The organism is Neptuniibacter marinus, assembly GCF_965223595.1.
GTDB classification, from domain to species: domain Bacteria; phylum Pseudomonadota; class Gammaproteobacteria; order Pseudomonadales; family Balneatricaceae; genus Neptuniibacter; species Neptuniibacter marinus.
Genome location: NZ_OZ245004.1, coordinates 2,645,455 through 2,703,125 on the forward strand (window position 1 = coordinate 2,645,455; position 57,671 = coordinate 2,703,125).

Consider the following 57,671-nt stretch of genomic DNA (forward strand, 5'->3'; position numbering starts at 1 on the left):
ACTAACGAATTATCCTTTTTTGATGCAATGGAGGGCGTCCAACAACATAAACACGACAAAGCAGACCTTTCAGTAACAAAACCTAAGGATAAACACAGTCTGCTTTATCGTCGCCAAGCGGCAACACTTGAAGAAGATAAAGTGATCGATGGCCTATCTGATCAAGCTGTTGAATTAGTTGAATCAACTGAGGAGCTGCTCTTTGCTAATCCTGGTGTACAATTCAGCGTTTTAAAACGCCTTAAACAAGGCCATCTGCCTTGGGAACAAGGCTTAGATCTTCATGGTTATACCGTTGACCAGGCAAGGGACCAACTCAGCCGTTTCATCTTCGATGCACGTAGAAACAAGTGCCGCTGCGTTATAGTAGTTCATGGTAAAGCGCATTCATCAGCCAGTGAACAACCCATGATAAAGTCTTATGTCAATGAATGGTTAAAACGATTGCCTGGCGTATTGGCCTTCTGTTCAGCTCAAGCAAAAGATGGTGGAACCGGTGCACTCTATGTATTACTTAAACGAGAGAAATAAAATTTCAAAGTAAATTCTGACAGCCATTATAGCGGCTGACCATTCTCAAACGCCTCTAACCTTTCGCGAGCAGCAAGCCTCCCATATTCGATGATAGGTACTGCGTGATGAAAATCATAAAAACTGCATAAAACTTTAGGGATACGAATAACAAGATCAGGGGGATAACCTGCTATTTTATATTCAGCTAAGCTGGCCTGCATAACCTCGACTGAATTAAGCAGTATATCCATTCGCCCACCAATCTTATCTGCTTTAGGAATATACCTATCCTCAGGTCTATCGTGGTCTGGCATATTCCATTCATCGCTTATTCCACTGCGATTCAAATATTGATTACGTGGTAAAGATAAATGACTATGACTAGAGTCACCTGTATTTAAGTCGATCGCAACAATAAGATCGGCTTGTGCAGCCACGACAGGAATAATTGGCAGAGGGTTGAGAATTCCCCCATCAACAAGTACCCGCCCCTCTTTAATCACAGGCGTAAATAATCCCGGTACAGCAACTGATGCCCTAATCGCTTCAAGCAATGAACCTTTTTGATACCAAACCTCTTTTTGATGAGCAATATCCGCTGCAACGGCGGTAAAATCAATGTCTAGCTCTTCGATTAAACGAGGACCTAAGATTTCAGCAAGTTGTACAAATATTCTATCTCCTCTAATCGCTCCTTTAGACAAAGTAAAATCAAGTAGCTTAACAACGCCCATCCAGTTTAGCGATGAAACCCATGTTTTATATTCCGCTAGCCGACCCGCGGCATACATACCCCCAACCAATGCGCCCATAGAGCTTCCGGAAACAGAAACAATCTCATAGCCTCTACGTTCAATCTCTTCAATCGCACCTATATGAGCATAACCACGCGCACCACCACTACCTAAAACCAGCGAAACAGTTGCCATATATTCACACCCTTGAAGTAAAGCATTACTCAATAAAAATTAACACTTCAGTATTTTGCTCTGAAGAAAAACCACCTAAGGAATATAAAGATATACGTTCCGCATCAATCTCTTGCTCTATTAAGCGATTTTTTAAAGCCATAATCTGATCATTCGACTTATCCAATTGCTGTCTATAGGTAGAGCCTGAAAAGTTTTGCCCGACAAGCCATAATGTTCGCTCGGGGTTCTCTGTTAAATATTTAACTAAGGCTTTAAATTCAGATTCTTTTCCAGTGAATGGTATTCCATCACCTTGCTCAGCTTGGGCTTCCATGCCTAGAACATTTTCCACCAACACCTCTACTCTTAAGTAAACACGTTTATTACCGCGCTTAACCGCATATAGAGAAAAGTACTTATTATTTATACGGTAAGATGCAAAGGTTTGACTCTCTTCCAAACCATACAAGCGAGAATAGCGAAATATAGCGTTAGCCCATTGATTGCTACTTCCGCAATCCCGCCCAGTACATTTAAATAAATTCGTAGCACCTAATTTGATCAGCTGATTTTCTAGTACTGAAAATGCTTCATCAGGCGTATTCAACTCAGGTATCCGGTATGTAATTTGTGTTAATTCCCCTGTAACCCGACGTTCTTTTTCTGGTGTAACAACGCCCTTTATTTTCTTTAAACCACCCAGTATCAGTCGGTAGTTTTCATCCTTTTTATCATATTGAACAATGTAGGAGCCTGGAAAACGTTCAAGCTGAAAGTAATCACTTGAATTAGTAAGGTCCGCCTCTGCTACTGCAAAAGTGGAATAAAATAATACATATAGAAAAACAGAAAACCGCATAACTTTTTTATCCCGATTCGTTTACTAAAACTAAATCTAATCTACTAACAAATGACCATCTACTTTTTACTCCCCCAGCTATCTATTTTGCTAGCCAATAACGTTGCTATGGGAAGATCTAAATGTAGATGATGCCCACCTACCAACTCGATAACCTCTGAAGAGGCCAAATCATCTAGCCACGGATCGACAATACTATCACGTGCCCCCTCTTCACCTATTATAACTATAGCGTTAGATTTCACTTTCCGAATAAAGGATTTCGCCTGCTCAGGGCTGAAACGTATCAATGAGGGTAGTAGCAATTTAGGATCATTGTTCCAAATATAACCTTTGTCCGTATATGTTAACCCCCGCGCCATTAATTTCTCTGCGGCTTCTTTTGATACAGGCCATCGACCATTCGCTCGTGCTTCAACAGCCGCATCAAAACTCCCATAAGGCTTAAGAGAACGTGAAAGCATTTTCTCTCTTTTGATTATCGCATCAGAAAAAACCTGTGGTAGCTCATCCACCTCATAAAACAGTGGTCCTAATCCATCAATGAACATCAGATTATCAACCTTCAAAGGAAAGCACGCTGCAAACATCATAGCGATACTTGCTCCCATTGAATGCCCAATCAAATCAACTTGATCAAGATTTAGGGCGTTTATTACTCCATGCAGGTCAGTCACATTATCCCAAATATGATAAGGCATCCCTTTAGGTCGATGATCTGAAAGGCCATGCCCAACTAAATCAATCGCAATGAAACGAATCTCCGATATATGCTGCCCTAATAGATAAAAACTGGCGGCATTATCTAACCATCCATGCAACGCCAATACCGGCCGCCCATTAGGGTTTCCATATTCCACAACAGCAACTTTATATCCAGCAGCATCGATATAATACTCACGACAATCCGACATTGAAATTCTCACTAATCAGCTGATACACAAAGCTATTTGCATACTATAAACAGAAATTCGGGTAATATCTTGTGCAGAAATAAGCACTGCAAGGAAAGTTTGATGATATTAGGACAGCAACTGGAACATGACCCAAGCTTAAAAAAGCCGCAACGCCTTTTTTTTATATTATTCGGCTGTTTGTTTTTAATTGCGCCTTTTTACTACCAACCAAATTTAGGTGGCGAAGGGCTGTTTCTACCTTACAACGGAGCTATTTGGATTGTTGCAAGCTGGATTATTGCTAGTGCTAGCTTTTTGATTTATAAAAACCAACAAATTATTTTACCAAAATATTGGCTGGGTCTAGCGCTTTTCCCGATAGGTGCTCTGGCTACCGGTTTTGTTGCCGATAAAAACAACCCCACTGAATGGATTGTCAGATTATCCGTTATTATTGGCGGCTATCTGTTTTTTCTTAGCCTTTTTCAATTCCAACTTAAATCTAAACATATAGAGCGCAGTCTTTATATAATTTTGGCTATGGGACTCATTGCCGCCACTTACGGCATTATTCAAGCCCTAACAGGAGCGTCTAATTTAAGTTTTTTAATGCCTGTAAGTCCTAACCATCTACCAGTAGGTATCTTCCAACAAGTAAATTTACAAGCCTCTTTTATGGCTACCTTTTTAGTGCTGACTTACTATTTAGCATCTAGGCCGACGCTTCGTAGCTTTAGCTTTATAATACAAGCAACCTTAGTTATTGCGGCGTTAACCGCAAGTTACAATATCGCTATTAGCGGGTCACGTGTTGGGCTACTCGGCGCCGGTTTAGGTTTAACATGTCTAGTGATCGGTCGTTGGAAACTATTTCGTCAAGCGAAAACTATCTTTTTTGCACTCACGATAGCAACTATTCTAGGTGGCGTTTTAGGTAAAAGTGGACTCGAAAAAGCCGCCGCTAAAGTAGATAGAGCCGTAGCACATACAAGCTCTGATAGCGAGATTGGCGGTATTCGAGCCGATGTACGGTGGCATATATACAATCTTTCCTTAAATATTTTCGCTCAAGCCCCACTTATTGGTCACGGATTGGGGAGTTTCCAAAAGGTTTTCCAAGAAGAGCGCATCGAATATCAACAGCAAACAGACAGTAGTCTTAGATCTGCTCCCCGTTTTAGCCACCCTCATAATGAATTGATCTTCTGGCTGGTTGAAGGTGGGATTGTATCAATTATTGGTATACTCGCAGCCGCAATTTTTACACTAGTTCAATTATTCAAAGCAGGCTGGCAGAGAGGATGGGGCTATTCAGCACTCCTCTTACCGCTAGTCTTCCATACTCAAGTGGAACTCCCCTTTTATATCTCCAATACCCATTGGTTTTTATTGCTTTTCCTACTATTTTTAACCCATCAACATGGTAAAAAATCGATAACAACCGAAAAGCTATCAATGGCGGCGCAAAGAACTATACCGATTAGCTTCGCTACCCTCTCTATTTTCGCAACAATTACTTTAATCCAGACACAGATAGCAAGCGCAGGCATTGTAAGTTATTTGCAACGTAATCAGAGCCAACCTCAATATCTACGTTCATCGCTCGAATCAGCTTATTTTAGAGAATACACAACCTATCTATTACTTAGACGTAACATGCTAATTAGCGCCTCTAAAAATAACAAAAAACCAGCACAGGACTATATTAATTGGGCTGAGCAATCAGTTAAAGTTACACCAGCGATTGTAACTTATAGAGATTTAGCCATTGCTTACGATATAATTGGAAAGGAAGAAGATAGGGATCAAGTATTAAACAAAGCGTTAAGCATGTTTCCTACTCATAGTGGGCTATTAGAGCTACAGCAAAAACTGCGCATAAAAGGCAAAAACGCACTTAAAGTTAAAAGTGCCGAATCAAGCTCCCAAGCCCAGCCGCAGGCCAGTCAGCCGTGATCTCTGCAATTTCAGCACAAGAAAATGATCGAGGGTAAGATATTACACCCTCACAGCATAAAGCTTCGACAATAGAGATTAGCGGCATATGGGTCACAATTATAGGTGTTGACTGGCTATGATGCGCCAACGACTCCAGTGCAACTAAAGGGTCAGAGTCTGGCGTCCAGAGAGCAGACTCTACGAGAGCCGACGATAAGTTCAGGCTATCAGCTATAATCTCCGATGTCTGAATCGTACGAAGGTAAGGACTATGAATAATAAGATCAATCTCAGATAAGTCCTCAGAGTATTGATTCACTCTTCCTCTTACTGATTTAATCCCATTTGTCGTTAGATGTCTTTTAGCATCCGATGAAGCTGAATGCTCCGCTTCACCATGACGCATCAAAAAGAACTTCATACTCCCTCACGTGGAAGAACAAACTCTACATCCGTGCTTTGCTCACTCATCATTAGCATTTTAACGACCTCAGCAATAGGCGCTTTATTGAAAACCACCTCATACAGCCCAACTACTAAAGGCATATAAATCTGCATTTCAGAAGCTTTCTCTTTAACTTGCTTTATAGTGTTTACACCTTCAGCTACCTGCCCTAAAGCCTCTACAGCTTCTTCAAGACTTTTGCCTTCACCTAAAGCATAACCTACGCGGTAATTACGGCTTAATGGAGACATACACGTCACTATAAGATCGCCTACACCAGCAAGACCAATAAAGGTCATGGGATTTGCCCCCATAGAAACAGCGAAGCGACTCATTTCGGCTAAACTTCGTGTCATCAACATACTTTTGGTGTTTTCACCCATGCCAAGAGCAGCACTAAGGCCTGCAGCAATTGCATAGATATTTTTTAAGGTTCCCCCTAGTTCAACACCATAAGTATCCGAACTGGCATAGACTCTAAAATAGGATGAATGAAGCCTAGCCTGCACTTCGCTTCGTAACTCTGCACAATCACTAGCAATAACTGTTGCCGTCAACTGCTTAGCCGCCACTTCTTTCGCTAAGTTAGGTCCGCTCAGTACGCCTATACGGGCAGAGGGCATCTCCTCTCGAAGAATCTCGCTCATTAAACGGAAGCTATTGGCTTCAATCCCTTTCGTTGTAGACACCAACATCTGATCCGCCTTCAAAAAAGGACGTGCTTGCTGAACAACCTGACGAAAGGATTGACTAGGAATGGAGATAAGCACTAGATCAACATCTGACAAAACGTCTTGTAACGAAGTTGAAGCTGACAAACGGTCAGAAAGGATATAACCAGGAAGGTAGCGAGCGTTCTCATGCTTGTGATTTATAGCTTCGGCAAGCACTTCATCTCTTAACCACAAACGAACATAAGAACCGTTTTCCGCTACCATATTTGCGATAACGGTACCAAAGCTACCCCCACCAAGAACGGCCACCTTACGTATCTGAGACATAACTTTTTCCAGTACAAACTTATTTAACAGAATCGTCCAAGCTATCCAGCATTTTATTAATGCCTTTAAATAACAGCAGAACGATGAAATACCCTAAACACGCCAAGCCTAAAAAAAGCATCAACTGTAAAGGATCATCTGTGCGCTGATACCCGGCAACACCTAATGCGGCAATCACCGCACTAAATACTACCGCAACAATATTAGCTAGACGCTTTGTCTTGTGTATGTCCTTTTGCATCGTCACTTCCATTAATTTCACTTCCGCTATCTTTGCTGACAGCTTCAGTTTTTAAATCTAATTCTTGCGGAACCGGCGACTCTTTTTTGGGTGTACGAGGAGCCGTTTGCGGCTCTTGTAAAAGCTCTGGTTCCGGGTGGATACAGTTTAACTTAACCCCTGTTTCCGCCTCAATCTCTGGAATAAGGAAGGAATCATCTTCACAGGCAAAACAGATAGAAGCGCCGGCAGCGCCCGCTCGCCCTGTGCGTCCAATACGATGAACATAATCATCAGGATCTTCAGGCAGTTGATAGTTAAAAACATGGGTCACACCATCAATATGGATACCACGCCCAGCCACATCTGTTGCAACCAGTACTTGGATTTTCCCATTACGGAAATCTTCTAAGGTACGCACACGTTTTTGCTGTGGAATTTCACCCGACATTAGCGCCGCTTTAATCCCATCTTTAGATAATTTTTCGGCTAAACGACGTGTTTCATCTCGACGATTACCAAAAACAATAACCTTCTCAGCTTGATCTTTATCCATATAATTCCGCAGTAAGCGGTATTTCTGATCCGCCGCCACAAGATATACGGTTTGACTCACATTATCAGTGGTTCTGATCTCTGGAGCGATCTCAATAACCACGGGATCAAGTGTCCACTGTTCCGCCAAGCTCAAAATATCATCGGTAAACGTTGCACTGTAAAGCAATGTCTGACGATCACTCCCTTTGCGCGGTGTATTACGAACAATAGTACGTACATCAGGGATAAAGCCCATACTTAGCATACGATCGGCTTCATCAAGAACCAGTATCTCCACATTCCACAGATCGACATCTTTACGGTTTACAAAATCGATTAAACGCCCAGGCGTTGCGACCAGAATATCGACAGGTTTTTTCTTTAGCTTTTGGCGTTGCTTATCGTAATCCATACCTCCAACAAGGCTAACCACATGAAGATCCGTATACTTAGCTAAGTTTTCAGCATCATCAGCGATTTGTAACGCTAACTCACGAGTCGGCGCGACAATTAAAGCCCTTGGCTCACCCTTACGACGTTTTTCTTCGATTGGGAAATCGATTAAGTCGGTGATAATTCCCAATAGAAAAGCAGCAGTTTTACCTGTACCTGTCTGGGCCTTACCAATTATATCTTTACCATCCAGCGCAGCCGGAATTGTTGCAGCCTGAATCCCTGTACAGTACTCAAAATTAAGATCGGCGATAGCATGAAGAACAGTATCTGGCAAATTGAAATCACAAAAACGCTGTTTTCCTTCAACCGCAGGAATATTTACTTGGTCTGGACTCCATTCAGCGCGGTCATCCGACCGTGATGCGTGAGAAGGTACAGATCTCACCTTCCTTTCAGTCTTATTTTTTTCATGCATATCCATTGTATTATCTATAGTCAACTCAATATATCCTAAGAAAAATTTCGCCTATACGGCGGTAATGCTGCCAACAACTGCTTACCATAACGACGCGTAATAAACCGCCGATCCAGTAGAGTAATTATACCTTGATCTTTTTCTGTTCTAAGTAATCGGCCAGTCGCCTGAGTAAGACGCATCGAGGCCATAGGTATAACCCACTCAGCAAACGGGTTGCCGCCTTGAGATTCTATCCATTCTGAATATGTGGCATCCACAGGGTCATCAGGCACGCCGAAAGGCAGTTTAGTAATAACCACATGCGTCAAATATTCGTGAGGAAGATCTACCCCTTCCGCAAACGAAGCAAGTCCAAAAATAATACTTGGCAGTTCATTATCTATACGTTCACGATGCAGTCGCAAAATCTCATGCTTTGCAAGGTCACCTTGAACCAAAATATTGTCGACCATCTTATCAGGCATCTGCTCAAGAACATACCGCATCTGTCGCCAAGAACTAAATAACACTAAGGTCGATTTTTCTTTAGGCAAAGAAGCCAACAAAATTTCAGCCAATTCGCCATTATGATCATTCGGATTACTGGGATCGGTACGCATTGCTGGAACCCGTAGCTCAGCAGCCTCACTAAAATTAAACGGGCTAGGAAATATAGCGCACGGACTATCTACAGGAATACCTAAATCGGCATACAAACGATCAAAACGTCCTAATGCTGTTAGTGTTGCTGAAGTTACAACAGCACCATAACATTGGGACCAAAGATGTTCCTGAAGTGTCGCGGCAGCTGATACAGGGCTACTACAACACTCCAGATCTAAACCTTCATTACCGTCAACACGTAAGACCCAGCGTGCTGTCGGAAGCCCCCCTTTCTCATCAGGAGATGCATAAGAGCGAGCTAAACCAAACATAGCCTGCATTCTTGAGAGAAAAACACCCATTTGCGGGTACCATTTTTCAGCAATGGATCTATCAATATCAGCCAACTCACCATCCATCGCCTCTTTTAATAGATCGACTATCTGCTCCAATTTGAGTACAACACGTTCGGCTGCCGTAGCGAAGTTATGACAAATAAGTTGCAAAGGCTCAGGAATAACCCCTTGAGCAAACCGATAACGGTCACTTGCCCCCTGAAGTTTATCTATTAATAACTGCTGCAACAGCAACTGCCACTCCTCAAGTGAACGCTCCATATCAGAGAAGGGGTTAGCCATTTTTTCTACATAGCCCTGCAATACCACATGCGCTGATGTGTCATTTAGCAGCTTATTTAATGAACGAGTAACTTTCGCCAACCAGCGCTGACTAGATTTAACACGTAATCTATAAGAAAAATGACCTGTAGTTTTCGTACCAAGATGGTGACCTTCATCAAAAATATAGATCGTATCTTCCGGAGCGGAAAGAATCGCACCACCGCCAAGGGAGAGATCAGCTAACACTAAGTCATGATTTGCAACAATCAGATCCCAACGGTCAAGCTCTTGTCGGGCTTTAAAAAAAGGACAAATTGAAAAATTACTGCAGCGCCGATTAGTACACTGCATATGATCACTGGTGGATAACCGCCAAATAGGATCAGCCACAGTATTTTTTAATCCATCACGATCGCCATCCCACTCACCAGAAGCATACAAACTCAGCAATTCCTGAACTTGAGAAATATCTGACTGATCAATTTTTTGCGCAACTTCATCTTCATACAACGCGATCTGGCCTAACTCATTTTGCTGCTCTAGTACTTTTTCTGCACTAGAAATACAAAAATACCTACCACGTCCTTTCGCCAAGCCATAGGTCAGATTAACGCCAGCCTCTGTTACTAACTGGGGCAGATCCTTCATGATTAGCTGCTCTTGCAAAGCAACTGTTGCCGTAGATACAACAACCTTTTTCTTTCGCTGCTGGGCAATGGGAACAGCCGCCAACAAATAGGCTAATGTTTTACCCGTACCTGTTCCCGCTTCTACCACACTAATATGCGAACCACCATTACGTTCGCCTTCACTGTTCTGCGAGATCGCAGCTAAAGTTCGCGCAATCTCAGCAATCATCATTTTTTGACCATAACGAGATTGAAGCCCACGACTACTTAAGAACGTACTATAGGCCTGCTGTATTGACTGTTTAAGCTGCTTATCTAACAAAGGAAGTACCGAACCTAGGATTGGATGTCTAGATGTAATTCTAACAGCTCACTAGGAAGAAAAACAAAAAACACTGTATAAAAAAACATAAGTTTCTTTACAAACGCAAAATACTGTATAAAAATACACGTACTGTATAAACAAACAGACAAATACTATGAAGCTAACGAAACGACAAACTGAAGTGCTTGAATGTATCAAGCGACACATCGACGAAACGGGTTACCCGCCTACCCGTGCCGATATTGCCCGGGACTTAGGCTTCCGATCAGCTAATGCAGCTGAAGAACACATGAAGGCTTTAGCACGTAAAGGAGCTATTGAAATTATTCCAGGTACATCACGAGGAATCAGAGTCCCTGAGCTCGAAGCCGATTTAGGTATACCTATTATTGGTCAAGTTGCTGCAGGCTCCCCGATATTAGCCGAAGAACATGTAGAAGATCACTGCACAATTTCGTCAAACTTTTTCCAACCCAAAGCAGATTATCTGCTTCGAGTAAAAGGTGAAAGTATGAGAAACATTGGCATTATGGATGGAGACCTACTTGCAGTACACCAATGTAATACAGCAAAAGATGGCGAAATTGTCGTTGCAAGAATTGAAGATGAAGTCACGGTTAAACGTTTTAAGAAAGAGGGAAATATCGTTTATCTTATCGCTGAAAATGAAGAATTTGAACCGATTGTCATTGACTTGAAAGAGCAAGAAATCGCGATTGAAGGCTTAAGCGTTGGTGTAATTCGCAGAGGTAACTAAAAATGATGGCACTTCCAGTAAGTACTAAGGCTCCACTTGTTCTTCTAAAAAACAAAGTATCAGCTAAAGTTACATCCCTTCCGGTAACCCCTTCTACAAAATCGGAGTTAGCTGGCAGTGTTACAGAGATTGTAGTGCAGAATAACAACTTCTCTAACATCCCTATGCTCATGCCTCTACTGGCACAACTGAGTCAAGATGATAGATGGTTTGTCTGGATTGCACCCCCTGTACTTTTACCTAAACAGCTTCTAGCTGACGCGGGCATAGATCTAAACAAAGTAATTCTGTTAAACCCAGATAACAAGCACAGCACCTTCGCTTTAGCTAAACAAGCCTTAAGCACAGGCACAAGCCACTCCGTCATTTCATGGCCTGGTTACCTTTCAGAAAAGGAGCTAAATGAGTTAGAAAATGCGGCAAAGCAAGGGCAAAGCCACGGAATAGTTATACGTCGAAGACAGCATAGCTAAGGCCCTGATAGATAAGAGGGCTTTTGCAATCCAGTTTAATGAATAATAGGTTCTGGCTCTGATTCAGACTCGGCATTATCATCCAAGTCAAAACCTGATTCGGCAACCATCTGAATACCCGCGGTTAACATGACCCGCGCTACGTCAAGATAGTGCCCATTTAACTTATCTTTCAACTCAGATGAGAAATTAACCTTAATCATTGGCTCCGCATCACTATCTGCATTCCGTATGGCCAATTCACCATTTTCAAGCTCTATTATTTCTAATACCATTTCCGACGCTATACCTGACACTTATTTTACCACTCCTGCATTCCTTCTCTCAGAGAATCAACTAACTGAGACAAAGCATTAAACCAACCTTCATACTCGACTATAATCGCCTTATCTTCCGCATGATCAGGATTAACCTGCAACACATGGATCTCTGACAGGCTTTTAGTATCGCTAGTAGCCCCTTTCTTATCCGCACCATGCCAACAGGCTTCATAAGCACCTATCATCTTATGTAGCCAAGCTGTCGAATCATTCTCTAGCACACTTAATTGTTTTAGCTCGGGGCTTTCAACACCGGTAACTTCAAGTTCAGCAGCTAACGATCGGTAACCCTCTAAAGTTTCAGTATCCACTTTATAAACTTCTGCTATTTCACGTAAAAACGCGTCATAAGCAGACATTAAGTGAAAAAGAACAGATTCATTAAATGATTCGATGAGTGCATGTTTATTCCAGCTGGTATCATCTTGAGCTTGCTTTAGTAGCTCAAGATGAATACGTGTAAAACTTAATTTCTGATTAGTCCGTGCTAAATAAATACCGCTCATGGAGTACCCTAACTATTTTTTCGCCTTTTTGCGGGCTTCTTCAACGACCCACTTCCCATCCTGATAGAATGCCCGCCAACCGGTCGCTTTACCATTGACCTCGGTCATGACGTATTGCTCCTTAGTCTTGCGACTATATCGAACAACCGTTAAATTTCCATCAGCATCTTTTTTAGGCGCACTAAACAAAAATTCATATTTAGGATCTATTTCACTTTGGTGCGGCAACAACTCAACAATTTTTGGTGCTCTTGTTTCCCTATTTCGTGGAAACTGACTGGCAGCAAGAAATAAGCCTGATGCCCCATCACGAAGAATATATGTATCCTCAACCTTTTCACAAGCCAATTCAGGCATAGGAACAGGATCCATTTTTGGCGGTGCAGCTTCACCACTTCTTAGCAACTTGCGGGTGTTTTTACACTCTGTACAACCAAAATATTTACCGAACCGACCTGTTTTTAACTGCATTTCAGCCGAGCATTTATCACACTCTAATACAGGCCCGTCATAACCTTTAATTCTATATTCTCCAGCCTCAACCTCAAAACCAGAACAATCGGGATTATTACCACACACATGAAGTTTACGTTTCTCATCTATTAGATAAGAGTCCATCGCCGAACCGCATATGCCGCAACGATGTTTATTACGTAAAATACGTGACTCTTCTTCGTCATCACCATCAACGCTAACCACCTCATCACCAGGGGTTAAGTTAATAGTACATTTACAACGTTCTTTCGGAGGTAAGCTATATCCAGAACAACCGAGAAAAACACCGGTACTCGCCGTGCGGATCATCATATGACGGCCGCAGTCAGGACAGCTAATGTCCGTCTCTGTCGGCGTATTAGGCCTCATCCCATGCTCATCACTTTGTGCTTCTTCTAATTTTGCAGAGAAATCCGCATAAAACTGATCAAGCAATGCTTTCCAATCTGCACTCCCTTCAGCAACGTCATCTAAGCTTTCTTCCATTCGAGCGGTAAAGCTATAATCCATCAGGTCGGCGAAGTTTTCACCTAAACGCTCAACAACAATATCGCCCATTTTTTGCGCATAAAAACGTCGATTCTGCACTTGAACATAACCACGATCTTGGATCGTAGAGATGATCGTCGCATAGGTTGATGGGCGACCAATTCCTTGTTTTTCTAGCTCTTTTACCAAGCTCGCTTCAGTAAATCGAGGCGCTGGTTTAGTAAAGTGTTGCTTGGGTGTTAACTCAACGAGAGAAAGTGTTTCGCCTGCATTAACGTCAGGTAAGAGTATATCCTCTTCCCCTTTACCTTTTGCTGGCATCACTCGTGTGTAACCATCAAATTGTAAGATACGACCTTTAGTTACTAATTCAAATTCTGCAGCGGCAACCGTTACCCGCGTACTCAAAAACTTAGCAGGTGTCATCTGGCATGCGAGGAATTGTCGACGAATAAGCTCATACAAGCGCTCAGCATCGCGATCCATGCCTTTAAGGGCTGTGGCCTCAACAGTAACATCTGAGGGGCGAATCGCCTCATGAGCCTCTTGTGCTCCCTCTTTGCTGCTGTAACTCAATGGATTCTCCGGCAGATACTTACTACCGAAATTATCACCTATATATTCCCTACAAGCCGCGATAGCCTCTGCACTTAAATTGGTAGAATCAGTACGCATGTAGGTGATGTAGCCCGCCTCATATAGACGCTGAGCCATCATCATAGTTTTCTTCACCCCAAAGCTAAGGCGAGTACTGGCAGCCTGCTGAAGCGTAGAGGTAATAAAAGGTGCAGAAGGTTTACTTGTTGTAGGTCGATCTTTGCGACTAATGACCTCTAAGGAAGCTGACTGTAAACGCTCTAAATGTGCTTTTGTCTCAGCTTCAGAGCCAGGCCTAAAGGTATCACCGTTAACACGGTTCACCTGTAATTTAAGCGGTGCTTTGCCTTCAGTTAGGGCATCAGCCTGCACTTCCCAAAACTCTTCAGGAATAAACGCTCTAATCTCTTTCTCACGTTCGACAACAAGTTTGACCGCAACCGACTGAACACGACCTGCAGACAAACCACGTGCAACTTTCTCCCATAATAAAGGGGACACCATGTAACCAACAACACGGTCAAGAAAGCGGCGCGCTTGCTGGGCATTGACGCGATCCATATCTAATAGAGATGGCTCTTCAAATGCTTCAGTAATTGCTTTTTTGGTAATCTCGTTAAACACCACGCGACGATAACGACTTTCATCACCACCAATCGCTTCGCGTAGATGCCATGCAATCGCCTCTCCCTCACGGTCCAAATCGGTCGCGAGATAGATTTCATCGGCATTTTTTGCCAGCCGTTTTAATTCGTCTACGACCTTTTCTTTGCCCGGCAAAATTTCGTAGTGAGGCTCCCACCCTTTTTCAGGGTCAATCCCCATGCGCCCGATCAGTTGTTCACGCGCCTTCTTCTTTTTATGCTCAGCTTTTGCTTCAGGCGACATTTTACGTGTTAGCGCCGCCAAACGAGCCCTTTCTTTTGGATCGGTCTTTTTAGTGCTACCGCTCGTTGGCAGATCGCGTATATGGCCTACACTGGATTTCACAACAAACTGGTTGCCCAAGTATTTGTTGATAGTCTTCGCTTTAGCTGGTGACTCGACGATAACAAGAGACTTTCCCATAGAGTCCTTCTTTCCTCAGGGCTATAATTAAGAAGCTATAGTTTAAAAACAGAAAAGGGTTAGAAAGCAAAATTCAACCATGATTTTGTCTTTTAACCTACGACACTGTAAGCAAATCTACAACGCTTCTTTTAAATAACGACATAATAAATAATAATTTGGGTGCATATATAAGTGCTGAGAATGCTGGGGTCAAGCAACAATTGTGATAAAAGTCGACTAATAGACCAACTAGAACTTTACCAATGGAGCCTTAAAGGCCACAATATTCAGCATAATCAACAACATCTCAACTGGCTGAAACAACCTCATGTTAAATGACAATATTCTATTAGTAGTACTGATTGCTGTAGTTGGGTTAGTTGCTATTACCGTTAATTTTGTCATTACTACACGCGAGCAGCAGGAAGAAGCTAAAGAAAAACGTTTAACCTGGCTTCAAGGCCAAGCTGAGCATATTCTGCAAGCACTCGCGGTATTAAGGGAGGCCGATTGTAAGCCTGAAATAGTTCAAAAAATTAATGAGCATGCAACAGCACTTTTAGAAGAAGTCGCTATGCTCGCACCTGATTCAGAGCTTTTCGAAGCATTAACACAACAAAAAGATACCGCTGATAAAGCATTCTCATCTCCAGACGCTTTTGACAGTGACCGAGCGCTAAAACGGGCCCAAATCTACATTAATTTTGCAGAGAAACTCATACTTCAACTAGCACGTGGCGGAAAAATAACACGCCCTTTAGCCCGAAGCTATCAACAGGAACTTTATTGGTTACGTATCACTGTCGTAGCAGATGCCCACCTTATGCAAGGTGAACGCTTCAAAAAATCAGATGATTTGATGACAGCACTCTCTCATTATCGCCATGCCAAAGCGCTGCTTGTTCGAGCTAACATCCCAACTCAAAACAAAAAATCCAGAATGGAAGCCGTTGAGAAACTGATTGAAGAGATACAACCTAAAAAGCCTAGACCCCAAGGCTCTTTAGCTGAATCATTAGATCGTTTACTCTAGATTTTGGCAAACCGAGCAATCTGCTGACCATTTTCTAATCTTACCTGCTCAATAAACATATCAAGAGGCCGTATCCATAGGCCCTCATCACCGTAACACTGGCGATAGATGACATGCCATTGCTCTGTCTCAGAGTGTCTAGCTAGGTTAATCACTTCATACTCAGCGCCCTTATAATGCTTATAACGCCCTAATTCAATCTGCACTATCTAAAACCTCTCTGCCACTAAGCTATCTAATAGCGTTTTAATTTCGTCCAGAGCCTCATCACCGCCCTCTTCATTCCAATATACACCAGCATGAATAGGTGTAGATTCAAGAGAAAAAACACCGTCAGGTAATTTAGAAATCACCTCTGCTAACCTATCTAACTGCTTTTCAGACAAGGCTCGCTCACCCTCAGACCAACTCCACCCAGAGGGGAGACCTATATCAGAAATTGATTCAAGTCTAAAAATTTGCCATGTTGTAAAATGATTTTTCTCTTCCCTATTCAGACCTTCACGAATAACTCGATAAGCCGTTATATCACGAGATTCTGGCTCCATTTCACCTTTAGCCCTAGGTGCAGTCAGCCTTTCTAACTGAACAAGAAAACCCATTTTCTTAGCTTTCATCCTCAGTGCTGCCTGATACTTCTGTCGTGGTGTAGGCATTACCCACATCATTGAACCAATGAGCGACATCATAATAACAATTATGATCATCCATTTCATAAACGGTACTCCGTTTAACTGTAAGCAAAGAGGCTTAAAATCAGTTATAAATAAGTGAGTTAGGATTCTTGTAAGCTTTAGTTAATTGATAAATATCAATGCCATGAAGTTTAACAGAGTACTAAGCCACACGCTCTATGCTAATCTGATTAACAATGAGTGTTGAGCCCTATAAATAGGTTCAGCATGTGACCGATAAGCACTTCAAGGAAATAATCATGAGTATTTATAAAAGAGTTTTGCTTGCTCTAGATCTGTCCACTGAATCGGAACAACTACAAGACAAAGCTCGTGAGATTGCTTCACAAAACCAGGCAGAACTACATATTGTGCATGTAATAGAGCCGTTAAGCTTCGCTTACGGCGGTGATGTGCCGATGGATTTAACCTCTATTCAAGAACAACTTGATGAACATGCGAAAAATAAGCTTGAAGCATTCTGCCAATCACTTGGCTACCCCGTTACAACAAAACAAGTAGCAACCGGCCAAACTGAATCTGAGGTCCACCGTATTGCTGATGATTTAGCTATTGACCTAATCATTGTCGGTAGTCATGGCCGCCATGGTATTGCGCTGTTATTAGGCTCTACAGCCAATGGCATTCTGCACGGCGCAACCTGTGATGTACTCGCAATACGTATAAAAGAAGAGGCTGAATAATCTCTCCTTTGTGTGGTGTGGTGCGGTGTGCTGAGTAGAGAGGAGGCTAGCCCTCCTCTTGCATAGCTTCAAGCTCAACCCAGCGTTCCATCAGTGTTTCCACTACCTGCTCTTGAGCTTGCATTTCCTCAAGTATAGAACTCACTACATCTTGGCTTTGCTGATAAAAATCAGCCTTACCGGTTTGCTCTTGTAACCCTGCTAATTTTTCCTCAGCCGCTTCCAACAAAGCGGGTAATTCATCAAGCTCTCGTTGTATTTTATAGCTTAGTTTTTTCTTTTTAGCTGGCTTTTCAACAACCGGACCACTATCGACTTTGGAAGACTTTTTAGGTGTATTTTTTACTAGGCTCGGCCGCTGACGAAGCCAATCTTCGTATCCACCGACATATTCATTTAGCTTTCCATCACCCTCAAAAACCAATGTGCTTGTCACCACATTATCAAGGAAAGATCGATCATGGCTTACCAACAAAATAGTGCCATCAAAATCAAGGATTATCTCCTCTAACAGCTCTAAGGTTTCTATATCTAGATCGTTTGTCGGCTCATCGAGTACCAATAAGTTAGCTGGTTGGCTAAAAAGTTTGGCGAGTAATACTCGGTTAGTCTCACCACCCGATAATGCTTTGACGGGTGTTCTAGCTCGCTCTGGGGCAAACATGAAATCATTTAGATAGCTAATAAGGTGGCGCTGTTTACCATTGATAGTGATACTTTCACGGCCTTCAGCAATATTATCTATTACTGTTTTTTCAGGGTCGACTTGGGCACGCAATTGATCAAAGTACGCAACTTCGATGTTAGTCCCTAATTTAACCTGACCGCTATCTGGCGTTTGCTTACCTAACAACACACCTAACAAACTACTCTTACCCGCTCCATTAGGACCGATCAAGCCAACACGATCACCACGTAAAAGTGTGAAATCAAAATGACTGAAGAGGGTTTTATCATTAAAGCCTAAACTAACGTTTTGTAACTCAGCAACAATCTTACCGCTACGTGCGGCTTCTTCGAGCGAGAATTTAGCTTTACCACCTCGTTCACGTCGATCTGAGCGTTCATTACGCATTTGTTTCAGGGCACGAACACGTCCTTCATTACGGGTTCTGCGCGCTTTAATTCCTTGTCTTATCCAAGTTTCTTCTTGTGCTAAACGCTTATCAAAGAGCGCATTCTGCTTCTCTTCGTCCTCTAGCATCTTCTGTTTAAGTTCCATGTAGGCTGAATAACTACCCGGAAACGAAGATAAGTTACCTCGATCCAATTCAATAATACGGGTCGCTAATCTATCCACCAATGCTCGGTCATGAGAAATAATTAATAATCCACCCCTAAACTCAAGCAACTGTTGCTCTAACCACTCAATAGTTTCAATATCCAAGTGGTTTGTCGGCTCATCGAGAAGTAACAAATCAGGCTGCTGAACTAGAGCCGCACCTAAGGCCGTTCTACGACGCCAACCACCAGAAAGTTCAGACATTAGCTTATCGCCAGGAAGCTCAAGCTGCTCAATAACTCGCTGGACCCGTTGCTCTAGATGCCAACCATCAACCGCTTCAATCTCATGCTGAAGGTGATCAAGCTTGTTCATATCCACTTCTGCAGATGAAGCTAATTCATCATAAGCCTCTCTCAGCTTAAGAATATCGTGCAGCCCCGACGTAACCACATCTCGCACTAAGCGTTCATCTGCAGCTGGCATAGCTTGGGGAAGTTCAGCGATTCGACAGGTAGGTGCTACCCAGAATTTTCCCCCATCCGGTTTATGATGGCCCGCAACGATTTTGAGCAGTGTGGACTTGCCCGCACCATTTAATCCAACTAAAGCAACCCTTTCTCCCGGATCTATTTGAAAATCAACATTATCTAAAAGAGGGTTCGCGCCAAAGGCGATTGATATTTTATCGAGTCTAATAAGTGGCATGTTTGTTCAGCTTTTGTTCTATGAAGGCGCTATTCTACTAGTTTTTACTAGATATGCATGAAAATGCTGCATTCAGACAAATTATTATTTAATAATAAGCTCAAACTGCCGTATAAATAGGTAACGGAACATCACATAGGACTTGGTAAATGTATCGTGTCATGCACAAATTCATCATTTTTTTCTGTTTTACACTGTTAACTCTTGCAACGACTATCAATGCGTCTACAGAATCGTTACGTAAACAGTTTCTTAAGGCCGAATCACTTTTAAAGCAAAACAAAACAGAAGCCTATGCAAAACTACGTGCACAACTCGATGAATACCCTCTAGCTCCTTACTTAGACTATCAAGAGATCTTAAAAAATCTCACAAGCTCAAAACCTGAAAAAATTAATGCGTTTATTGAAAAAAATCATGAACTACCTATAGCACAGCGACTCAATAAAACTTGGCTTAAACACCTGAACAGACAAAAACAGTGGAACTCCTATTCCCAACATTTCAGCCTACACCCTATAGATCACACCCATTATCAGTGCATGCAACTTCAAGCATTTTTGAACGGGACAGCAAAACAGAAGAAAGAGGCTCTATATAAAGCTAAAGACCTTTGGGTCGTCGGAGAATCTCAGCCCAAGACTTGTGACCCCTTATTTAAAGAGTGGATGGCAACAGGCAGACCTACATCAGATGAAGCTTATGAGCGTTTTTGGCTTAGTATCGAAGAAAATAATATTAAACTCGCTCAATATATCGATAAAAAGATCAAAAACAAAAAGCAAAAACAACAAACCCAACAGTTTTGGGCGCTTTACAAAAAACCAGAAAGCATCAGTAAAAAATCATTATCCTTCTTGCCAAAAGAGAGTCGAGGCAAAGTTGCAACGATAATTTACAAACGCTGGTATCGCACACAGCCGATTAGCGCGATCCAAGCTTGGATAAAAGTGCGGGATAAGTTGATGAGCCAAGAAGAGCAGCTATCTGTTACTGAATATATGGGGATTCGCCTAAATGCTAACTACCATAGCCAAGCAATTCAGTTATCTCATCTACTAGATCCTGACTATAAAATCGAGTCTTTAACTGAAACCCGTATTCGAAATGCACTCGCAAAGCAGGATTGGAAGACCGTAAAAATAGGTATCGCACACCTCAGCGAAACAGCTAAAGCCGACCCAAAATGGCAATACTGGCACTTAATTGCTGAACGAAACTTATCACCCAACAAAAGTCAGGCAAAGCAATTAGCTGATCTATCTAAAGATAGAAGCTTTTACGGTTTCCTCGCTGCTGAACTCAACAAAAGCCCCTTCCAACTAAATGCCATTAATAACCCCTTCTCATCAGAGCAACTCTCTCAACTATCAAGCAAACCTGCAGTAGCTCGAGCCAGAGAGTTGTTTAAATTAGGCAGACTAATAGAAGCTAACCGTGAATGGAATTTAGCCCTATCACAAATGACGCCCGAAGAAAAAAATGTCGCTGGTTACTTAGCGAAATCTTGGGGTTGGTACTTACAGGCTATTATTAATGCTGCTAAAACGAAACGCTGGGATCATATCGACTTACGCTTCCCTCAACCTCACAGCAAATTATTCAAAACTCACGCTTTAAAAAATGAGTTAGATCTAAGCTTTCCCATGGCTATAGCCCGTCAAGAAAGTGCATTTCTCTATAATGCACAATCACCTGTAGGGGCCAGAGGACTTATGCAGTTAATGCCTAAAACGGCCAAACAAACAGCCCAAAAGCACGAAGTACCCTATAAAAAGACATCACAACTTTATGATCCAGAAACGAATATAACCTTGGGCTCGGCTTATCTAGGCGATATGCTAAAACGCTTTGATAATAACCCTGCATTTGCGGCTGCCGCTTACAATGCAGGTCCCCATCGCGTAAAACGATGGCTCCGACAGCGCGGTGACCTTCCTTTAGATATATGGATCGAAACTATTCCATTCAAAGAAACACGTAGATATGTACAGAATGTCTTGGCGTTTCGAGTTATTTACGATCGTTTAGCAGGACGTGAAGCCCGCCTACTGACAGAAAAGCAGATTAAACTATTAGCTTTAAACCAAAACAAAGCAACAGCGCTGTAAAACCGATAAACCATACTCACTAAAATATCTAGCGGTGATAACGTCACCCCTAGATATTTTCCTATTGATCAGGCTATTTGAATGAACAACTGTTTTTGGACCGATATTGGCGTAAATTTAACGGATAGCAGTTTTGATAAAGACAGGCATGAGGTAATTGAACAAGCACTTACCGATGGTATAAATAAACTTATTATTACCGGTACAACCCTTCAAGAGTCATTAGACGCTATTCAGTTATGCCAGCGCTACCCTAAACAGCTATTCTGCACAGTAGGTATTCATCCTCACTATGCAAAAGTCCATTCATCCTCGGACTTCGCAGAATTAAATACATTAACAAAAGAAGCCGGCGTCGTGGCTTTAGGTGAAACGGGTTTAGATTTCAATCGCAACCTCTCAACGCCAGCACAACAAATATTAAGCTTTGTTACACAGTTAGAAATAGCCTCGACCCACAAACTCCCCCTCTTTCTACATGAAAGAGATGCTCACAAAAAACAGTTGGAAATACTCAAGTCCCACCGTGATGATTTTACTCATGCGGTAGCACACTGCTTTACCGGTTCAAGACAGGAGTTATATAACTATTTAGATTTAGACCTCCATATAGGTATAACCGGCTGGATTTGTGACGAGCGTAGAGGCTTAGAATTGCAAAAACTAGTCAAGGAGATCCCTTCTAATCGCTTAATGCTCGAAACGGATGCACCCTACCTACTGCCAAGAGATTTAAAGCCTAAACCAAAATCTAGACGCAACATTCCAAGTCATTTACCTCATATTGCCGCAGTAATCGCAACACTTGTGGATAAAACATTGGAAGAACTGAACCATGATGTTCAGAAAACTACCCTCGACTTTTTTAATATCAACGATTAAATACCAGTAAAAAATATAGGAACCTAATAACCTAAACGGATAGCTCGTTTAAAAAAGCAGTCAGCTGGCAACCATCAAATGGCCACATAAGCTCTTTGCCTGTCTGTAGATCAACTAATACAGGTATCGTTAAAGCGTATTTCTCCATTAAGTCATCATCTTCAGCAATATCAACCTGGTAGATGGCATACACGTCCATATTGACCACTGAAGTAACAACCGCCTCAGCAACCTCACATAGGTGGCAACCTAAGGTTCCCATTAACTCTAATTCCCGCATACCCTTTCCACATCAAATTAATACTTAATTAAGCTTTTTAAGATTGCCTTGCTAAAACACTACTCTCTGTAAAATACACCAACAAAATTATTAAATAAAAATAAGATCGCCGCTTATACTAATCAAGTCAGCAAAAAACAATGGGGCTAAATAGCAGACATAAGAACTACTCGTTTCACCTAACATAGGAGATCAATAGACAGCAGTCTAAGTAATTACTTTAAAACCCTCTTCAATCAACACAAATAATGCTTATACAGTTCAGCGGATGAGTAGTACAAAATACTGCAATATATTGCTGCTAAGATCGATAATGAACATATTATTTAGTCGTAACACCTAAGTTCCATCGACCAATGAATAGCTTGATTTATTGCACTGCACAATAATATGCTATTCTATTAAATGAACGCTCTTGTATTCTTGCAAAGAAAAACCTGTGCGAATATGCTGAAACTGGTAATTATTGCCCTTAATCCCGCCTCCTACTCATAAAGACTATGTGAAGCTAGGCTAGATGGAAAACGGATATGACAAAGAAAGGCGAACCAATGGATAACAACAACCTGCTCTCAAACCCTCAGGAATTTATTGACTATCTAAACACTGAGACCCAAAAAGTGTTTGATATGTTTTCCACTTCTGGTGGCGATGATGTTTTTACTCAATTTGCACAATCTTGGACTGAGCTTGCAAACCGCTCGTGGGAAGACCCAACGGTTTGGATTCGTGCTATTACCGATTATCAACAAAGTCAGATGAATTTATGGACAAACCTCTTAACCGGTAAAGCATCTGACGCGGTTGCCGAACCTGCCCGTGGTGATCGTCGTTTCCAAGCTGAAGAGTGGTCTCAAAACCCTGTTTTTGACTATATCAAGCAGTCCTACCTTCTAAGCTCTAAGCTGATGCAAGAGATGGCAGCAAATGCAAACCTGTCCGATAACGAGCAGAAGAAGTTAGAATTCTATACCCAGCAGTACATTGACGCGCTTTCACCAACAAACTTTGCCATGACAAATCCAGAAGTGTTACAGCAAGCACTGGAAACAAATGGACAGAGTTTAGTTGATGGCCTTAAAAATCTGCTAGGCGATGTTGATAAAGGTCGAATCTCGATGACCGATGAGTCAGCCTTTGTACTTGGGGAAAACATTGCTACTACGCCAGGCACGGTTGTTTTTGAAAACGAACTATTTCAACTAATTCAATACAAACCAACCACTGAAGAAACATTCACGCGCCCAACGCTGATCGTTCCTCCATGCATCAATAAGTTTTATATTCTTGATTTGCAAGAAAGTAACTCTTATGTGAAATACTGTGTTGATCAAGGACAAACAACTTTCCTCATTTCTTGGCTAAACCCTACAATTGAGCAAGGTAACATTAGCTGGGACGATTACGTAGACGAGGGCATAATAAAAGCAAGCCATGTAGTTAAAGAGATTACTGAGGCGGACAAGGTTAATGCCGTTGCATGGTGTGTCGGTGGTACGTTCTTAGCCTCAGCATTAGCAGTTATGGCAGCACGTAAAGATACAACAATTGCATCCGCCACATTCTTTACAACACTATTAGACTTCTCGGATCCAGGCGATCTATGTGTGTTTATTGATGAGCAGCAAGTTAAAAAATTAGAAGACAAAGTTACTAATCAGGGATACCTGAGTGGTCGTGAGCTTGCAACCTCATTCAACATGCTCCGCTCTAATGATTTAATTTGGTCATACGTTGTTAATAACTACCTAAAAGGTCAGACACCGCCTCCTTTCGATATTCTCTACTGGAACAGTGACTCGACTAACCTACCTGCGACTATGTACACTTTCTACATCAACAATATGTACCTTGATAACGCATTGGTTAAGAAAGACGCATTAACCCTCTGTGGTGAAAAGATCGACTTAGGAAAAATCAAGATCCCTTGCTACTTCCTATCCACCATTGAAGACCATATTGCCCCTTGGAAAGGCACCTTTCCTGGTACCGAACTCCTTAAAGGTAAAAATGAATTTGTGCTAGGCGCAAGCGGCCACGTTGCAGGTGTTATTAACCCTGCCTCTAAAAACCGTCGTAACTACTGGATTAACGGTGAGCTAGGTCAAGGCCCAGACCATTGGCTAGAATCAGCAGAACGCCAAGAAGGTTCATGGTGGCCACACTGGTCTGAATGGCTAAAACGCCGTGCAGGCAAAAAAGTAGCCGCACCAGAAACTGAAGGCAACGATACTTATAAAGGTATTGAAGCAGCACCAGGTCGTTACGTAACTGTTCGTATCGACTAGCATAAATGCTAAACCATAAAAAAGGAGTCTATTGGCTCCTTTTTTATTTAGGCTAAAATTTTAGCCGTTAAATCACGGTTTGATGCAATTCAGCAATTTCTTTTTTTAACACATCATCTTCAGTAAAGCTGGCAAACTTCTCCGCTTTAACCAATACCGCTTTAGCCTCACCTATTTGATCTAATTCAATCAATCGCTGCGCAAGAGAGAACTGTATGGAAGCCTTATACTCATTTTCCTTAAGCGAATCAGCAATTAAAAATGCGCGCTGATAATAATCCACAGCGGTCACACTATCGTCAGTAAAATCAGCCAAGGTTTCGAGGAAAAGCGGATGATCGCTTTTCTTACCAACGTGCTGCTCACATAACGACTTCAACTGATCATAAAGTTGATAAAAGACAGCTTCATCATCTCGATCTGCTGCGGAGATTAATGCTTCAGCCAGCTGCTCTACCTGTTTAAATAATTGGGCATTCATAGCTTAACTCTCCAACCACACATCTTTAGCCCAATCCCATATTGATCCCCACTCATCATCGATACCCTCGTCATACAACCATAGAAAGATCTGTCCAGTATCAGCGATACAATAAAATCCATTTTCATGTTCACAAATGGGGATATATTCACGTGGCATGCCTAGATCCCAAGCTCTTGCTGCCATATCGGGAAGAAAGGTATGAGATTGGGGATCTGCGCATGTCGCTGGCTCAATGGAACCACAGACAATATCACTTACCTCAAGCATGAACTGTTTATACTCATCTGGTAAAGAGATCAGAATCGCTTCTTCTATCTCAACCAGATCATCGTAATTCGGTAGATCTAATGGCACCGGAACTTTTTGGTTACGTTCCTGTAACAACTCAATAATATCTTCCACTAACAACTCCAAGCAGATGTATGTTGTATAAGGCTTGCAGCCTAGTCCAGACCATCCGCTATGTAAATATATATAAACTAATATCAAAAAAGCCCGTACTTATAGCTAAACGGAATAGTAAATATTGATATAAGTCAGCGATTTGAAAAAAAAACAACTCAACTTGCCCTAAAAAATAATACTTTAGGACTATTATTATCCAAATGGCTAACGTCTTTAGACTCTCAAACCAAGACATTCAGAACAAAACCCGTATAATTCGCGCCAACTGCACTGCAACAATATAATTTGTAATATATTTATCCAATTGTTTGCAGGCTCTGAAGTCTCAGGTAATCACGTAGTAAGCTATTTCGGCATGATTAGAATTACGTTGCGGCCACAAGCCCCCTTACCTGTGCCACTTCACAAACCATTATTATTATTAAAATGGCGAAGTTCCTATGACCACAAAATCAGTAGACGTATTGCTAGTCGGCGCGGGAGCGATGAGTACGGCACTTGGTGTTATGCTCAAGCAGCTGGACCCATCCCTAAAAATAGCCATGATCGAACGACTCGATCAAATTGCTGTCGAAAGCACAGATTGCATGAATAACGCGGGAACAGGACATGCCGCTTATTGTGAATTGAACTATACGCCAGAAATGGATGATGGCAGCATTAATTGTGACAAAGCCTTTGCTATTAATGCCTCCTTTGAAGTGAGCCTGCAGTTCTGGTCCTATTTGGTCCAGCAAAATGCACTACCCGAACCTTCACAGTTTATAAACCCAGTCCCCCATCAAAGTTTCGTCTGGGGCGATAAAAACGTAGAATTTTTACGTAAGCGCTACGAAGCCCTAAGCTCACACCATCAGTTTAACGTGATGGAGTACAGTGAAGATCCTGAAGTTATTAAAAAATGGATGCCACTGGTCATGGAAGGCAGAAAGAGCAATGAAAAAATAGCGGCGACTCGGGTACGTTATGGCTCTGATGTAAACTTTGGCGCACTGGCCCGTCACATGGTTAAAAACCTTCAAGATCAAAGTGATTTTGAGCTTCTTCTTAACCATGATGTTAAAGATTTCTATCAAAATAAAGATACTAGCTGGTCTGTCACGATTAAAAATAACGCAACCAACGAGTTTGATGTTATTGATAGCCGCTTTGTATTTTTAGGCGCTGGCGGCGGAGCACTCCCCCTATTACAGAAAACAGCAATTCCTGAAGCTGATGGATATGGTGGTTTCCCTGTAAGTGGCCAATGGCTGGTCTGTAAAAATGAAGAGATCATCGAACAGCATGCCGCTAAAGTATATGGGGCCGCCCCTATTGGCGCCCCACCTATGTCTGTGCCTCACCTTGATACTCGAATCATTGATGGCAAGAAATCACTGCTGTTTGGGCCTTTTGCAGGGTTCACAACTAAATTCCTTAAAAACGGGTCTATCTTCGATTTAGTTGGCAGCATGAAGCTTAATAACCTCAAACCAATGCTCTATGTTGGTGCTACTAATATGGATCTAACACGATACCTAATTAGTGAAGTGATGCAGACACATGGTTCACGTGTTATGTCATTGAGCAACTTTATCCCTGAAGCTAAAGAAAATGATTGGGAGATCTCTCACGCAGGCCAACGTGTACAGATCATCAAGAAAGATGAAAACGGTAAAGGGAAATTAGAATTCGGGACTGAAGTAATTACCGCTGCTGATGGCACTTTAGCTGCTTTACTTGGCGCGTCACCTGGAGCATCAACATCGGTTAGTGCGATGCTTAGTATTGTAGAAATCTGCTTTAAAGATCAACTGGCGTCACCTGAGTGGCAGGCAAAAATTAAGGAGATGATACCTTCCTATGGCCATGACCTTACGCAAGACCCTGAACGCCTAAAATCAATTCGCGAATATACACTTTCCACCTTAAAACTAGACCCAGAAAAAGTCTAGCCAGCAGGTAGTATCAGCTCATCAACAAACTCGCGACTGAAGCTAAAAGCTAGCTCAAACTTTAAAAGGCCGATAACACTATCGGCCTTTTTCTTTACTGATTGCCAACGTACAATACCCACCTCTTAATCTATATGAAGCACATTACACTATGCAGTGCAGAGAAAAATGCGGGGCATGCTGTATAGCTCCAAGTATCAGTAGCCTCCAAAAACCTGCCGGTGTCAAATGCCAACATCTTACAGAAACTCTACGCTGTGCTATCTTCCACCATCCCGACCGGCCGAAAGCATGCGCAGACTTTAAAGCGGAACCAGATTTTTGTGGTCAATCAGCAGCTGAAGCGATACAAATACTCGAACTTTTAGAAGAAAATACTCGTTAAAGTAAACCTACAGCTTCTTTACTATATAAAACTAGTCCTTATTTTACTGGAGCAGAACGCTGAAATACCTTTCTGAAATCAAGTTATTGCTTAATCTCGGTTTCCCTATTGCGATCGCACAAATAGCGCAAACTTCCATGGGGTTTGTCGATACCCTTATGGCGGGTCGTTTTAGTTCAACCGACCTTGCTGCTGTATCTTTAGGCTCGAGCATTTGGCTACCTATATTTATTGCTTGCCAAGGGATTTTAATGGCAACAACGCCGATGGTTGCGCATTTTGTAGGCGAAGAGAAACCTCACCAAGCAAATGAAACACTTCACCAAGGATCACTTATTGTGATTCTACTAAGCCTTTGCTCTATGTTTTTTCTACATAACTGCGCCCCCATCTTAGCTTTCATGGATGTAGAACCCCATTTAGCAATACTAACCATGGAGTACCTTGCTGCAACCTCATGGGGCATACCTGCTTTACTTCTATACCAACTGATCCGCAGCTATATCGAAGGCTTTGGCAAAACCCAACCCGCTATGAAAATTGCTGTCTTTGGTCTTCTATGTAATATCCCACTTAATTACCTGCTAATTTATGGAGAATTAGGTTTCCCTCAACTCGGTGGGGTTGGTTGCGGCTGGGCTAGCGCAATTGTGATGTGGCTAATGTTATTTGTCTCTATTATCTACCTAACCAATGCCAACACATTTAGGAAACTATCCCCACTGAATGGCTGGAAACTCCCCGAAATCGATGCTTTTAAACGCTATGTAGCATTAGGTCTACCTATAGGGTTTGCCTTATTGATCGAAGTGAGCATGTTTTCTGTGATCGCCCTCTTAATAGCTGACCTTGGCGAAATAATTATTGCCTCTCACCAGATCACTATAACCTTTACTGGGCTCGTCTTTATGATTCCATTGAGCATCTCTTTTGCACTCACCATTCGAGTTGGGCATCAATTAGGAGCCCAAAATGCAGCAGGGGCGATTCATAGTGCAAAAGCAGGTTTAATCATCACCTTATCTATTGCTTTAATTAGCTCTGGGCTTATCGCATTTTTTGCCCAACAAATAGCCTCCTTATACACTGCAGATGTAGAGATCATTAAGATTGCGACCACCCTTCTAACAATAGCTGCCGTATTCCAACTATCAGATGCTATACAAATCACCTGTTCTGGCGCCCTAAGGGGCTACAAAGACACACAATTCCCTCTTATGCTTGTCTTTATTTCATGCTGGCTTGTAGGCTTACCAACAGGCTATATTTTAGGCAAAACAGATCTAATTGTTGCACAAATGGGACCTAGTGGTTTTTGGATTGGTCTTTTAATCGGCCTAACAATTAGCGCTATACTGTTACTCTCTCGTTTAACGTGGAAAAGCAAGCAGACCTTACATGCCTCTCTTTCGATATAGCTATCACCTTTTATGGGGAACCTTACTGACCCTAATCCTTACAGGCTGTGAGCGAGACACACCTGAAGAGATGCTAAATAACTACCAATACAGAATTAGCAATGTACTCAAGGTTGACCAATTACATGTAGAAGATACCCCCTCTCGTCACCAGTTCCCCCTTCGTCGCCATCTGATCCGCCCCACTAAAGAGATCAGAGAGGGCCTACTCGACGTTATGAACTTAAAAGAATGTAAGTTATTACCTTTAATTGCGGAACGAAATAGCTCCTTAGGCAAAGTTTATGCTCCCTCGCAAAAAATGTATTATGAGTTAATATTTTTTCATGCATTAGAAAAGTGTAGGAAAAAATTAAACACTGATACTCAAGTGGATCAAAAGCTACTGGCCCAAGTTGATACTATTTATCAGATAAAAAAGGAAAACCTACCTTCAGAACTATGGAACGGTATATTCACCGCAAAAGAGATAGAACTAAACTTCTCACGCGCTAAAGATCTACTACCTTTACTGGATGATGGTAGTACGCAGAACAGCATCAATGCGATTAAAACCTTAACCGATATTATTAAATCCCCCCGCCTAGATACCCAATGGGAAATCCCTCAAGCGCTCAATAACTTAGAATCTAATTATAAAATTCTATATAACAACCGCTCGGGTCCTAAAATTCTAAGTTCTCTTCAATTGCTGACTGCCCATTTAATGAATGCATCGCAAACGATTGAGCATGGATTACAAAAAAAACAGCTGTGTTTTAACAATACGCCCTCTAGAAGAGCTAGAATTATACAAAACGTTTTTTATAAATATTATATTGGTGAGGTTCAGCCCTATTTAGCTATGGTCCACAAGTATGCGGTAGAATGGAGGTCAGCCAACAATCAATTAATTGATTCCTTTAATAGCTACAATTTGAAACCCTCTAAGCAACTAGAAATTTATCAACGTTTAATACTATCCAACTCGCAACCGGATAGTTTATGGGCACAATATATTTTTGCACGGGATAAACATACGCAGAGCTGGCAGAAACTGCTCAAACAATGCGGCATGATGCCTACACATAGTGATTGACCATTAGGTTATGGACTCAACATTGAATTCAGTTCGCTCTATAGACAAGCGCAGTTTTAGCAACCAATGCCATCTATCTCTACTGGCATTTATGCTCGCACTATCCTGCCTAATTTTCATTCAAGTGGGGGCAGATGAAAGCATTCGCCTTAGCCAAGCAGATATAGAAAAGCTAGGTAAGCAGTACGGAGCAAAAGCACAGCGTCGATTAGAAATTTGGCAGGAGTTGCTTATAACGCTGGCCAATGAGAGCGAGCAGGATAAGCTAGAACAGGTAAACGATTTTTTTAACCAAGTGCGTTTTCTAGATGATATCAAACACTGGAAGAAAAAAGATTACTGGGCAACCCCCGTCGAGTTTCTCATAACAAATGGCGGTGATTGCGAAGATTTCAGCATTGCTAAATATTACACCTTAAAAGAACTGGGTGTACCTGTAGAAAAAATGAATTTAGCCTATGTAAAAGCATTAGAGTACAACCAAGCACATATGGTCTTAACCTATTACCCCAAACAGAGCGCCATCCCATTAGTACTCGATAATATCAATGGCACAATCTTACCCGCTTCAAAACGCCCTGATTTACTACACGTTTACAGTTTCAATGGTGATAAACTTTGGATATCTAAAATGGGCCGTAGAACGACATTAGTCGGCACATCTGATCGTTTAAAACCCTGGGTTAAGTTGCAATCAAGAATTGAAAACAAAGACATTAACCTGCGCTAGGTTTAATGACGAGGAGCAATACTATGTCACTAGTAAACCAACTGATAGCTGCGATATTTGCCATTCTTATCGGCTTGGTTTCTGGCACTTTGTATATTATGTCAGAAAGTTCGCGTTCAATACTACAAGACCAATTAGAATCGCACGCACAGGACTCCGCAACACACTTAGGCCTCTACCTCGGTCCTTATATGGCAGAGAACGATAGCGCAACTGTGGAAACCGCAGTTAACGCTATTTTTGACAGCGGTTTCTACCAACAAATCATCGTAACTAATGCTGAACAAGGCATCTTATTTGAAAAAAGTATGCCATCAACAATTAGCGATGATATTCCCCAGTGGTTCCAGAATTTAGTCGTTATCACCCCCCCCTCTATGTATCGAGAAGTCACTTATCAATGGCAACAGGTGGGTAAAATTTATGTACAAAGTAGTGCAGACTATGCATACGATAAGTTATGGAAGGGAGCTCAAGATAGTATAATTTTGTTTGTATCTCTTTCCATCATCTGCCTATTAGCTATTAGCGGCCTGATCCGATATTTATTAAGACCACTAAACAGTGTCGAACAGCAAGCTATAGCGCTTTCTGAAAAACGTTACATAGAACAAGAAAAACTACCAAGCACTCGAGAATTGCGCCAAGTTGTCGAAGCGATGAATCGCATGATTAGACGCGTAAAAGGTATGTTTGAAGAGCAGGCTCGAAATATTGAAGAGCTTCGCCGTAACGCCTATCAAGATAATCTAACGGGCTTATCTAACCAAAGAGCCACAATCACTCAATTAGCAGAACGAATTGATTACCGTAAAGATTTTGGTAAGGGCACCCTGTTTAATATCCATTTGATCAACCTGCAAGAGATCAACCAACAGGTAGGTATGGACAAAACCAACAACCTTCTCAAGCACTTAGCCACACTGCTGGAAGAGGTATCTCGACAAGCAGACCAATCTATCCTTGGAAGGATTACAGGGGCTGACTTCGTTTTATTAACCAGTCATACAAACTTTGATCAATTAAAACTAAAACTGGACAAAGTCGACTTAGAAAGCCGTAAGCTATTAAGCCAGCTTATGAATACAGATATCTCTCACCCTATTATTAGTGTGGGTAGCTGTGAATGCAGCGATATAAGTCATAGTAGTCAACTCCTATCCGATGCTAAAATCGCCAGCGAGGAAGCGAGCAAAGAAAGTGTACTTTGGAAGCAATATAATAGCGAAGCAAACACCAGCATCACCCAACCTTCTGATTGGAAACAGCATGTCGCTAATGCTATAAACCAGCGTAAAATATTTTTACAAGCACAAAGCGTCTATAGTAAAAGCCCGAACTCAATGCCGATCCAAGATGAAATTTTCACACGTATTTTAGACCGCGATAACAAAGCCACATCGGCAGGCGAATTTATCAACTTAGTAAAAGAGCTTGGTCTTATGGCTGAAATGGATCGTGCTGTTATCGAGCTAGCCTTACAAAAAATTGAGAGCGCAGCTTGCCCGTTAACCATAAATTTAAGCCATGAAGCTATACAAAGTGATTCATTGATTGATTGGCTATCCAAACAACTAAAGGGCAAATCCCTAGCAGGCAAACTGCTATTTGAAGTAGATGAAACGGCTGTTTTAAATAATACTGATGCCATAACAACCTTTAGAAAAGCATTAAAAGAGCTTGATATTGGCTTCGGTGTTGACCATTTTGGTGTTCACCCCAATGGTTTCTCCTATTTGTACTCTGTACAACCTGATTACGTGAAAATTGACGGTTCCCTCATTCGAGAAATAGACCAAAATGCAGAAGATCGCTTTTTTGTTAGCAGTTTAATCAGCGTGGCCCATAGTTTAGATATTCAAGCCTACGCAGAGCATGTAGAACGCGAAAGCCAGCTACAATTGTTAACTCTGCTTGAGATTGATGGTAGCCAAGGCTATCTACATGGTTCACCGAAAGAACTAAGCTAGATTCAGTTAGGCTTAGGCATAAAAAAACGACGGCATGCCGTCGTTTTTTTATGCCTGAAAAAAGATTTAGCTACGATTAACTAACATCTCTAATTTCATACTTAAACGCTCTTCCCGCTCTTGTTCCTGACGCTTTTCTTGACGGGCTTTATTAATCTCTTTCAACTTCTGTTTTGCGTATTCAGACTCTTCTTTAGTAACAACACCCGCCGCTTCACCATTAATATCAATACGTTCAGCGCCTTCACGCAAAGAACGATAATAATTTAGGGCACGAACATAGCTCGCTAAAGCTCTTTTAATCTTGTTTTTTGCAACCTTCTCATCAGCAACCAAATCTTCCTGAATACCGATTTTAAGAGGTCTGACATTCTTACGATCAAAGGTTTTAGGATACGCTTCCATCAACTGCTGCAGGGCAGCCATATTAGCAGCACGGTTTTTGGATTTCGCCTTTGGCGCTTTGTTTACTACGTCATTCACCTTGTTAAGCCTCGGACTGGAACATATTACTTTGTATGGTTGTTCTGCTGCATTTCAGCAGATTCAAGCAACTGTTCCAGTTGATAAATAATTGCTTGGTTTCAAAAAAATCTGATGGATATCAGCGCTCGCCTTTACGGATATAATACCCAAAAAGCTCCTGCTCTACATACTCTCCCACCAACTCATGACCCAAAAAATTACAAAATTTGGGGATATCACGCTGAGTTGAAGGATCCGTTGCAATAATATGCAATATCTCCCCTACTCCCATATCCCTGACATGGTTATGTAACATCATAACCGGCTCAGGACAATATAATCCCTGCGCGTCTAGAATATGGTCTGCCTTGATATCTGTCATCTTTTGTCTCTTGCACAAAGTTGCATATTGTCTCAAATTACCTATGACAGAAAAAGCAATTTAACTCAAATTACTTAACTAAAATCGCTTTTAAGCCATAAATAAACCATTCTATAAGACAGATATGTTATTTCAGATGGGGAGAGCGCTATGATCAGAGTTATGATCGAACGTCACATAGCAGATGAATTAGTCATACATTATGACAAAGTTGCACGGGAAACCTTACAACGCGCCATGCAAGCGCACGGCTTTATCTCTGGAGAAGCATTACAAAATGTTACCAATCATAAGCATCGGCTTGTTATTGCAACCTATAGAACACTGCAAGACTGGCAACGCTGGGCGAGTTCAGAAGAGCGTTTAGAAATGATGGCGATGATTAACCCAATGCTAGAAAGCGAAGAAAAAATCACCGTATTTGAACATTAATATAAACAGACTTGTCTCCTGCGCTTTCGATTTAACGAATACGCAAGAGACAAGTAATCTCTTCCCTATCATGGTAAAGATGCTTAGCGCTCAATTCATAACCAAGCCCTGCATTCATAAACCGCTCGGCGATCAAAGTAAAACATGCCGTAACCTCTTGGTAACGCTGTTTCATTGGCAATTTAAGATTAAATATAGCTTCGGAACACCATCCATTGATCACCCAGTCAGCAGCCATATCCGCTGTCTTAATCGGTTTATCAACCACATCACAAACCATTAAATTAACAGGTTGATCTGGAATAAATTTATATGCGTCTTCTTGGACATGGTTAACCTGCCCAGTCTCCATTAAATCAGGCTGCATCGGTCCATTATCAACAGCGGCCACAAACATACTCCGCTGTACAAGTTGCCAAGTCCAACCGCCCGGCGCAGCGCCTAGATCAACAGCGCGAGAACCATGTGCTAAACGTTCATCCCACTCATTTTTAGGGATAAACCAATGCCATGCCTCTTCTAATTTTAACGTTGAACGACTAGGTGCATTTTTAGGGAACTTCAACCGAGGAATCCCTAACGGCCAAGGTGCAGAATTAGCCACAGCAGAATAACCTATATAGACATCACTACCCGTCAATACAAACAATATTAACCGAAGGGCTTTGTTCGGTTTTTCTTTTTTCAAAAAAGTAGATTTACGTAACTTTTGTGCCAATGCGGAGCCGAATTTACGCGAAAATGTCGCTAACTCTCGCCCATCGGTCGTATCTGGATATTCAACCCAAAGATCAGAACAGGAGGGAAAACCTTCAATTAAAGTTTCAATTTGAGTAACACGATCTTCTCGTTCTAAACGTTGACAGTCACCACAAGCCATCCATTGACGAATAAAGATAAATTCGTGGAAACCGAGCTCTCGTATCGCTTTTTCTGCATAGCCCTCTTGCTGAATATGAAAAAAGAGATAGCCGTCGTTCTCATTAAGCGTGCAGTAACCATATATACCTACAGACCCACACCTATCAGTAATTTCCGCCGCAGCCTCTTTCTCAAAACCGGAACGACACTGTAAAAGTAAACGATTAATAAGGTTCAACGCACCCAATCCTTAATGAAACTAACTATATGATTTAAATGATCCTCACGCGAAAAACCTGATACTTTTCTAGGCTTTAGATCATGATCACCATCGTTTAACCAATGCAATGACACCGATTGTGGCAGATTGTACTGCGTTACATCAGAAAGTGAACCCATTCGATCTCTTGTACCTTGAAATATATGCATAGGCTTCTCAATCTCTAATAAATGTTCAATACGAAGCCTGTCAGGTTTAGCTGCGGGGTGAAACGGATAACCAAAAACAAAACACCCAATTGCTGGAGAGTGCTCAAACAACATCGAAGCGACACGTCCCCCCATCGACTTCCCTGCTAAATATAACGGCACACCATCATCAAATTGAGCTATCACCTCGTCAAAAGCAGCGAGGAGTTTAGGCATTCGATCAGGAGGACGACGTTTGCCTGTTTCAGATATAAGCTGCATATAAGGAAATTCAAAACGGACTACTTCGAAGTTTTGCCTAGCTAATTTCTCAGCTATTGTTTGCATAAACTCACTATTCATACCGGCTCCCGCGCCATGCGCAAGAATAATCCGCCCATTCTCAGGCTTTCCATTGATTAACACTAACTGTGCCCTACCTACATAAAAGCAACTGATTATTGCACAAATCGAAATTGATTTATGTCAAACAAAGCCCCGAAAAGAACTCCGTTCTTTTTCAAAAAACATAGATATAGGTCAAAAAAAGCCGCTAAATAGATCATAACTTCGAAAAAGCAGCAGGCACACAAAGAAATTTAATCTTTTTAATTCAATAAGTTAAAAACAAAACCAAGACCTAAGAAGTAAAGATACTAGACCTAGGTCGACATTCAACTCCTGCGACAATATGCCCCAGTTAATCTCCTAAATACATTGATAATACGGGCTTATTCCCAGATAATTAGCAGCGAAACTCAAATTTCCATAATCTAGCTTGTTGATGAGAGTCTGACATGAGCACAGCAACTGAACACCCCACCTACAATTATAAAGTGGTGCGCCAGTTCGCCATAATGACAGTAATTTGGGGTATCGTCGGCATGACCGTCGGTGTCCTAATCGCTGCACAATTGGTTTGGCCTGCACTAAACTTTGATACCGCATGGTTGACCTATGGTCGTCTGCGTCCACTGCATACTAACGCAGTTATTTTTGCATTCGGCGGCTGCGCCCTGTTTGCAACTTCTTACTACGTTGTACAGCGTACCAGCCAGCGTCGCCTGATCTCTGATGGTCTTGCAGCGTTTACCTTCTGGGGCTGGCAGGTTGTAATTCTTGCAGCTGCTATCACATTGCCACTAGGTTTGACCTCTTCTAAAGAGTATGCCGAACTAGAATGGCCAATCGATCTACTGATTACAGTAGTTTGGGTTGCTTATGCAGTAGTTTTCCTTGGCACGGTGAAGATGCGTAAAACATCTCACATCTATGTAGGCAACTGGTTCTACATGGCCTTTATCATTACAGTTGCTGTACTGCATATTGTAAATAGCATGGCTATTCCCGTAACAATGTGGAAGTCATACTCTATTTACCCTGGTACTGTTGATGCGATGGTTCAGTGGTGGTACGGCCACAATGCTGTAGGCTTCTTTTTGACAGCTGGCTTCCTAGGTATGATGTATTACTTCGTACCAAAACAAGCTGAACGTCCGATTTACTCTTACCGCCTATCTATCGTTCACTTCTGGGCGTTAATTGCGACATACATGTGGGCAGGTGGTCATCACCTTCACTACACAGCGCTTCCTGACTGGACTCAGTCTGTAGCAATGGTTATGTCTTTGATTCTACTTGCTCCATCATGGGGTGGTATGATCAACGGTATGATGACACTGTCAGGCGCGTGGCATAAGCTTCGTACCGACCCTGTTCTTCGCTTCCTAGTTGTATCCCTATCCTTCTACGGCATGTCTACGTTTGAAGGCCCAATGATGTCCATCAAAACAGTAAACGCACTGTCTCACTACACTGACTGGACTATTGGCCATGTACACGCAGGTGCACTTGGCTGGGTAGCAATGATCTCTATCGGTGCTGTATACCATATGCTTCCTCGCCTATTCGGCAAAGCTCAAATGTATAGTGTTGGCCTTATTAACACACATTTCTGGCTTGCTACCGTTGGTACAGTGCTATACATCTGTGCGATGTGGGTTAACGGTATCCTTCAGGGCCTAATGTGGCGCGCAGTGAATGAAGACGGTACGTTGACATACAGCTTCGTTGAAGCACTTGAAGCGTCTCATCCTGGTTACTTCGTTCGTTGGTTGGGCGGTATGTTCTTCCTAACGGGTATGGTTCTGATGGCTTTCAACACTTGGCAGACTGTTCGTAAAGGCAGTACTGCACCAGAAGCCAAAGCTTCTGCACAAGCAGCTTAAGGTCAAGGGAGCATATAGAAATGATCAAACACGAAACGATTGAAAAGAACATCGGCATCATGATCCTGCTGATTATCATCGTCATCAGTGGCGGTGGTTTGGCTGAGATTGTACCTCTGTTCTTCCAGTCTTCTACGACTAAACCTATCGAAGGTCTTCGCACATACTCAGCACTTGAGTTTGAAGGCCGTGACATCTACATCCGTGAGGGTTGTAATGTTTGTCATAGCCAAATGATTCGTCCTTTCCGTGCAGAAACGGAACGTTACGGTCACTTCTCAACCGCTAATGAGCACGTATGGGAACATCCATTTTTATGGGGTTCTAAGCGTACAGGTCCTGATTTAGCTCGCGTAGGCGGCCGTTACTCTGATGATTGGCATCGCGCTCACTTGTATAACCCTCGTGACGTTGTTCCTGAATCTAAAATGCCGTCATACCCTTGGTTGTTTGAAAACAAGCTAACGGGCAAAGATACAGCCAAGAAGCTTGAAGCACAGCGCAGTGTTGGCGTTCCATTCACTGATGAACAGATCGCTGGTGCGCAGGATGCAGTGCAAGGCAAATATGAGATTGATGCTCTTGTTGCCTACTTGCAGTCCTTGGGCAAATTGCATTCTGAATACAACAACAAGCGGTAATAACGCGTGAATTACGAAGTTTATGGTCCATACATTCCGGTTGTCATGCTAATCACATTCTTAGCATTGTTTGCTTGGGTACTTAACCCTAAAAACAAAGAAAAATATGACGATGCAGCGAATATGCCTCTTCAGGAACCTGACGAGCCAATACTGGGTGATGAGTCCAATAACGGGGGAGATCAAAAATGAGTGCTTTCTGGAGCGCATGGGTAACGGTAATTACCCTAGCAGTAATTCTTGGCTGTACTTGGCTGCTTCTTGCTACTCGCAAAAGCCAGCCGCACGACGAGACTACTGAAGAAACGCTAGGCCACGAATTTGATGGCATAGCTGAGTATGATAATCCACTCCCTAAATGGTGGTTCCAGATGTTTATTGGAACTGTTGTTTTTGGTCTGTGTTATCTTGTTCTATACCCAGGTCTAGGTAATTACCAAGGCTTGCTTGGATGGACATCTCACAACCAATGGGAAGAAGAAATTCAACATGCGGAAGAAGTATATAAGCCTGTATTTGCAAAATACGCTTCTCTGCCTACTGAAGAACTTCTAAAGCCTGAAAATGCAAGTGGCCTTAAAATGGGTCAACGTATGTTCGCTAACAACTGCTCACTGTGTCACGGTTCAGCAGCGACAGGCGCACACGGCTTCCCTAACCTGACTGATAATGATTGGTTATATGGCGGCGATGCTAAAACGATTAAAACCACGATCACTAATGGTCGCGTAGGTGGTATGCCACCTTGGGGCGCAGTTCTTGGTGAAGAAGGTGTACGTGATGTTGCGCACTATGTTCTATCACTAAGCGGAGCAGAATCTGATAGTGAAGCAGCTGAACGCGGCAAAGGCCAATTCCAGGCACTTTGTACTGCTTGTCACGGCGCCGACGCTAAAGGCCTGCCTATCTTAGGAGCACCAAACCTAACTGATAACACATGGTTATATGGTGGCTCTTTTGAGGAGATTGCTCATACAATTCGTAACGGTCGCGCTGGTGTAATGCCTGCTCATAAAGACCTATTAAGCGAAGACAAAATCAATTTGATCACCGCTTACGTATATAGCCTGTCAAATAAGTAAGTGCAGAAATTGAAAATAAAAGGCGATATGATATAGATCATATCGCCTTTTTTTGTAGATCGTTTAAAATATTCAACTTTGCTAATGCATTGAGCAGGTATTAGCAAAGTTGATTTTCAATTATCACTGGTGAGTATGTGAGCAACGATATGAATCAGATCCCAGTTCAAGACGTCACTCCAAAGAAAAAGAAAAATTCTGAGGAGAATTTTGATCTGTACGCAAAACGTGAGCACATTTACGTTAAAAATTACACAGGTATCTTTAAGTTATTCCGTCAAGCATCAAGCTTTATAATGCTTTTGATGTTCTTCGGTTTTTCTTGGATTACATGGGATGGCCGTCAAGCTGTCTTATTTGACCTACCCAATCGCCAATTTCATGTATTTGGCATGACGTTCTGGCCACAAGATTTCATGTTGTTATCTTGGTTACTTATTATTCTTGCTTTCGCCCTCTTCTTCTTCACTGTATTCGCTGGACGTTTATGGTGCGGCTATGCTTGTCCACAATTTGTGTGGACTTGGATCTATATCTGGATCGAAAGCATGACTGAAGGTGACCGCAACAAACGCATGCGTATGGATAAAACCGAAGGCATGAGTACAGAAAAGCTCATGCGCAAAAGCGCTAAGCATATACTTTGGATTCTTTTCTCTATTGCCTCTGCGATTGCCTTTGTTGGCTATTTCACCCCGATACGAGAACTCCTCGATGGCGTTATCTCATTCCAGCTAGGTCCTTGGGAAATGTGGTGGATTGGTTTTATCGCGGTTGCCACATACGGAAACGCAGGCTGGCTAAGAGAGCAGGTTTGTATCTATATGTGCCCCTACGCACGTTTCCAATCCGTCATGTTTGACCAAGACACTCTTATCATTTCATATGATGAAGAGCGTGGTGAAAGCCGAGGTAAACGTAAAAAAGGAAGCGATTATAAAGCCGAAGGCTTAGGCGATTGTATTGATTGCAACCACTGCGTTCACGTCTGCCCTGTTGGCATAGACATTCGCGATGGTCTTCAATATGAGTGTGTCGCCTGTGGTGCATGTGTTGATGCTTGTGACGATATTATGGAACGAGTAGGCTATGAAAAGGGCCTCGTTAAATACACAACAGAACACCAGTTAGCTGGAAATAAAACTCATATTTTACGTCCTCGCTTAATAGGCTACTTTGCAGTTCTCTGCGCGATGTTTATCGCATTCGGATATACACTATATAGCCGCATCCCACTTGAAGTAGATATTTTGCGTGACCGAGGCAAGCTATTCGCTGAAACCTCTAATGGCATGATTGAAAATACTTACACACTCAAGCTCGCCAACAAAGAGCAGATTGACCATCAATTCAGCATTAAAGTTTCAGGACTTGAAGGCATGAAATATATGGGCGATGAGATTGTAATGATTAAGTCCGGTGAACTATTGGATCTGCCTATACGTATCGCTATTCCAGCTAAATACTTAAGCAAAGCTAATAACAATATACTTTTTGAGGTTGAAGCATTAGATAATCCTTCAATTTCTTTAAAAGAGGAAAACCGCTTTATTGGCCCAGCGCCGAAACGCTAAATTGCTGATGAATATCAACACAAGGTGGTGCATTTATGCACCACCTTGTTGGTAAATAGGTTAGAATAGCTGCCCGTTAAATGTGTAACCGTACACGCATTTAATTTGCAGCTTTTTTTTGGGGTATATATAACAATGAATTCAGAAGACAACACACCGATTGCTCCTTGGTACAGACAGCCTTGGCTCTGGTTTATTTTAGCGCCAATCATTGCCGTCGTTATTTATGGCACCTCTTTCCTTTACCTATCTATCATTACCCATGACGGTATAGTTAAAGATGATATGTACAAAGTTGCACGAGGCCACTTTGTTGATAAGTCCCATTCCGAAGCAGCCAAAGCTTTAGGTGTCTCAGGCACTCTTGAACTTGATAATGCAACAGGCGATTTGATGATACATTTCAGATCAAACCAGACCGAAAAGCCTAAGCATTTAACACTAAGTATCGTGCATCCAACGCATCAACAGTACGATCAAAACATCATGCTAAAACAGGTTCCAAGCACCAATTCATATACCGGTAGCCTGCAAACCTCCCTTAAAGGTAAACGTTACCTTATCTTAGAAGATGATTCTGCTAGCTGGAACTTACGTGCGGAGATCCATCCGCCTTATGATCAAAATAGTATTGAGTTAGAACCAGCGCACAACTAATGACGGACAACCACTCATCAAAAAATTGCTACCACTGTGGACTCCCTATTCCACCTGGTAGCAATTTCACAACCATTATCAATGATGAACCGCGTGACATGTGCTGTCCCGGTTGTTTAGCTGTAGCAGAAACCATCGTTAATAGTGGGCTAGATACCTATTATAAGCATCGTACCGAATCAGCAGGTTCACCTGAAATCAGAAGCAAAGAGTTACCTGAACAACTTCTTCAAGAACTTACGCTCTATAACGAACCTAATATCCAGAAAGACTTTGTCATTACTAAAGACAACTTATCCGAAGCGTCACTCGTTATTGAAGGCATCACTTGTGCGGCCTGTGTTTGGCTATTGGAACATCACATCCAAGGGATTCCCGGTGTTGAGAAAGCACACGTTAACTTAACTAACCACCGTGCACGTATCACTTGGGATAAAACAGTTACCCCATTGAGCACCCTACTTTCTGAAATATACCGTATAGGCTATCAAGCACACCCCTATCACCCTGATAAAGAAGAACAACTTTTAGAACAAGAGCAAAAGCGAGCGACCCGCCGACTAGGTATTGCCGGTATAGGGATGATGCAGACGATGATGATCGCGGTTGCCCTTTATGGGGGAGACATTCAAGGCATCGAAAATAGATACGTTACATTCATGCGCTGGGCAAGCCTTGTTATTGCTTCCCCTGTTGTTTTTTATGCCGCACGCCCCTTCTTTTTGGCCGCTTGGCGTGACCTAAAAACCAAACATCTCACTATGGATGTTCCTGTATCATTAGCTATAGGTGGCGCCTATCTCGCCAGCATTTGGGCAACAGTCACGAATAGCGGCGAAGTCTATTTTGATTCAGTGACCATGTTTACTTTCTTCCTTTTAATTGGTCGCTTCCTTGAGATGAAGGCCCGTCACCGCACAGGCCGTGCGGGAAACTCTTTACTTAATTTACTACCTGCGAGTGCATTAAAGATCGTTGGCAATGATGAGCAACTAATTCCCGTCAAAGACTTAACGGTAGGCGATTATGTGATTATACGGCCAGGCCATACGATCCCGGCTGACGGTGTCATCACCGAGGGTAACAGCTCAGTTGATGAATCCGCATTAACAGGTGAGTATCTCCCTATTCGCAAGCAAATCGGTGACAAGGTTGTTGGCGGCACAATTAATGTGGAAAATCCAATTACTATCAAGATTATTCAAACAGGTAGCGAGACCCAGCTATCTGCCATTGTTCGTTTGCTCGAACGGGCGCAAGCAGAAAAACCTCATGTAGCCAAAGTCGCCGATAAAGTCGCCAGCTATTTTGTCGCTGCGGTTCTCCTAACAGCTATTGTTGTTGGCTTCAGTTGGTGGCTAGTTGAACCCTCTCAAGCCTTTTGGATTACACTCTCAGTTCTCGTTGTCACCTGTCCATGCGCACTCTCCCTGGCAACTCCGACAGCACTGACTGCAGCAACCGGTACCTTAAGACAAAATGGGTTATTGATTACGCGCGGCCATGTATTAGAAAGCCTAGCCACTGCCACCCATATTGTTTTTGATAAAACAGGCACATTGACTCAAGGCAATCTAAGCCTACAGCAAATCGTACCCTTAACAGATCTCAGTGAAAGTGAATGCACTAAAATTGCAGCGGCGATTGAAAAACATAGCGAACACCCTATAGCCAAAGCGTTTCATGAGAAATCTGCCGAACTGAACGCTTCTAACATCCATAATGAAGTAGGCCAAGGGCTCGAAGGTACTATAGGTAATCAACGCTATCGTATAGGAAAACCATACTTTTCAGCCCAGATTTGTTCACAGCCTCAACCCCCTTTGCCAGAAACCAGTGGTCAATGGCTACTCCTTTGCAATGAAAATTCAGCCTTAGCTTGGTTTAGGCTAAACGACCAAATTCGCAGAGAAGCCCAACAGACTATCAGGCATCTACAGCAACTGGGATTAACCTGTGAAATGTTAACCGGTGATAACTCATCTGCGGTTGAGGAAGTAGCTACTTTCTTAGGTATTAATAACACGATATCAGGCGTTTCTCCTGAACAAAAACTAAGTCATGTAAAACACCTTCAGGAAAATGGTGCGCAGGTCGTCATGGTCGGCGATGGTATAAATGACATTCCTGTATTAGCTGGCGCACAAACATCAATTGCCATGGGCGGTGCAACTGACTTAGCAAAAACTAATGCTGACGGAGTGTTAATCAGTCACGACCTACTTCGCTTAGTAGACGGTATTTTACTCGCTCGAAAAACTAAACGGATCATCAAACAAAATTTATTTTGGTCTCTTTTCTATAACCTTATGGCGCTTCCTCTTGCAGCCTTTGGCTTTATTGCTCCTTATATGGCGGCACTAGGAATGTCTGCAAGCTCGCTGGTTGTTGTCAGTAATGCAATGCGTTTGAACCGCTTAAAGAAAAGAAAATCAGGCCCAATCAAACATCAATCTGAAACGTTGAAGACTAACCCCTAACAACAAAATCAGGTAGAATTACTCCTTTAAAAATTAAGGGTTATTGATTCCCATGGACATTATTTTTCTCCTTATTCCAATCGCTATCATCTTAGCGAGCTGTGCCGTTTGGGCTTTCTTTTGGAGCGTTAATAATGGTCAGTATGATGATTTGGACAGCCCCGCTCATAGCATTTTATATGACGATGACGAAGCACTGATTCCCGATGACGCCAAAGTAAAAAAACCTTCCCCTAAGGATAAGGATGACTGAAGCACTCTCACTACCAACCGCATTTTTGCTAGGTTTACTCGGCGGTACACATTGCCTTGGTATGTGCGGTGGTATTGCGACAACAGTTTCCCTTAGCAGCCCAAATGGTATGAAAGGCTTTGGCTTATTACTGGGTTACAACAGCGGGCGAATTACCAGCTACGCTATAGCGGGGGCATTACTCGGCAGTGTAAGTTGGTTAATTGAAAATCCAAGCATACAACTCGCATTACGAATATTTGCAGGTTTAATGTTAGTCAGCATGGGACTTTATATAGCACAATGGTGGCAAGGTCTGACCAAGGTTGAGCATTTTGGCTCCTATCTCTGGAAAAAAATCAGCCCTTTTGCACGCCACTTTTTACCCGTTAAAACATTACGCCAAGCACTCATGCTCGGCGTACTTTGGGGCTGGCTACCTTGCGGTCTCGTTTATAGCACACTCATATGGGCATCCGCCGCTGCGGACTGGACCTTAAGCGCACAATTAATGATCGCTTTTGGATTAGGCACCCTGCCCACTATGCTTTTAACTGGTGTTTTAGCACAGCAAGTAAAAACAGTTTTACAACGAAAACTAACAAAACACCTCTCTGGTAGCCTGATTATACTGATGGGACTCTACACGATCCCTTGGCAAGGCATACTGAATTAGCCATAGAGTTAAACCAAGCTTAGTTACTAATAGATTATTTACTGTCAGTGATGGCAGCATTTGAGATAACGAGGGAAAAATTCGTGGATAGCAACCTGATAAAATGGGACTTAGATCTAATCAAGCGATATGACCTTTCGGGTCCACGCTATACATCTTACCCGACAGCCGTTCAGTTCGATCCTGAACTATCTTCCTCGGATTTGGTGACAACGGGACAAAACTCTGCCGACTTAAATGCGCCACTCTCTCTCTATGTACACATTCCATTTTGTGCGCACGTTTGCTACTACTGTGCCTGCAATAAGGTCATTACACGAAATCGTAAGAAAGCACAGCCCTATTTGGATACCCTGTATAAAGAGATGGCTCAGCTTTCCAAATGGTATAATAATGACCGTCAGGTCACTCAGCTTCACTGGGGCGGCGGTACGCCTACTTTCATTAGCCATGAGCAGATGAGAGAGTTAATGCAGCAGATGCGGGCTAATTTTAATCTACTAGATGATGACTCCGGCGATTACTCTATTGAGATAGATCCAAGAGAAGCCACTGAAGAAACAATCCAAGTATTAAGAGAGATCGGTTTTAATCGCATTAGCTTAGGCTTACAAGATATAGACCCTAAGGTGCAAGAAGCTGTTAACCGTGTGCAATCGGTTGAACAAACCTCTGCCATTTTAGAAGAAGCTCGCCGCCAAGGCTTCCGCTCACTTAACCTTGATCTTATTTATGGCCTACCCTATCAAACATTTGATGGCTTTAACGAGACATTAGATACTGTTATTGAGATGAACCCAGATCGGCTCTCTGTATTTAATTATGCTCATTTGCCCGATCGTTTTAGGCCACAGCGTCATATTGATGAATCCACTTTACCAAGTCCTGAAACAAAACTTGCGATTCTCGAATCTACCATTAGCAAACTATTAGCAGCTGGCTATGTCTATATAGGCATGGATCACTTTGCTAAACCTGATGATGAATTAGCTATTGCGCAAAACACGGGAAAACTACACAGAAATTTCCAAGGCTACACAACACATTCTGAATGTGACCTCGTTGCCATGGGTGTATCTGCCATTAGTCAAATTGGTTCTGTGTACTATCAAAACCAGCATGAGATGCAAGCTTATACAGATGCAGTAGAAAGCGAAAAGCATGCAATTAAACGCGGCGTAAGCTTAACCCCAGATGACATTATACGCCGCCATGTCATCACTCATCTTATTTGCCATTTCGAATTAGAAAAAGCACCAATAGAGCAGCGCTTCGGTATCCAATTCGATCAGTACTTTGCTGATGCCCAACAAGAGCTAAGCGCTTTTACCTCCGATGGTCTCATTCAAATGGACACAAAACGCATTACCGTATCACCCGCCGGTCGGTTACTAATTCGTAGAATATGTATGGCTTTTGATGCTTATATACCAAAAGACATTAGCTCACAGCGATTCTCACGGATTATTTAACTTCCCGTATTTACAGAAATATTACATAATCAAAATGTAGCCACTCGATTATAACGACAACAGGAATGTATTATGAGTGATAACAAGACAAACGAAGGGAAGCTGCGTAGTTTGCAGCAGGTTAGCTGTAACACTTGTAGTCTTAGCTCATTATGTCTCCCCGTTTCGCTTAATATGACAGAGATGGAACGGTTAGATAGAATTATCGATAAAAGTCGACCATTAAAAAAAGGTGATCACCTATTTAACCAAGGTTCTGAGTTCACTGACGTGTATGCGATTCGAGCAGGAACCGTCAAAACCTACACCATCACAAATGAAGGTGAGGAACAGATCACTGGGTTCTATTTTCCAGGCGAATTGGTTGGCATGAGCGGATTTGATAGCAACGAATACCCTGTCTCGGCAAAAGTACTAGAGACAACAACCGTTTGCGAAATTCCATTTGAACGCCTCGATGATCTGTCGGGGCAACTACCGGAACTACGCCGCCAACTCTTACGCACTATGAGCAAAGAGATTCGCGAAGAACAACAAATGATGCTTCTTTTATCAAAGAAAAATGCAGAAGAGCGTGTAGCAACATTTTTGGTAAAAATTTCGCAACGCTTTAAAGCTCGCGGCTATTCTGAAACTAGCTTCCGCCTGTCCATGTCGCGTAATGAGATTGGTAATTACTTAGGCTTAGCCGTCGAAACTGTCAGCCGTATTTTCACACGTTTCCAGAAAGCCAATTTACTGCGCGTTGAAGGCAAAGAAGTTCATATAGAAGATATAGAACAACTCTACAGATTATCTGGAGAGGTTATAGAAAGCGATACCGCTGAACCAGTAAGTGCGCAATGTGGTAAAAATGGTCACTGCTGAGTCATATAATATATAAAACAAAAGAGCACCGGCATATTGACTACCGGTGCTCGTCAGTCGCACAAAAAGTAGCCATCTCAATGTGTAACCCAACGGGTTCATTAGAGCTTTACCTCCCCTAAAATGCATTGAGCCAAATCAACAAGCTGTTTCCAAGGAGTTTTTAATGTCATACGACGAATGTTATGTGAAGTCAGTTATTCGAACCATCCCTGACTGGCCTGAACCTGGCGTACAGTTCCGTGACATAACCCCCCTGTTTAAAGATCCAAAAGCATTACGCATGATCTCTGACGCTTTTATTCAGCGTTATGTTGATAGTGATATTACTCATATCGCCTGCATTGATGCCAGAGGCTTTTTGATCGGCTCTATTATCTCCTACCATCTAAATATTCCCTTAGTTCTCGTCCGTAAAAAAGGGAAGCTTCCAGGCCAAACAATCGAACAAGAATATAAGCTGGAATATGGCACAGCGACAGTTGAAATGCAGGTTGATGCAGTTACTTCTGGAGACAAAGTTTTAGTTTTTGACGATTTAATCGCTACAGGCGGAACAATACTTGCGGCCTGCAGCATTATCAAAAAATTGGGAGCATCAGTATCAGAAGCCGCTGCACTTATTGACCTACCCGACCTTCAAGGTTCCAGTAAAATCCAAGATGCCGGCGTCCCAGTACATACGCTTCTAGCCTACGAAGGCCTTTAAACACTACAAGTGACCTCTAATAGAACACTGAAACGGCTTGCATATTTCTTTTAAGAATATCATTATAACTTAATTGATGAACAAGCTGTTTAGGTATTTCTATGCTCCGTATTATTATCGCCCTATTCCTTGCTAGCAGCCTTCTTAACTCCAGCAACCTATATGCAGAAGAGATCACACTAAAATATAAGCATCTCGACTTAAATGCCAACCTGTACCTGACAGAAGAGAACGGTTTTAACAATATACTTCTCATCACCCACGGCACACTCGCCCACAATGGCATGGAGATCATTGCCACATGGCAAGAGCTACTGGCTGATGAAGGCATGAGTAGCCTAGCTATCAATTTAAGTTTAGGTCTTGATAATCGGCATGGTATGTACGACTGTAAAACGCCCCACACCCATAAGCATACCGATGCAATTCATGAAATAGCTGCTTGGGTAGACTGGCTTAAAGCACAAGGCAGCCAAGCAATAATATTAGCCGCCCACTCACGAGGAGGAAATCAAACAGCTTGGTATGCGGATACACACTCAGACCCCGCTATAAAAGGACAAATTTTAATTGCTCCGCAAACTTGGTCAGAACAAGATGAAACAGCGAGTTACACCAAACGCTACCAACACCCACTGCAAGCTCAGCTAGAAAAAGCAATGCAATTAACGCCAAATGACATGCTTATCCATACAGATTTTATCTACTGTGAAGATACACAAGTAGCAGCTGCAAGTTTTGTAAACTACTACCAAGCCAACCCTCGCTTTGATACCCCAGCGCTTTTATCTAAAACGACACTACCAACACTGGTCTTTAGTGGCAGTGAAGATACAATCGTCAACGGTCTATTTGAAAAAATGGAAGCATTAAACAACGATGTGGTACAAAATGTTCAAATTGAGGGGGCTGACCACTTCTTTCGAGACCTTTATATGGATGAAGTTACCGAACATAGTTTAGAATTCATCGAACAACTATAAACACTCAGCCGCGACCTGGAATACACGCCGAAATTTACATGTTTAGATTACTAGCAACCTTTTGTTTAATAACCAGCCAAGCTCTCTGGGCTGTAGAGATACCTAAAACAAAAGACTTACAACAAGCCTATATAGAGACGGGTAGAAATTCATCAGGCCAAGAAAAAGTTGTGATGCTCTTAGTATCGCAACCTAATTGTCACTACTGTCTTCTTATTACCGAAGAGATCATCCATCCAATGCTTTTAAGTGGACGTTATGAGAGCACTACGTTCTTTAGCGAGCTTGAAATTAACACAGGCGGAAGTATTAAAGATTTTAACGGGCAGCAGGTAGGTGCTAATACATTTGCTCAACGCTACAATGCATGGGCAACCCCGACACTACTTTTTCTAAACAATAAAGGTGAGGAAATTGCAGAAGAGATGGTCGGTATCAACACCCTAGACCTCTACGGATACTATGTCGATAAAGCCCTTAACATAGCTTTTAAAAAAATAAATCCCTGAGTACCCTATTAAGATAATTAATTTCGTCATAAACCTATAATTTCCTCTTCCATCCACAACATTTCTTGCTACTATGCACTGCCTTTTTCCTATCAGGAGCTGCTATGTGGTTTAAGAATGTCATCTTTTATCGTTTAACTGAACCCTTTGAATACACACAGGAACAGTTACAAGAAAAGCTACTGGAACAAACATTTACGCCTTGTAAAAGCCAAGAATTGAGCCGCTATGGCTGGGTTTCTCCTTGCCACCTACTAGACGATGTTTTTGCTCATCAAGTCCACGGCATGTTTATGATTGCCGCACGAAAAGAGGAAAAAATTCTACCCAGCGCGGTTATCAAAGAGGCCGTCGGTGAAAAAGTTGCTGTTATTGAACGCGACCAAGCACGTAAAGTTTACAAAAAAGAGAAAGACCAACTGAAAGATGAAGTGGTGCTTGATCTCCTACCCCGCGCTTTCAGCAAGTTTCAACAAACAAGTGCAATTATACTTCCTAGCTTAGGCTGGATCGCTGTTGATTCTTCTAGCCACAAACGTGCTGAAGAGCTACTAAGTCACCTACGTGGAACACTAGGTAGTCTGCCTATAGTTCTTCCTGATGTGCAACAATCACCCTCAGCTGTTATGTCCACTTGGCTAGAAAGTGATACGAGCATACCTGAAGGTTTTGAAGTGTTGGATGAATGCGAGTTGCGCGATAATGTACTTGAAGGCGGTGTTATTCGCATTAAAGGTCAGCAACTGGAAGATGAAGAGTTTATTGCCCACCTTGAAGCAGGTAAACGAGTCGTTAAACTTGCTCTTGAATGGGATGAACATCTGAAAATTCTGCTACAAGATGATCTCTCAATCAAACGCCTTAAACTCAGTGACCAATTACAAGACAAAATGTCAGATGAGGCCGCTGAGGATGAAGTCGCTCAATTTGATGCTGATATGGTTCAAATGGGCTTAGAGTTTGCAAAACTCTTTCCTGCGATTATAAAAGCCTTTGGTGGTGAAGCGAAAAGACCTTAACTCCGTCTTCCCAGCGGTTAATTCGGCTGGGAAGGGTTGAATATAAAACTTGGCTTTATTACTTAAAAACACTTACAATATTAGTATATTCTAATGTTCGAGTAATTAGAGACATGCAAGATACTTCAGAACAAACCTTACCCAAACTGAAATTTTTTCCCGCCGCATTCTTCTCTATCGTTATGGGGCTAACAGGATTGACGCTAGCTTGGGATAAAGCTGTCACCGTTTTGGGTGTTACAGAGGCCGTCGCCCAAACACTTCTGGTCGTAAGTGCATTAGCATTATTGCTTATTGTTATCACTTATACCTTTAAAGCTAAGAACTACCCAGACGCGGTACTAGAGGAGTTTCAGCACCCTATTAAAACAAGCTTCTTCCCAGCATTTTCGATTAGCCTTATTTTAATGAGTATTGCGACGCTACATGTATCTAAAGAACTCTCCTTCTATTTATGGGGAGCCGGTACTGTAATACATCTGAGCTTCACGCTACATACTTTAAACCAATGGATACACCATCCAAAATTCAAGATAGAACATTCAACTCCAGCATGGTTTATTCCGGTGGTTGGTAATATTTTGGTTCCTATTGCCGGTGTAGAGCATGGATTTATTGAATTGAGCTGGTTCTGCTTTTCTATAGGGATTATCTACTGGATTATTTTAAAAGCATTAATTTTTAACCGCATGTTTTTTCATGACCCATTACCACAAAAACTTCTTCCCACTCTATTTATATTGATCGCTCCACCAGCGGTAGGCTTCATTTCATATGTGAAATTAAACGGTGATATAGACAATTTCGCGCGTATCTTATTTTATTCCGCTATGTTCTTATTATTGTTACTCATCACTCAACTACCCAAATTTAGTAAAATAAACTTTTATATGTCTTGGTGGGCTTACTCATTCCCTCTTGCAGCTTTAACAATAGCAACAATGGTGATGCATCAGCACAATCCATCTCCATTTTTTCAATATATGATTATTGTATTACTTACCTTATCTTCAGTAGTCATCAGCACACTTTTTATTCGTACAATACTTGCGATAATCCGCAACGAAATATTCCTTCCTGAATAAACTAAAGAGGGCGCACCCATCTGCCCCTCTTACTCTAATTGTTATCAAACAAAAATATGCACTAAAAAAATCACTACGAAGCAGATATCACCATAATGGTACAAAAAATAAGAATAATAAAAATTTAGTCATTAAAAATCATAAAGTTAACATTTGTGGCATAATTAATGCTTTGACTATCAGGTCTATAGCTTATGGGCCATTTCCAATGACAAATGCTCCACTCTCTTTAGAAAATACATTATTGAAAGTATGCTGGGAAAAGCTTACTGGTACGGTTTTTATTGCTTCCGAATCAAACCGCTCTGGGCAAATTGTTATCAATCAAGGCGCGTTAATTGGATTAAATTATTGCGGATTAAGTAACGAAGAGGCATTCAAAACTTTAGTCAACAGCCAAAACCTTCGCTGCTCCTTTACTCCAGACCTACTTTTCCCGATTGCCGAGAGCTTACAACCTGAAGCTGCATTACATCTATTGAAAAAGATAGGTTATTCTGAGGAAGTCATTGAGGCCGAACCGGCACCTATTGAAGCGCCTGATGAGATTACTGATAAAGCTAGCACTGTTATCTATAGAGGACAAGTAGTCGAACGGAAGAAAGCTAAACCCAAAATTGAACGAAAAAAGTCAGGTCTAGTTTATAGAGGTCAAGTAATTAGTTAGGAAAACCTACCCTGTAGGCTTTCCTAGGAATACTCTATCCCCCATCGCCTACAGTAGTCAGACCTAGGCTTGTCCAAGCTTGCATTCCGCCACGGTAATACTTTAATTTTTCTGCTGGATAGTCAGCTTCTAGCATTGCTCGAATTAAGGCAGGTGTTTGCCCACACCAATAACCATTGCAAAACATCGCTAATGTCTTAGCTTGACTATAATCAAAGCTACCATCTTCTTTTTTAACTGCGCCAAACTCTTCCAGAGCATCTGCCGCCGTTTCCTCTTCTTCCATTACCGTGTAAGGAACGTTAATACTACCTGGAATCGTTAAACGATAATGCCAACCAACGGTGCGAGTATCTACAATTAAGATATTCTCATCAGTTTCCGCCTGTTGCATATAATCAACAAATTCACGTTCGCCAATAGTTTCAACATCATAAGGCTCAAAAGGTCTTATTGGCTGAGGCATACCTCGAAAGGTCGTGTTATAAAGCTCATTAATCGTATTATTAGGATCTTGATTACGCATAACCTCAATAGGCTCACCATCATGCTGAACAGTAAAAGACACGAGACCCGGCGCTATCATCGCCTTGCCTCCTTCAGCTATTACATGGGGAGATGAGATCAATGCCGCCACTAACGCAAAACGACCCACAGTGTGCTTTAACATGTCGAAACCTCTATTATTATAAGTTTATTCGGTATAGTTATAACGATTTTTGCACAAAAGCCTACTAATAGTCATTAACTCTAATATAAGACATTAGAATAAACTGATGGACGACTTATCGCTAAGAACAAATATAAAACGACACCTTTATAAAATAGAAACGAGATAAACCTCTCTATTTTAGGGTGAGTAACATATCAATCGTATATAAATGAGGGTCCGCTTCTAAACCTTTTTTCTGACATTGATCTAAAAATTTAGCTTCCCGTTTTTCAGTGTCATGATAACCAAAATCATTCCCTTCAAGACTCTGAATTTGTAACGTCGCCTTATAATAAAAAGCCAATACAATAGCGGCCGTCTTATCACCTTCATCAAGCAACACTTCCCAGCGATGACGATGATTCTGTATTTTCAAAGCTTGACGCTTAAGGTTCCATGCATAACGCAGTTCATCATAATAGGGACGCCCAACAAATCGAGAAAAAATACCGATCGTAATTAAAGCACCCGTTAAAACACCTATTAAATTGATCATGGTGTTTGCTTGTTCTGGGTTCCCAAAATAGTTACGTAATAAAGCACTTAACCCTAAAGCAATCAGCGCAAAGATCAGACACAAAATCAGCGCAACTTTACGCTGTTTTTTCTTATAAATCGTTTTATCTATCTGTTTAAGTTCCACGTAACTACCCTATTAAACCTAATTGTATGATGATGAATGAAATTAACTTGCAGTCAAAATCTGCCAGTGTAGACTTAGCGCCTTTAAAATAAAGGCCCTTTCTAACATAATCTAATGTATTCCGTAAAAGAGATTTTCTATAGCTTGCAAGGCGAAGGTGCACAAAGTGGACGCGCATCAATCTTTTGTCGTTTTAGCGGCTGTAATTTATGGTCCGGTCGCGAACAAGACAGGCAAACAGCTGTCTGTAATTTCTGCGATACTGACTTCATCGGAACTGATGGTCAAAACGGTGGAAAATTCAAAACTGCCGATGATCTCTGTACGTTTCTAAGCTCTTTTTGGCCTAAAGACAGTAATATCCCACCTTATATTATTTTTACTGGTGGAGAACCTGCTCTCCAGCTCGATCAAAACTTAGTCGATACCTGCCACCAGCATGGTTTTATTATTGCCATAGAAACCAACGGAACAAAACCTCTTCCAAACAACATTGACTGGGTCTGTGTCAGTCCAAAAGCCGATGCCAAGGTAATAATCACTTCTGGTGATGAATTAAAGCTAGTTTACCCTCAGCAACTTGCCCGACCTGAACAGTTTGAAGAGATGGATTTCAGAGAATTTTATCTACAGCCTTTAGATAGTCCAACCCGCCCTATTCACACTCAAGATATTATCAACTTCTGCTTAAAGAACCCACGGTGGAAACTGAGCCTTCAGAGCCATAAAACCTTAGGCATTGATTGAAGCTAAGGTAATAATTGAAACTAAGGTATTGATTGTAACTAAGTCGCTATACTGTACGATTAAATGCCTGCCTAGATGTATAAAAACGGTAAGCGATTAATATAAAAGCGGGAATATTCATCAGAACGCCATAAATAAGCGCACTGGCTGCCATCTCCGAATTGTGTAAAATCCCCCCCGTTATTAACAAGGCTATCGCCGCGTTTTGAATACCTACCTCTACAGCTAAACTAATACCTTGCTCTGTATTAAGTCGCATCTGACGAGCAATCCAATAACCTAAAAACATAGCTAAAGAAACGAGTACAAGTACGCTCGGCCCTAACTGAAAAGTTAACGCGGGTAACTGCTCCCAGTTCGTTTTTACTATACCGAAAACAACCAACACCAGAAAAAGACCTGCTAACGCTTTAACATAGCGCTCAATGCGCAGACAAAAAGCAGGCCAGCGATGATGAACTAAGGCGCCCAATAAAGCGGGAAGCACAGAGATCACCATCAACTTGACCATTGTAAGAACAATGGGAAACTCTATCGCCGCTTGTTCACCCATCCAGTAACTGACGGCTAAGGCCGTTAAAATCGGCATACTAATGGGTGTAATCAAACCAGAGATAGCTGTTAGACAAACAGACAGAGCTGTATCTCCCCGTGACAGATAAGTAATCATATTAGATGTCGCTCCCCCAGGTGCAAAAGTTAACACCATAATACCGACAGCTAGGGCCGCAGGGAGATCAAAAGCACTGACAACAACAAAACCTAATAAAGGTAATAACAAAAGTTGAGATAAAACCCCAACTAAGACAACGTTAGGTCGACGCCAAAGCAGCGAAAACTCAGACACCCGCAAAGACATTCCAACACCCAGCATAATAGTAAAAAGTGCTAGAGGTAAAACCAGCTGTACGGCTATTCCATGTTCCATATTCAATCCTAAATTTTTAATAAAACGATACTAAGTTTTTGTTGGTTTTCATACAACATAAAAGGCAATTTTTTATACCCAATAAAACTCAAACACTGATGATATAAGGGATAGCAAAGGCTACCCACATACGCTGTGGATAACTTTGTGAGTTATTTATTTAAAACGTCATGAAACGCCTATTAAATAAGGCGCTCCGTTAAACTGATCATTTTTTGATCAATAACAAATTACTTCTTTAATATCAACATGTTAAATATGTCAATACTGTAATTTAAGGTTTTAAAATATGTATAGGAGAGACATTAATGAGTTACACAAATTAACAGTGTAAAAGGTATATTTTCAATAAAACAATGATTCGTCTAAACACCCCTAAATAGCTAGCATTATCCGACAATTTCAAACAAAGCATTCAAATAACCTATCCGCCTTTACTTCTTGCTTATCGAAAACAATAAAACTGCTAAGATAAAGCTATCTTTGATCTTCACCCTCTGAGTTAAAATGGACAAATAATGCAACAAGATACGGCACAGCTAAAAGCCGCAAATAAAGTCACCATCATCGGAGCGTTAATCGATACGCTCTTAGGTCTACTAAAAATAGGCGTTGGCCTTGTCTCGCACTCATCCGCCTTAATCGCTGATGGCATCCATTCTTTATCAGATCTATTTACTGATCTTATCGTCATCGTAATTTTAAGAATCTCTCATAAAGGACCAGACGAAAACCACCCTTGGGGGCATGGATATTTTGAAACGGTTGGTACTGCACTCTTAGGCAGTATTTTGATTGCCGTCGCAGGTGCTATGGCATACGACAGTACTCTCAATTTACTAAGTAATGAAACCTTACCTATTCCCGAATGGCCCGCATTAGCCGCTGCTTTACTCTCCATTATTTTAAAAGAGTGGATCTATCAATATACAGTTAGAATTGGCCGTAAAATAGGATCTGATCTCCTGATTGCGAATGCTTGGCATAGTCGAACAGATGCAATTTCATCCGTTGTAGTTTTTATTGGTGTTGCTGGGGCAATGTCAGGCATCACTTGGCTCGACTCTGTAGCTGCTATAGCCGTAGCATTGATGGTTGCTAGAATTGGATGGAGCCTTAGCTGGAAAAGTTTTCAAGAGCTCGTTGGCTCAGCCTTACCTCCAGAGCAGGTAGGTAAATACAAAAGCCAAGTGATGTCAGTTAAAGGAATCATCAGTGTGCATAGTTTTAAAACTCGAGCAATGGGGAATAAAAGCTTGTTAGAGATGCATATTCAAGTCTCCCCTTTCATTAGTGCCTCTGAAGGCCATCTTATTGGCGATGCCGCATGCATGAAGCTATATAAAAACGGGGATATCGCTCATATTATCTACCATATAGATACCTACGATGATGAAGAGCATGAAAAGTTACTTACTGACCAATTACCGCCTATGCGCGACGAGATTGAGCCATGTATCAAACAATACCTGCAATCTCTAGATAAGGAAGTAAACCTTTATCGTCTGTCACTTCATTACTACAAGAATAAAGTAAATCTAGAAATACTCTTATCCACGCCTGAGCATCAACCATTAACCCTACCGGATAATAGTTCAGAACAGATAATTGCAGGTCTTAAAAAATCATTAGCAGAACTAGAGCTTCCGCAAGATTGGCTAGGCCGTATATTTTTAGCTACAGGGTTAGAGCGATGAATCAACAACAGATCCCCGCGCAAGCGCTCCACCAATCAGAAATTGAAGTCAAACATAGTCGTTTCATTACCCATATAGGCCATACACCTAACCTAGAGAGCGCTAAAGCCTTTTTAGATGGAATACGACAAGAACATAACAAAGCGAATCATAACTGCTGGGCACAGATTGC

59 protein-coding genes (2 of these 59 only partly in view) are annotated in these 57,671 nt (G+C 41.9%); 35 read left to right on the top strand and 24 right to left on the bottom strand.

The features are described from left to right. Window positions 1-531: the 3' portion of a Smr/MutS family protein gene (locus ACOQOE_RS12500; RefSeq protein ID WP_420554157.1), read on the top strand. The gene continues 24 nt to the left of window position 1, outside the view; only the last 531 of its 555 coding nucleotides appear in the window; its start codon lies beyond the left edge, outside the window; it ends in the stop codon at window positions 529-531. Between the two features lie 26 nt (window positions 532-557). Here the strand turns inward: ACOQOE_RS12500 and ACOQOE_RS12505 are convergent, their stop codons facing one another. From ACOQOE_RS12505 to ACOQOE_RS12515, 3 genes are read right to left on the bottom strand one after another with little or no spacing between them, the layout of a single operon-like run. After that, a complete protein-coding gene (locus ACOQOE_RS12505) occupies window positions 558-1,442 on the bottom strand; it encodes a patatin-like phospholipase family protein (protein WP_067863940.1) in 885 nt (294 codons plus the stop codon). A 25-nt stretch (window positions 1,443-1,467) separates the two neighbouring features. Continuing rightward, the gene (locus ACOQOE_RS12510; protein WP_067863938.1) at window positions 1,468-2,283 is read right to left on the bottom strand and encodes a DUF4892 domain-containing protein; all 816 of its coding nucleotides are present in this window, start codon (window positions 2,281-2,283) and stop codon (window positions 1,468-1,470) included. Between the two features lie 59 nt (window positions 2,284-2,342). After that, complete coding sequence (locus tag ACOQOE_RS12515; protein WP_067863935.1) at window positions 2,343-3,197, bottom strand: alpha/beta fold hydrolase; 855 nt, start codon at window positions 3,195-3,197, stop codon at window positions 2,343-2,345. Window positions 3,198-3,299: 102 nt separating this feature from the next. On the opposite strand from ACOQOE_RS12515, the gene ACOQOE_RS12520 reads away from it, so the two are divergent. Beyond that, window positions 3,300-5,135, top strand: coding sequence for a Wzy polymerase domain-containing protein (locus ACOQOE_RS12520; protein WP_420554158.1), 1,836 nt, complete (start codon window positions 3,300-3,302; stop codon window positions 5,133-5,135). On the opposite strand, the gene sixA is transcribed toward ACOQOE_RS12520, so the two are convergent. Genes sixA through dinG form a run of 5 tightly spaced genes read right to left on the bottom strand, consistent with a single transcriptional unit; the run spans window position 5,083 to window position 10,347 of the window. Further along, window positions 5,083-5,538: a phosphohistidine phosphatase SixA gene (sixA, locus tag ACOQOE_RS12525; RefSeq protein ID WP_420554159.1), complete on the bottom strand. Its 456-nt coding sequence runs from the start codon at window positions 5,536-5,538 to the stop codon at window positions 5,083-5,085. The genes ACOQOE_RS12520 and sixA overlap by 53 nt on opposite strands. Continuing rightward, window positions 5,535-6,563 carry an NAD(P)H-dependent glycerol-3-phosphate dehydrogenase gene (locus ACOQOE_RS12530; protein WP_420554160.1) on the bottom strand — a complete coding sequence of 343 codons (1,029 nt, stop codon included), beginning with the start codon at window positions 6,561-6,563 and terminating at the stop codon, window positions 5,535-5,537. Before ACOQOE_RS12530 ends, sixA begins: the two co-directional genes overlap by 4 nt. 19 nt (window positions 6,564-6,582) lie before the next feature. Continuing rightward, window positions 6,583-6,804, bottom strand: a complete 222-nt coding sequence (locus tag ACOQOE_RS12535) for a hypothetical protein (RefSeq protein ID WP_067863927.1) — start codon at window positions 6,802-6,804, stop codon at window positions 6,583-6,585. After that, complete coding sequence (gene rhlB / locus ACOQOE_RS12540) at window positions 6,767-8,191, bottom strand: ATP-dependent RNA helicase RhlB (protein ID WP_067864136.1); 1,425 nt, start codon at window positions 8,189-8,191, stop codon at window positions 6,767-6,769. Before rhlB ends, ACOQOE_RS12535 begins: the two co-directional genes overlap by 38 nt. Window positions 8,192-8,226: 35 nt before the next feature. Next, the gene (gene dinG, locus ACOQOE_RS12545) at window positions 8,227-10,347 is read right to left on the bottom strand and encodes an ATP-dependent DNA helicase DinG (RefSeq protein ID WP_420554161.1); all 2,121 of its coding nucleotides are present in this window, start codon (window positions 10,345-10,347) and stop codon (window positions 8,227-8,229) included. A 157-nt stretch (window positions 10,348-10,504) separates the two neighbouring features. Here dinG and lexA point away from each other — a divergent pair, with 157 nt between their 5' ends. Beyond that, window positions 10,505-11,107 (top strand): transcriptional repressor LexA, encoded by a 603-nt coding sequence (gene lexA, locus ACOQOE_RS12550; RefSeq protein WP_420554162.1) that lies wholly within the window; start codon window positions 10,505-10,507, stop codon window positions 11,105-11,107. A 2-nt stretch (window positions 11,108-11,109) separates the two neighbouring features. Beyond that, on the top strand, window positions 11,110-11,580 hold the full coding sequence (locus tag ACOQOE_RS12555; RefSeq protein ID WP_231867936.1) for a cell division inhibitor SulA: 471 nt from the start codon (window positions 11,110-11,112) through the stop codon (window positions 11,578-11,580). 35 nt (window positions 11,581-11,615) lie between these two features. Here ACOQOE_RS12555 and ACOQOE_RS12560 read toward each other — a convergent pair whose 3' ends face one another. From ACOQOE_RS12560 to topA, 3 genes are read right to left on the bottom strand one after another with little or no spacing between them, the layout of a single operon-like run. Continuing rightward, entirely contained in the window at window positions 11,616-11,855 is a 240-nt protein-coding gene (locus tag ACOQOE_RS12560) for a hypothetical protein (protein WP_067863918.1), read from the bottom strand. A 26-nt stretch (window positions 11,856-11,881) separates the two neighbouring features. Further along, entirely contained in the window at window positions 11,882-12,406 is a 525-nt protein-coding gene (locus ACOQOE_RS12565; protein WP_067863915.1) for a DUF6586 family protein, read from the bottom strand. Between the two features lie 12 nt (window positions 12,407-12,418). After that, the gene (gene topA / locus ACOQOE_RS12570; protein ID WP_067863912.1) at window positions 12,419-15,055 is read right to left on the bottom strand and encodes a type I DNA topoisomerase; all 2,637 of its coding nucleotides are present in this window, start codon (window positions 15,053-15,055) and stop codon (window positions 12,419-12,421) included. A gap of 310 nt (window positions 15,056-15,365) precedes the next feature. Here topA and ACOQOE_RS12575 point away from each other — a divergent pair, with 310 nt between their 5' ends. Further along, on the top strand, window positions 15,366-16,070 hold the full coding sequence (locus ACOQOE_RS12575; RefSeq protein ID WP_067863909.1) for a DNA topoisomerase I: 705 nt from the start codon (window positions 15,366-15,368) through the stop codon (window positions 16,068-16,070). On the opposite strand, the gene ACOQOE_RS12580 is transcribed toward ACOQOE_RS12575, so the two are convergent. Together ACOQOE_RS12580 and ACOQOE_RS12585 are read right to left on the bottom strand one after the other, a co-directional pair. Continuing rightward, the gene (locus ACOQOE_RS12580) at window positions 16,067-16,276 is read right to left on the bottom strand and encodes a DUF1653 domain-containing protein (protein WP_067863906.1); all 210 of its coding nucleotides are present in this window, start codon (window positions 16,274-16,276) and stop codon (window positions 16,067-16,069) included. The genes ACOQOE_RS12575 and ACOQOE_RS12580 overlap by 4 nt on opposite strands. A 3-nt stretch (window positions 16,277-16,279) precedes the next feature. Then, window positions 16,280-16,786 carry a hypothetical protein gene (locus ACOQOE_RS12585; protein ID WP_067863903.1) on the bottom strand — a complete coding sequence of 169 codons (507 nt, stop codon included), beginning with the start codon at window positions 16,784-16,786 and terminating at the stop codon, window positions 16,280-16,282. Window positions 16,787-17,004: 218 nt separating this feature from the next. Between ACOQOE_RS12585 and ACOQOE_RS12590 the strand changes: the two genes are divergently transcribed. Then, the gene (locus ACOQOE_RS12590; protein ID WP_067863901.1) at window positions 17,005-17,448 is read left to right on the top strand and encodes a universal stress protein; all 444 of its coding nucleotides are present in this window, start codon (window positions 17,005-17,007) and stop codon (window positions 17,446-17,448) included. Between the two features lie 46 nt (window positions 17,449-17,494). Here ACOQOE_RS12590 and ACOQOE_RS12595 read toward each other — a convergent pair whose 3' ends face one another. After that, on the bottom strand, window positions 17,495-19,378 hold the full coding sequence (locus ACOQOE_RS12595; RefSeq protein WP_067863898.1) for an ATP-binding cassette domain-containing protein: 1,884 nt from the start codon (window positions 19,376-19,378) through the stop codon (window positions 17,495-17,497). 149 nt (window positions 19,379-19,527) lie between these two features. Here ACOQOE_RS12595 and ACOQOE_RS12600 point away from each other — a divergent pair, with 149 nt between their 5' ends. Together ACOQOE_RS12600 and ACOQOE_RS12605 are read left to right on the top strand one after the other, a co-directional pair. Beyond that, window positions 19,528-21,489: a transglycosylase SLT domain-containing protein gene (locus tag ACOQOE_RS12600; RefSeq protein ID WP_067863895.1), complete on the top strand. Its 1,962-nt coding sequence runs from the start codon at window positions 19,528-19,530 to the stop codon at window positions 21,487-21,489. Between the two features lie 81 nt (window positions 21,490-21,570). Then, window positions 21,571-22,371: a TatD family hydrolase gene (locus ACOQOE_RS12605; protein ID WP_420554163.1), complete on the top strand. Its 801-nt coding sequence runs from the start codon at window positions 21,571-21,573 to the stop codon at window positions 22,369-22,371. Between the two features lie 31 nt (window positions 22,372-22,402). On the opposite strand, the gene ACOQOE_RS12610 is transcribed toward ACOQOE_RS12605, so the two are convergent. Beyond that, window positions 22,403-22,651: a glutaredoxin family protein gene (locus ACOQOE_RS12610; protein WP_067863889.1), complete on the bottom strand. Its 249-nt coding sequence runs from the start codon at window positions 22,649-22,651 to the stop codon at window positions 22,403-22,405. A 530-nt stretch (window positions 22,652-23,181) separates the two neighbouring features. Between ACOQOE_RS12610 and ACOQOE_RS12615 the strand changes: the two genes are divergently transcribed. Beyond that, a complete protein-coding gene (locus ACOQOE_RS12615; RefSeq protein ID WP_156473656.1) occupies window positions 23,182-24,939 on the top strand; it encodes a PHA/PHB synthase family protein in 1,758 nt (585 codons plus the stop codon). A gap of 67 nt (window positions 24,940-25,006) precedes the next feature. On the opposite strand, the gene ACOQOE_RS12620 is transcribed toward ACOQOE_RS12615, so the two are convergent. Both ACOQOE_RS12620 and ACOQOE_RS12625 read right to left on the bottom strand, forming a co-directional pair. Beyond that, window positions 25,007-25,420, bottom strand: a complete 414-nt coding sequence (locus tag ACOQOE_RS12620) for a tetratricopeptide repeat protein (RefSeq protein ID WP_420554164.1) — start codon at window positions 25,418-25,420, stop codon at window positions 25,007-25,009. Between the two features lie 3 nt (window positions 25,421-25,423). Then, complete coding sequence (locus ACOQOE_RS12625) at window positions 25,424-25,825, bottom strand: SMI1/KNR4 family protein (RefSeq protein WP_067863880.1); 402 nt, start codon at window positions 25,823-25,825, stop codon at window positions 25,424-25,426. Window positions 25,826-26,268: 443 nt separating this feature from the next. Here ACOQOE_RS12625 and mqo point away from each other — a divergent pair, with 443 nt between their 5' ends. The 5 genes from mqo (at window position 26,269) to ACOQOE_RS12650 (ending at window position 33,343) form a co-directional block, all read left to right on the top strand. After that, the gene (mqo, locus tag ACOQOE_RS12630) at window positions 26,269-27,762 is read left to right on the top strand and encodes a malate dehydrogenase (quinone) (RefSeq protein ID WP_420554165.1); all 1,494 of its coding nucleotides are present in this window, start codon (window positions 26,269-26,271) and stop codon (window positions 27,760-27,762) included. 471 nt (window positions 27,763-28,233) lie between these two features. Then, complete coding sequence (locus ACOQOE_RS12635; RefSeq protein ID WP_420554166.1) at window positions 28,234-29,565, top strand: MATE family efflux transporter; 1,332 nt, start codon at window positions 28,234-28,236, stop codon at window positions 29,563-29,565. Beyond that, on the top strand, window positions 29,546-30,643 hold the full coding sequence (locus ACOQOE_RS12640; RefSeq protein WP_420554167.1) for a DUF3080 family protein: 1,098 nt from the start codon (window positions 29,546-29,548) through the stop codon (window positions 30,641-30,643). Before ACOQOE_RS12635 ends, ACOQOE_RS12640 begins: the two co-directional genes overlap by 20 nt. Window positions 30,644-30,665: 22 nt before the next feature. After that, entirely contained in the window at window positions 30,666-31,373 is a 708-nt protein-coding gene (locus ACOQOE_RS12645; protein WP_420554168.1) for a transglutaminase-like cysteine peptidase, read from the top strand. Between the two features lie 23 nt (window positions 31,374-31,396). Continuing rightward, window positions 31,397-33,343 carry a bifunctional diguanylate cyclase/phosphodiesterase gene (locus tag ACOQOE_RS12650; RefSeq protein WP_420554169.1) on the top strand — a complete coding sequence of 649 codons (1,947 nt, stop codon included), beginning with the start codon at window positions 31,397-31,399 and terminating at the stop codon, window positions 33,341-33,343. Between the two features lie 66 nt (window positions 33,344-33,409). Here the strand turns inward: ACOQOE_RS12650 and ACOQOE_RS12655 are convergent, their stop codons facing one another. Beyond that, window positions 33,410-33,826: a ProQ/FINO family protein gene (locus ACOQOE_RS12655; RefSeq protein WP_067863864.1), complete on the bottom strand. Its 417-nt coding sequence runs from the start codon at window positions 33,824-33,826 to the stop codon at window positions 33,410-33,412. 121 nt (window positions 33,827-33,947) lie between these two features. Next, window positions 33,948-34,190 (bottom strand): sulfurtransferase TusA, encoded by a 243-nt coding sequence (gene tusA / locus ACOQOE_RS12660; RefSeq protein WP_303415400.1) that lies wholly within the window; start codon window positions 34,188-34,190, stop codon window positions 33,948-33,950. Between the two features lie 150 nt (window positions 34,191-34,340). Between tusA and ACOQOE_RS12665 the strand changes: the two genes are divergently transcribed. Next, window positions 34,341-34,622, top strand: a complete 282-nt coding sequence (locus ACOQOE_RS12665; RefSeq protein ID WP_420554170.1) for an antibiotic biosynthesis monooxygenase family protein — start codon at window positions 34,341-34,343, stop codon at window positions 34,620-34,622. Window positions 34,623-34,653: 31 nt separating this feature from the next. Here the strand turns inward: ACOQOE_RS12665 and rlmM are convergent, their stop codons facing one another. Together rlmM and ACOQOE_RS12675 are read right to left on the bottom strand one after the other, a co-directional pair. Then, window positions 34,654-35,721 (bottom strand): 23S rRNA (cytidine(2498)-2'-O)-methyltransferase RlmM, encoded by a 1,068-nt coding sequence (gene rlmM / locus ACOQOE_RS12670; RefSeq protein WP_420554171.1) that lies wholly within the window; start codon window positions 35,719-35,721, stop codon window positions 34,654-34,656. Next, a complete protein-coding gene (locus ACOQOE_RS12675) occupies window positions 35,718-36,317 on the bottom strand; it encodes an alpha/beta fold hydrolase (RefSeq protein ID WP_067863855.1) in 600 nt (199 codons plus the stop codon). The genes rlmM and ACOQOE_RS12675 overlap by 4 nt, the downstream gene beginning before the upstream one ends. A gap of 371 nt (window positions 36,318-36,688) precedes the next feature. On the opposite strand from ACOQOE_RS12675, the gene ccoN reads away from it, so the two are divergent. The 17 genes from ccoN to ACOQOE_RS12760 all read left to right on the top strand — a co-directional run bounded on the left by ccoN (window position 36,689) and on the right by ACOQOE_RS12760 (window position 52,772). Next, the gene (gene ccoN / locus ACOQOE_RS12680) at window positions 36,689-38,119 is read left to right on the top strand and encodes a cytochrome-c oxidase, cbb3-type subunit I (protein ID WP_067863852.1); all 1,431 of its coding nucleotides are present in this window, start codon (window positions 36,689-36,691) and stop codon (window positions 38,117-38,119) included. A gap of 23 nt (window positions 38,120-38,142) precedes the next feature. Continuing rightward, window positions 38,143-38,760: a cytochrome-c oxidase, cbb3-type subunit II gene (gene ccoO, locus ACOQOE_RS12685; RefSeq protein ID WP_420555482.1), complete on the top strand. Its 618-nt coding sequence runs from the start codon at window positions 38,143-38,145 to the stop codon at window positions 38,758-38,760. 6 nt (window positions 38,761-38,766) lie between these two features. Beyond that, window positions 38,767-38,952 (top strand): cbb3-type cytochrome oxidase subunit 3, encoded by a 186-nt coding sequence (locus tag ACOQOE_RS12690; protein WP_067863848.1) that lies wholly within the window; start codon window positions 38,767-38,769, stop codon window positions 38,950-38,952. Then, window positions 38,949-39,842 (top strand): cytochrome-c oxidase, cbb3-type subunit III, encoded by an 894-nt coding sequence (ccoP, locus tag ACOQOE_RS12695; protein ID WP_420554172.1) that lies wholly within the window; start codon window positions 38,949-38,951, stop codon window positions 39,840-39,842. Before ACOQOE_RS12690 ends, ccoP begins: the two co-directional genes overlap by 4 nt. A gap of 149 nt (window positions 39,843-39,991) precedes the next feature. After that, window positions 39,992-41,416, top strand: coding sequence for a cytochrome c oxidase accessory protein CcoG (ccoG, locus tag ACOQOE_RS12700; protein WP_420554173.1), 1,425 nt, complete (start codon window positions 39,992-39,994; stop codon window positions 41,414-41,416). Between the two features lie 135 nt (window positions 41,417-41,551). Beyond that, on the top strand, window positions 41,552-42,073 hold the full coding sequence (locus ACOQOE_RS12705; protein ID WP_420554174.1) for a FixH family protein: 522 nt from the start codon (window positions 41,552-41,554) through the stop codon (window positions 42,071-42,073). Then, window positions 42,073-44,553: a heavy metal translocating P-type ATPase gene (locus ACOQOE_RS12710; RefSeq protein ID WP_420554175.1), complete on the top strand. Its 2,481-nt coding sequence runs from the start codon at window positions 42,073-42,075 to the stop codon at window positions 44,551-44,553. The genes ACOQOE_RS12705 and ACOQOE_RS12710 overlap by 1 nt, the downstream gene beginning before the upstream one ends. A gap of 52 nt (window positions 44,554-44,605) precedes the next feature. Continuing rightward, window positions 44,606-44,806, top strand: coding sequence for a cbb3-type cytochrome oxidase assembly protein CcoS (gene ccoS, locus ACOQOE_RS12715; RefSeq protein WP_067863833.1), 201 nt, complete (start codon window positions 44,606-44,608; stop codon window positions 44,804-44,806). Further along, entirely contained in the window at window positions 44,799-45,461 is a 663-nt protein-coding gene (locus ACOQOE_RS12720; RefSeq protein WP_420554176.1) for a sulfite exporter TauE/SafE family protein, read from the top strand. Before ccoS ends, ACOQOE_RS12720 begins: the two co-directional genes overlap by 8 nt. An 83-nt stretch (window positions 45,462-45,544) precedes the next feature. Next, window positions 45,545-46,933: an oxygen-independent coproporphyrinogen III oxidase gene (gene hemN, locus ACOQOE_RS12725; RefSeq protein ID WP_420554177.1), complete on the top strand. Its 1,389-nt coding sequence runs from the start codon at window positions 45,545-45,547 to the stop codon at window positions 46,931-46,933. Window positions 46,934-47,005: 72 nt separating this feature from the next. Further along, window positions 47,006-47,800: a fumarate/nitrate reduction transcriptional regulator Fnr gene (gene fnr, locus ACOQOE_RS12730; protein WP_067863824.1), complete on the top strand. Its 795-nt coding sequence runs from the start codon at window positions 47,006-47,008 to the stop codon at window positions 47,798-47,800. A 166-nt stretch (window positions 47,801-47,966) separates the two neighbouring features. Further along, window positions 47,967-48,509, top strand: a complete 543-nt coding sequence (locus ACOQOE_RS12735; RefSeq protein WP_067863821.1) for an adenine phosphoribosyltransferase — start codon at window positions 47,967-47,969, stop codon at window positions 48,507-48,509. A gap of 101 nt (window positions 48,510-48,610) precedes the next feature. After that, the gene (locus ACOQOE_RS12740; RefSeq protein ID WP_420554178.1) at window positions 48,611-49,492 is read left to right on the top strand and encodes an alpha/beta hydrolase; all 882 of its coding nucleotides are present in this window, start codon (window positions 48,611-48,613) and stop codon (window positions 49,490-49,492) included. A 38-nt stretch (window positions 49,493-49,530) separates the two neighbouring features. Further along, the gene (locus tag ACOQOE_RS12745) at window positions 49,531-50,001 is read left to right on the top strand and encodes a thioredoxin family protein (RefSeq protein WP_067863815.1); all 471 of its coding nucleotides are present in this window, start codon (window positions 49,531-49,533) and stop codon (window positions 49,999-50,001) included. 104 nt (window positions 50,002-50,105) lie between these two features. Further along, complete coding sequence (rdgC, locus tag ACOQOE_RS12750) at window positions 50,106-51,020, top strand: recombination-associated protein RdgC (RefSeq protein ID WP_067863812.1); 915 nt, start codon at window positions 50,106-50,108, stop codon at window positions 51,018-51,020. A 113-nt stretch (window positions 51,021-51,133) separates the two neighbouring features. Continuing rightward, on the top strand, window positions 51,134-52,105 hold the full coding sequence (locus tag ACOQOE_RS12755; protein WP_067863809.1) for an SLAC1 anion channel family protein: 972 nt from the start codon (window positions 51,134-51,136) through the stop codon (window positions 52,103-52,105). A 208-nt stretch (window positions 52,106-52,313) separates the two neighbouring features. Then, on the top strand, window positions 52,314-52,772 hold the full coding sequence (locus tag ACOQOE_RS12760; RefSeq protein ID WP_420554179.1) for a hypothetical protein: 459 nt from the start codon (window positions 52,314-52,316) through the stop codon (window positions 52,770-52,772). Window positions 52,773-52,806: 34 nt separating this feature from the next. Here ACOQOE_RS12760 and ACOQOE_RS12765 read toward each other — a convergent pair whose 3' ends face one another. Continuing rightward, window positions 52,807-53,442 (bottom strand): rhodanese-like domain-containing protein, encoded by a 636-nt coding sequence (locus ACOQOE_RS12765; protein ID WP_420554180.1) that lies wholly within the window; start codon window positions 53,440-53,442, stop codon window positions 52,807-52,809. Window positions 53,443-53,617: 175 nt separating this feature from the next. Further along, window positions 53,618-54,127: a DUF3087 family protein gene (locus tag ACOQOE_RS12770; protein WP_067863801.1), complete on the bottom strand. Its 510-nt coding sequence runs from the start codon at window positions 54,125-54,127 to the stop codon at window positions 53,618-53,620. 114 nt (window positions 54,128-54,241) lie between these two features. On the opposite strand from ACOQOE_RS12770, the gene queE reads away from it, so the two are divergent. Beyond that, on the top strand, window positions 54,242-54,874 hold the full coding sequence (gene queE, locus ACOQOE_RS12775; RefSeq protein ID WP_067863799.1) for a 7-carboxy-7-deazaguanine synthase: 633 nt from the start codon (window positions 54,242-54,244) through the stop codon (window positions 54,872-54,874). A 46-nt stretch (window positions 54,875-54,920) separates the two neighbouring features. On the opposite strand, the gene ACOQOE_RS12780 is transcribed toward queE, so the two are convergent. Then, window positions 54,921-55,802 carry a bile acid:sodium symporter family protein gene (locus ACOQOE_RS12780; protein ID WP_067863796.1) on the bottom strand — a complete coding sequence of 294 codons (882 nt, stop codon included), beginning with the start codon at window positions 55,800-55,802 and terminating at the stop codon, window positions 54,921-54,923. Window positions 55,803-56,320: 518 nt separating this feature from the next. Between ACOQOE_RS12780 and ACOQOE_RS12785 the strand changes: the two genes are divergently transcribed. Together ACOQOE_RS12785 and ACOQOE_RS12790 are read left to right on the top strand one after the other, a co-directional pair. Next, window positions 56,321-57,499 carry a cation diffusion facilitator family transporter gene (locus tag ACOQOE_RS12785; RefSeq protein ID WP_420554181.1) on the top strand — a complete coding sequence of 393 codons (1,179 nt, stop codon included), beginning with the start codon at window positions 56,321-56,323 and terminating at the stop codon, window positions 57,497-57,499. Beyond that, on the top strand, window positions 57,496-57,671 hold the 5' end (the start) of the coding sequence (locus ACOQOE_RS12790; RefSeq protein WP_067863792.1) for a YigZ family protein. It continues 445 nt past the right edge of the window; only the first 176 of its 621 coding nucleotides appear in the window; the start codon lies at window positions 57,496-57,498; the stop codon falls past the right edge of the window. The genes ACOQOE_RS12785 and ACOQOE_RS12790 overlap by 4 nt, the downstream gene beginning before the upstream one ends.

Coding starts and splice junctions, on each gene's coding strand:
- ACOQOE_RS12780 (WP_067863796.1), bottom strand. CDS start 55,802: ATGGAACATGGAATAGCCGTACAGCTGGTTTTACCTCTAGCACTTTTT.
- ccoP (WP_420554172.1), top strand. CDS start 38,949: ATGAGTGCTTTCTGGAGCGCATGGGTAACGGTAATTACCCTAGCAGTA.
- rdgC (WP_067863812.1), top strand. CDS start 50,106: ATGTGGTTTAAGAATGTCATCTTTTATCGTTTAACTGAACCCTTTGAA.
- ACOQOE_RS12665 (WP_420554170.1), top strand. CDS start 34,341: ATGATCAGAGTTATGATCGAACGTCACATAGCAGATGAATTAGTCATA.
- ACOQOE_RS12640 (WP_420554167.1), top strand. CDS start 29,546: ATGCCTCTCTTTCGATATAGCTATCACCTTTTATGGGGAACCTTACTG.
- ACOQOE_RS12755 (WP_067863809.1), top strand. CDS start 51,134: ATGCAAGATACTTCAGAACAAACCTTACCCAAACTGAAATTTTTTCCC.
- queE (WP_067863799.1), top strand. CDS start 54,242: ATGTATTCCGTAAAAGAGATTTTCTATAGCTTGCAAGGCGAAGGTGCA.
- rhlB (WP_067864136.1), bottom strand. CDS start 8,191: ATGCATGAAAAAAATAAGACTGAAAGGAAGGTGAGATCTGTACCTTCT.
- ACOQOE_RS12505 (WP_067863940.1), bottom strand. CDS start 1,442: ATGGCAACTGTTTCGCTGGTTTTAGGTAGTGGTGGTGCGCGTGGTTAT.
- ACOQOE_RS12765 (WP_420554180.1), bottom strand. CDS start 53,442: ATGTTAAAGCACACTGTGGGTCGTTTTGCGTTAGTGGCGGCATTGATC.
- ACOQOE_RS12530 (WP_420554160.1), bottom strand. CDS start 6,563: ATGTCTCAGATACGTAAGGTGGCCGTTCTTGGTGGGGGTAGCTTTGGT.
- ACOQOE_RS12600 (WP_067863895.1), top strand. CDS start 19,528: ATGTATCGTGTCATGCACAAATTCATCATTTTTTTCTGTTTTACACTG.
- lexA (WP_420554162.1), top strand. CDS start 10,505: ATGAAGCTAACGAAACGACAAACTGAAGTGCTTGAATGTATCAAGCGA.
- ACOQOE_RS12745 (WP_067863815.1), top strand. CDS start 49,531: ATGTTTAGATTACTAGCAACCTTTTGTTTAATAACCAGCCAAGCTCTC.
- ACOQOE_RS12565 (WP_067863915.1), bottom strand. CDS start 12,406: ATGAGCGGTATTTATTTAGCACGGACTAATCAGAAATTAAGTTTTACA.
- ccoS (WP_067863833.1), top strand. CDS start 44,606: ATGGACATTATTTTTCTCCTTATTCCAATCGCTATCATCTTAGCGAGC.
- ACOQOE_RS12595 (WP_067863898.1), bottom strand. CDS start 19,378: ATGCCACTTATTAGACTCGATAAAATATCAATCGCCTTTGGCGCGAAC.
- ACOQOE_RS12615 (WP_156473656.1), top strand. CDS start 23,182: ATGACAAAGAAAGGCGAACCAATGGATAACAACAACCTGCTCTCAAAC.
- ACOQOE_RS12760 (WP_420554179.1), top strand. CDS start 52,314: ATGACAAATGCTCCACTCTCTTTAGAAAATACATTATTGAAAGTATGC.
- ccoN (WP_067863852.1), top strand. CDS start 36,689: ATGAGCACAGCAACTGAACACCCCACCTACAATTATAAAGTGGTGCGC.
- ACOQOE_RS12590 (WP_067863901.1), top strand. CDS start 17,005: ATGAGTATTTATAAAAGAGTTTTGCTTGCTCTAGATCTGTCCACTGAA.
- ACOQOE_RS12605 (WP_420554163.1), top strand. CDS start 21,571: ATGAACAACTGTTTTTGGACCGATATTGGCGTAAATTTAACGGATAGC.
- ACOQOE_RS12735 (WP_067863821.1), top strand. CDS start 47,967: ATGTCATACGACGAATGTTATGTGAAGTCAGTTATTCGAACCATCCCT.
- ACOQOE_RS12515 (WP_067863935.1), bottom strand. CDS start 3,197: ATGTCGGATTGTCGTGAGTATTATATCGATGCTGCTGGATATAAAGTT.
- ACOQOE_RS12585 (WP_067863903.1), bottom strand. CDS start 16,786: ATGAAATGGATGATCATAATTGTTATTATGATGTCGCTCATTGGTTCA.
- ACOQOE_RS12520 (WP_420554158.1), top strand. CDS start 3,300: ATGATATTAGGACAGCAACTGGAACATGACCCAAGCTTAAAAAAGCCG.
- ACOQOE_RS12575 (WP_067863909.1), top strand. CDS start 15,366: ATGTTAAATGACAATATTCTATTAGTAGTACTGATTGCTGTAGTTGGG.
- tusA (WP_303415400.1), bottom strand. CDS start 34,190: ATGACAGATATCAAGGCAGACCATATTCTAGACGCGCAGGGATTATAT.
- ACOQOE_RS12535 (WP_067863927.1), bottom strand. CDS start 6,804: ATGCAAAAGGACATACACAAGACAAAGCGTCTAGCTAATATTGTTGCG.
- sixA (WP_420554159.1), bottom strand. CDS start 5,538: ATGAAGTTCTTTTTGATGCGTCATGGTGAAGCGGAGCATTCAGCTTCA.
- ACOQOE_RS12705 (WP_420554174.1), top strand. CDS start 41,552: ATGAATTCAGAAGACAACACACCGATTGCTCCTTGGTACAGACAGCCT.
- fnr (WP_067863824.1), top strand. CDS start 47,006: ATGAGTGATAACAAGACAAACGAAGGGAAGCTGCGTAGTTTGCAGCAG.
- ACOQOE_RS12560 (WP_067863918.1), bottom strand. CDS start 11,855: ATGGTATTAGAAATAATAGAGCTTGAAAATGGTGAATTGGCCATACGG.
- ACOQOE_RS12510 (WP_067863938.1), bottom strand. CDS start 2,283: ATGCGGTTTTCTGTTTTTCTATATGTATTATTTTATTCCACTTTTGCA.
- ACOQOE_RS12555 (WP_231867936.1), top strand. CDS start 11,110: ATGATGGCACTTCCAGTAAGTACTAAGGCTCCACTTGTTCTTCTAAAA.
- topA (WP_067863912.1), bottom strand. CDS start 15,055: ATGGGAAAGTCTCTTGTTATCGTCGAGTCACCAGCTAAAGCGAAGACT.
- ACOQOE_RS12620 (WP_420554164.1), bottom strand. CDS start 25,420: ATGAATGCCCAATTATTTAAACAGGTAGAGCAGCTGGCTGAAGCATTA.
- ACOQOE_RS12610 (WP_067863889.1), bottom strand. CDS start 22,651: ATGCGGGAATTAGAGTTAATGGGAACCTTAGGTTGCCACCTATGTGAG.
- ACOQOE_RS12650 (WP_420554169.1), top strand. CDS start 31,397: ATGTCACTAGTAAACCAACTGATAGCTGCGATATTTGCCATTCTTATC.
- ACOQOE_RS12740 (WP_420554178.1), top strand. CDS start 48,611: ATGCTCCGTATTATTATCGCCCTATTCCTTGCTAGCAGCCTTCTTAAC.
- ACOQOE_RS12785 (WP_420554181.1), top strand. CDS start 56,321: ATGCAACAAGATACGGCACAGCTAAAAGCCGCAAATAAAGTCACCATC.
- ccoG (WP_420554173.1), top strand. CDS start 39,992: ATGAATCAGATCCCAGTTCAAGACGTCACTCCAAAGAAAAAGAAAAAT.
- mqo (WP_420554165.1), top strand. CDS start 26,269: ATGACCACAAAATCAGTAGACGTATTGCTAGTCGGCGCGGGAGCGATG.
- ACOQOE_RS12710 (WP_420554175.1), top strand. CDS start 42,073: ATGACGGACAACCACTCATCAAAAAATTGCTACCACTGTGGACTCCCT.
- ACOQOE_RS12720 (WP_420554176.1), top strand. CDS start 44,799: ATGACTGAAGCACTCTCACTACCAACCGCATTTTTGCTAGGTTTACTC.